Annotated in this window: 48 protein-coding genes (1 of these 48 only partly in view); 27 read left to right on the top strand and 21 right to left on the bottom strand. The window is 66.2% G+C overall.

Annotated features, from left to right (window positions below; translation table 11 throughout):
* The 3 genes from BMW72_RS18480 to BMW72_RS15345 form a co-directional block, all read left to right on the top strand.
* Positions 1–339: the 3' end of a hypothetical protein gene (locus tag BMW72_RS18480; protein ID WP_134450286.1), read on the top strand. 1,722 nt of this gene lie to the left of the window's left edge; only the last 339 of its 2,061 coding nucleotides appear in the window; its start codon lies beyond the left edge, outside the window; its stop codon occupies positions 337–339.
* Positions 309–2,414 (top strand): DUF7657 domain-containing protein, encoded by a 2,106-nt coding sequence (locus BMW72_RS15350; RefSeq protein WP_134450287.1) that lies wholly within the window; start codon positions 309–311, stop codon positions 2,412–2,414. The genes BMW72_RS18480 and BMW72_RS15350 overlap by 31 nt, the downstream gene beginning before the upstream one ends.
* A 93-nt stretch (positions 2,415–2,507) precedes the next feature.
* Entirely contained in the window at positions 2,508–4,988 is a 2,481-nt protein-coding gene (locus tag BMW72_RS15345) for a glycosyltransferase (protein WP_092112089.1), read from the top strand.
* Here BMW72_RS15345 and BMW72_RS15340 read toward each other — a convergent pair whose 3' ends face one another.
* The 3 genes from BMW72_RS15340 to BMW72_RS15330 are packed head-to-tail and all read right to left on the bottom strand — an operon-like array spanning position 4,989 to position 6,510.
* Entirely contained in the window at positions 4,989–5,408 is a 420-nt protein-coding gene (locus BMW72_RS15340) for a GtrA family protein (protein WP_092112087.1), read from the bottom strand.
* Positions 5,405–5,779: a DUF2304 domain-containing protein gene (locus tag BMW72_RS15335; protein ID WP_092112085.1), complete on the bottom strand. Its 375-nt coding sequence runs from the start codon at positions 5,777–5,779 to the stop codon at positions 5,405–5,407. Before BMW72_RS15335 ends, BMW72_RS15340 begins: the two co-directional genes overlap by 4 nt.
* 11 nt (positions 5,780–5,790) lie before the next feature.
* Positions 5,791–6,510 (bottom strand): glycosyltransferase family 2 protein, encoded by a 720-nt coding sequence (locus tag BMW72_RS15330; protein ID WP_092112098.1) that lies wholly within the window; start codon positions 6,508–6,510, stop codon positions 5,791–5,793.
* A 239-nt stretch (positions 6,511–6,749) separates the two neighbouring features.
* On the opposite strand from BMW72_RS15330, the gene BMW72_RS15325 reads away from it, so the two are divergent.
* A complete protein-coding gene (locus tag BMW72_RS15325; protein ID WP_166787642.1) occupies positions 6,750–8,264 on the top strand; it encodes a DUF2142 domain-containing protein in 1,515 nt (504 codons plus the stop codon).
* Positions 8,257–9,417 (top strand): glycosyltransferase family 4 protein, encoded by a 1,161-nt coding sequence (locus tag BMW72_RS15320; protein WP_092112081.1) that lies wholly within the window; start codon positions 8,257–8,259, stop codon positions 9,415–9,417. Before BMW72_RS15325 ends, BMW72_RS15320 begins: the two co-directional genes overlap by 8 nt.
* Here BMW72_RS15320 and BMW72_RS15315 read toward each other — a convergent pair.
* The 3 genes from BMW72_RS15315 to BMW72_RS15305 are packed head-to-tail and all read right to left on the bottom strand — an operon-like array spanning position 9,393 to position 12,509.
* On the bottom strand, positions 9,393–10,493 hold the full coding sequence (locus tag BMW72_RS15315; protein WP_092112079.1) for a glycosyltransferase family 4 protein: 1,101 nt from the start codon (positions 10,491–10,493) through the stop codon (positions 9,393–9,395). The two genes, BMW72_RS15320 and BMW72_RS15315, sit on opposite strands and share 25 nt — an antisense overlap.
* A 4-nt stretch (positions 10,494–10,497) precedes the next feature.
* Positions 10,498–11,595 carry a hypothetical protein gene (locus BMW72_RS15310; protein WP_134450288.1) on the bottom strand — a complete coding sequence of 366 codons (1,098 nt, stop codon included), beginning with the start codon at positions 11,593–11,595 and terminating at the stop codon, positions 10,498–10,500.
* A 41-nt stretch (positions 11,596–11,636) separates the two neighbouring features.
* The gene (locus BMW72_RS15305; RefSeq protein ID WP_092112075.1) at positions 11,637–12,509 is read right to left on the bottom strand and encodes a glycosyltransferase family 2 protein; all 873 of its coding nucleotides are present in this window, start codon (positions 12,507–12,509) and stop codon (positions 11,637–11,639) included.
* 61 nt (positions 12,510–12,570) lie between these two features.
* On the opposite strand from BMW72_RS15305, the gene BMW72_RS15300 reads away from it, so the two are divergent.
* From BMW72_RS15300 to BMW72_RS15280, 4 genes are all read left to right on the top strand, one after another.
* A complete protein-coding gene (locus BMW72_RS15300; protein ID WP_092112073.1) occupies positions 12,571–13,740 on the top strand; it encodes a glycosyltransferase family 2 protein in 1,170 nt (389 codons plus the stop codon).
* The gene (locus BMW72_RS15295) at positions 13,740–14,714 is read left to right on the top strand and encodes a glycosyltransferase family 2 protein (RefSeq protein WP_092112071.1); all 975 of its coding nucleotides are present in this window, start codon (positions 13,740–13,742) and stop codon (positions 14,712–14,714) included. Before BMW72_RS15300 ends, BMW72_RS15295 begins: the two co-directional genes overlap by 1 nt.
* Before the next feature lie 64 nt (positions 14,715–14,778).
* Positions 14,779–15,258, top strand: a complete 480-nt coding sequence (locus BMW72_RS15290) for a hypothetical protein (RefSeq protein ID WP_092112069.1) — start codon at positions 14,779–14,781, stop codon at positions 15,256–15,258.
* A 374-nt stretch (positions 15,259–15,632) separates the two neighbouring features.
* Positions 15,633–17,333, top strand: a complete 1,701-nt coding sequence (locus BMW72_RS15280) for an HNH endonuclease signature motif containing protein (RefSeq protein ID WP_092112065.1) — start codon at positions 15,633–15,635, stop codon at positions 17,331–17,333.
* 171 nt (positions 17,334–17,504) lie between these two features.
* On the opposite strand, the gene BMW72_RS15275 is transcribed toward BMW72_RS15280, so the two are convergent.
* From BMW72_RS15275 to BMW72_RS15255, 5 genes are all read right to left on the bottom strand, one after another.
* Positions 17,505–18,788 carry an O-antigen ligase family protein gene (locus BMW72_RS15275; protein ID WP_092112063.1) on the bottom strand — a complete coding sequence of 428 codons (1,284 nt, stop codon included), beginning with the start codon at positions 18,786–18,788 and terminating at the stop codon, positions 17,505–17,507.
* A gap of 22 nt (positions 18,789–18,810) precedes the next feature.
* Positions 18,811–20,238, bottom strand: a complete 1,428-nt coding sequence (locus tag BMW72_RS15270) for an O-antigen ligase family protein (RefSeq protein ID WP_092112061.1) — start codon at positions 20,236–20,238, stop codon at positions 18,811–18,813.
* 134 nt (positions 20,239–20,372) lie between these two features.
* Positions 20,373–20,810: an SRPBCC family protein gene (locus tag BMW72_RS15265; protein ID WP_092112059.1), complete on the bottom strand. Its 438-nt coding sequence runs from the start codon at positions 20,808–20,810 to the stop codon at positions 20,373–20,375.
* Between the two features lie 29 nt (positions 20,811–20,839).
* Positions 20,840–22,297, bottom strand: coding sequence for a phytoene desaturase family protein (locus BMW72_RS15260; protein ID WP_241983764.1), 1,458 nt, complete (start codon positions 22,295–22,297; stop codon positions 20,840–20,842).
* Between the two features lie 266 nt (positions 22,298–22,563).
* On the bottom strand, positions 22,564–23,742 hold the full coding sequence (locus BMW72_RS15255; RefSeq protein ID WP_092112056.1) for an acyl-CoA dehydrogenase family protein: 1,179 nt from the start codon (positions 23,740–23,742) through the stop codon (positions 22,564–22,566).
* Positions 23,743–23,852: 110 nt separating this feature from the next.
* Between BMW72_RS15255 and manA the strand changes: the two genes are divergently transcribed.
* Complete coding sequence (manA, locus tag BMW72_RS15250) at positions 23,853–25,166, top strand: mannose-6-phosphate isomerase, class I (protein ID WP_092112054.1); 1,314 nt, start codon at positions 23,853–23,855, stop codon at positions 25,164–25,166.
* Between the two features lie 92 nt (positions 25,167–25,258).
* On the top strand, positions 25,259–26,359 hold the full coding sequence (locus tag BMW72_RS15245) for an FUSC family protein (protein ID WP_092112052.1): 1,101 nt from the start codon (positions 25,259–25,261) through the stop codon (positions 26,357–26,359).
* Between the two features lie 88 nt (positions 26,360–26,447).
* Here BMW72_RS15245 and BMW72_RS15240 read toward each other — a convergent pair whose 3' ends face one another.
* Positions 26,448–27,404: a GlxA family transcriptional regulator gene (locus BMW72_RS15240; RefSeq protein WP_092112050.1), complete on the bottom strand. Its 957-nt coding sequence runs from the start codon at positions 27,402–27,404 to the stop codon at positions 26,448–26,450.
* Between the two features lie 93 nt (positions 27,405–27,497).
* Between BMW72_RS15240 and BMW72_RS18840 the strand changes: the two genes are divergently transcribed.
* The 7 genes from BMW72_RS18840 (at position 27,498) to BMW72_RS15210 (ending at position 36,601) form a co-directional block, all read left to right on the top strand.
* Positions 27,498–27,638, top strand: coding sequence for a hypothetical protein (locus BMW72_RS18840; protein WP_166787643.1), 141 nt, complete (start codon positions 27,498–27,500; stop codon positions 27,636–27,638).
* A gap of 45 nt (positions 27,639–27,683) precedes the next feature.
* A complete protein-coding gene (gene galE / locus BMW72_RS15235; RefSeq protein WP_092112048.1) occupies positions 27,684–28,649 on the top strand; it encodes a UDP-glucose 4-epimerase GalE in 966 nt (321 codons plus the stop codon).
* Between the two features lie 216 nt (positions 28,650–28,865).
* Positions 28,866–29,183, top strand: coding sequence for a WhiB family transcriptional regulator (locus BMW72_RS15230; RefSeq protein ID WP_092112046.1), 318 nt, complete (start codon positions 28,866–28,868; stop codon positions 29,181–29,183).
* Positions 29,184–29,409: 226 nt separating this feature from the next.
* Positions 29,410–32,445 (top strand): glycosyltransferase family 2 protein, encoded by a 3,036-nt coding sequence (locus tag BMW72_RS15225; protein WP_092112044.1) that lies wholly within the window; start codon positions 29,410–29,412, stop codon positions 32,443–32,445.
* On the top strand, positions 32,435–33,892 hold the full coding sequence (locus BMW72_RS15220) for a DUF5719 family protein (protein ID WP_092112042.1): 1,458 nt from the start codon (positions 32,435–32,437) through the stop codon (positions 33,890–33,892). The genes BMW72_RS15225 and BMW72_RS15220 overlap by 11 nt, the downstream gene beginning before the upstream one ends.
* 302 nt (positions 33,893–34,194) lie before the next feature.
* Positions 34,195–35,145, top strand: coding sequence for an MTAP family purine nucleoside phosphorylase (locus BMW72_RS15215; protein ID WP_338419423.1), 951 nt, complete (start codon positions 34,195–34,197; stop codon positions 35,143–35,145).
* A gap of 100 nt (positions 35,146–35,245) precedes the next feature.
* Positions 35,246–36,601: an NAD-dependent epimerase/dehydratase family protein gene (locus BMW72_RS15210; protein WP_134450289.1), complete on the top strand. Its 1,356-nt coding sequence runs from the start codon at positions 35,246–35,248 to the stop codon at positions 36,599–36,601.
* A gap of 139 nt (positions 36,602–36,740) precedes the next feature.
* On the opposite strand, the gene BMW72_RS15205 is transcribed toward BMW72_RS15210, so the two are convergent.
* Together BMW72_RS15205 and BMW72_RS15200 are read right to left on the bottom strand one after the other, a co-directional pair.
* Positions 36,741–37,880 carry a sensor histidine kinase gene (locus BMW72_RS15205; protein WP_092112038.1) on the bottom strand — a complete coding sequence of 380 codons (1,140 nt, stop codon included), beginning with the start codon at positions 37,878–37,880 and terminating at the stop codon, positions 36,741–36,743.
* A 118-nt stretch (positions 37,881–37,998) separates the two neighbouring features.
* Positions 37,999–38,832, bottom strand: coding sequence for a response regulator transcription factor (locus tag BMW72_RS15200; RefSeq protein ID WP_241983765.1), 834 nt, complete (start codon positions 38,830–38,832; stop codon positions 37,999–38,001).
* Between the two features lie 208 nt (positions 38,833–39,040).
* On the opposite strand from BMW72_RS15200, the gene BMW72_RS15195 reads away from it, so the two are divergent.
* Genes BMW72_RS15195 through BMW72_RS15185 form a run of 3 tightly spaced genes read left to right on the top strand, consistent with a single transcriptional unit; the run spans position 39,041 to position 41,264 of the window.
* A complete protein-coding gene (locus tag BMW72_RS15195; RefSeq protein WP_092112033.1) occupies positions 39,041–39,721 on the top strand; it encodes a glycosyltransferase family 2 protein in 681 nt (226 codons plus the stop codon).
* Positions 39,718–40,410 (top strand): TIGR04282 family arsenosugar biosynthesis glycosyltransferase, encoded by a 693-nt coding sequence (locus BMW72_RS15190; RefSeq protein WP_092112031.1) that lies wholly within the window; start codon positions 39,718–39,720, stop codon positions 40,408–40,410. The genes BMW72_RS15195 and BMW72_RS15190 overlap by 4 nt, the downstream gene beginning before the upstream one ends.
* Positions 40,407–41,264: a methyltransferase domain-containing protein gene (locus BMW72_RS15185; protein WP_241983766.1), complete on the top strand. Its 858-nt coding sequence runs from the start codon at positions 40,407–40,409 to the stop codon at positions 41,262–41,264. The genes BMW72_RS15190 and BMW72_RS15185 overlap by 4 nt, the downstream gene beginning before the upstream one ends.
* A 179-nt stretch (positions 41,265–41,443) precedes the next feature.
* On the opposite strand, the gene BMW72_RS15180 is transcribed toward BMW72_RS15185, so the two are convergent.
* The gene (locus BMW72_RS15180; RefSeq protein WP_092112029.1) at positions 41,444–41,896 is read right to left on the bottom strand and encodes a hypothetical protein; all 453 of its coding nucleotides are present in this window, start codon (positions 41,894–41,896) and stop codon (positions 41,444–41,446) included.
* Between the two features lie 92 nt (positions 41,897–41,988).
* Entirely contained in the window at positions 41,989–43,233 is a 1,245-nt protein-coding gene (locus tag BMW72_RS15175; protein WP_241983767.1) for a molybdopterin-dependent oxidoreductase, read from the bottom strand.
* A gap of 123 nt (positions 43,234–43,356) precedes the next feature.
* On the opposite strand from BMW72_RS15175, the gene BMW72_RS15170 reads away from it, so the two are divergent.
* The 3 genes from BMW72_RS15170 to BMW72_RS15160 all read left to right on the top strand — a co-directional run bounded on the left by BMW72_RS15170 (position 43,357) and on the right by BMW72_RS15160 (position 48,675).
* Positions 43,357–44,730, top strand: a complete 1,374-nt coding sequence (locus tag BMW72_RS15170) for a glycosyltransferase family 87 protein (protein WP_092112025.1) — start codon at positions 43,357–43,359, stop codon at positions 44,728–44,730.
* Between the two features lie 196 nt (positions 44,731–44,926).
* Positions 44,927–45,970 (top strand): glycerophosphodiester phosphodiesterase family protein, encoded by a 1,044-nt coding sequence (locus BMW72_RS15165; RefSeq protein WP_092112023.1) that lies wholly within the window; start codon positions 44,927–44,929, stop codon positions 45,968–45,970.
* Positions 45,967–48,675: a glycosyltransferase gene (locus BMW72_RS15160; protein ID WP_241983768.1), complete on the top strand. Its 2,709-nt coding sequence runs from the start codon at positions 45,967–45,969 to the stop codon at positions 48,673–48,675. Before BMW72_RS15165 ends, BMW72_RS15160 begins: the two co-directional genes overlap by 4 nt.
* 213 nt (positions 48,676–48,888) lie before the next feature.
* Here BMW72_RS15160 and BMW72_RS15155 read toward each other — a convergent pair whose 3' ends face one another.
* From BMW72_RS15155 to BMW72_RS15145, 3 genes are all read right to left on the bottom strand, one after another.
* Positions 48,889–50,241 (bottom strand): ABC transporter substrate-binding protein, encoded by a 1,353-nt coding sequence (locus tag BMW72_RS15155; RefSeq protein ID WP_092112020.1) that lies wholly within the window; start codon positions 50,239–50,241, stop codon positions 48,889–48,891.
* A gap of 83 nt (positions 50,242–50,324) precedes the next feature.
* Positions 50,325–51,179, bottom strand: a complete 855-nt coding sequence (locus BMW72_RS15150) for a carbohydrate ABC transporter permease (RefSeq protein WP_092112018.1) — start codon at positions 51,177–51,179, stop codon at positions 50,325–50,327.
* Positions 51,179–52,174, bottom strand: a complete 996-nt coding sequence (locus tag BMW72_RS15145; protein WP_092112016.1) for a carbohydrate ABC transporter permease — start codon at positions 52,172–52,174, stop codon at positions 51,179–51,181. Before BMW72_RS15145 ends, BMW72_RS15150 begins: the two co-directional genes overlap by 1 nt.
* 198 nt (positions 52,175–52,372) lie before the next feature.
* Between BMW72_RS15145 and BMW72_RS15140 the strand changes: the two genes are divergently transcribed.
* The gene (locus tag BMW72_RS15140; RefSeq protein WP_092112014.1) at positions 52,373–53,404 is read left to right on the top strand and encodes a glycerophosphodiester phosphodiesterase family protein; all 1,032 of its coding nucleotides are present in this window, start codon (positions 52,373–52,375) and stop codon (positions 53,402–53,404) included.
* 214 nt (positions 53,405–53,618) lie between these two features.
* Here the strand turns inward: BMW72_RS15140 and BMW72_RS15135 are convergent, their stop codons facing one another.
* Together BMW72_RS15135 and BMW72_RS15130 are read right to left on the bottom strand one after the other, a co-directional pair.
* The gene (locus BMW72_RS15135) at positions 53,619–54,299 is read right to left on the bottom strand and encodes a hypothetical protein (protein ID WP_092112012.1); all 681 of its coding nucleotides are present in this window, start codon (positions 54,297–54,299) and stop codon (positions 53,619–53,621) included.
* 315 nt (positions 54,300–54,614) lie between these two features.
* On the bottom strand, positions 54,615–55,061 hold the full coding sequence (locus BMW72_RS15130) for a metallopeptidase family protein (protein WP_092112010.1): 447 nt from the start codon (positions 55,059–55,061) through the stop codon (positions 54,615–54,617).
* A gap of 44 nt (positions 55,062–55,105) precedes the next feature.
* Here BMW72_RS15130 and BMW72_RS15125 point away from each other — a divergent pair, with 44 nt between their 5' ends.
* Together BMW72_RS15125 and ahcY are read left to right on the top strand one after the other, a co-directional pair.
* A complete protein-coding gene (locus BMW72_RS15125) occupies positions 55,106–55,330 on the top strand; it encodes a DUF3499 family protein (protein ID WP_092112008.1) in 225 nt (74 codons plus the stop codon).
* A 204-nt stretch (positions 55,331–55,534) separates the two neighbouring features.
* A complete protein-coding gene (gene ahcY / locus BMW72_RS15120) occupies positions 55,535–57,022 on the top strand; it encodes an adenosylhomocysteinase (RefSeq protein ID WP_092112006.1) in 1,488 nt (495 codons plus the stop codon).
* The last annotated feature ends 422 nt before the right edge of the window (positions 57,023–57,444 follow it).

The raw sequence follows: 57,444 nt of genomic DNA, 5'->3' as shown, positions 1-57,444 counted from the left end.
CAGACGGTATCTGTGCAGGACTATTCACCATTTGGTGGAATTACCGTCACTCCTTCTGCCAATCGAGCTACGATCACGGGCTGGACGATCGATCCAGACACGATGGCGTCCATTGCAGTTCACACTTATATGGACGGTGCTGGAGTCGCCGTAAGTTCGGCCAACATCAATCGTCCAGACGTAGGTCGCGCGTACCCATCGTCAGGTCCAAACCACGGCATTGATATTTCGGTATCGGCGGCACCGGGTTCGCACGTGATTTGCGCGTACGGAATAAATGTTGGGCGCGGTGCTAATAAACTTCTCGGATGCGAGTCAATAACGGTGCCAGCGTCATAGCTTTGGAAAAAGAAATTGGGAAGGTGCGACCGCGCGGACTTGCTGGCGTGTTAGTGTCTGTGCGTGGCAAGCACCGCCACCTCGTGATGCCGCGTGAATCGGGTCTGCCGAATCTGCTTGTAGTGTTCGGTATTCCGCTCCTTATGCTCCTTGGTTTGATCGTCCTCGTTATGCTTGGTATTTCAGGATCATCGACAGGCGTGTACTGGGAGACGTTCGGAGGTCCGGGAGTTGACCCCGCACTTCTAGCAGGTGAACCCAGGGGCATTCGCAGCGATGAGTGGCTCGTCCAATCAAGCTGGATCGTTTCTCAAGCACAAAGTGGTTTCGGCGCGCTGAATAGCACCCTTCCCGGAGGCATGGACGCTACGGTCCAAAACGACCTTCCGTCATGGGACTGGTCGTCAATCTTTCGGCCGCACACCGCTGGGCTACTCTTCCTTCCCCTGGATCAAGGAATGGCGTGGCGCTGGTGGTTTCCGGCCTTCGCAGTTCTCGTAAGCGTGTACTGGTTCTGCGTTAGCCTCCTGCCGCGGCGACCCTGTGCAGCCACGATGTTCGCCGTTGCGGTGCTGTGCTCACCACTGCTGCAATGGTGGTTTCTCCCCATCACCCTTTGGCCGGTAGCTTGGGCGTTCCTTGCTATGACAGCCATCGCGTGGGCATTCCGAAGCCACAGCGTAGCTGCGAGAGTGGCCTGGGCGGTCTTGACCGGGTATGTGACGATCACCATGGCAATGAGCATTTATGTGCCTTTCATGATCCCGGCAATTCTCGTCGTCTTGTTCTTCGCAATTGGTTCCGTTTTGACTGCGCGATTTAGGGAGTCTCAGTCCTGGTCTTCCATCGCTCGGAGTCTCGTGCCAATCGCCAGCGCGGGGCTCTTCGCCGTTATTGTCATGGTGATTTGGATAGTCACTCGCATTGAGACGATCCGCGCGGTTACATCGACGGTCTATCCGGGACTCAGGATTGAGGCGACCGGAACACTTAACACGATCGGACAGGCGGCTGCGCTCTTCAGCGGTCCATTTCAGAAGGCACTTTTTGTCAAGGCGACGGATGTTTTGTCGTCAAATCAGTCCGAAGCGTCTACACCCTTGCTCCTGATCGCGTTCCTCATAGTCCCCATGGTCTGGCTCGGGATCCGTAGTCGACGCTCCCAAGCTGTGCCGACGGATTGGCTGCTCCTCAGCACAGTCGCGTGTTTTCTTGTGGTCGTTGCATTTTTGGTCGTTCCGAATTGGGATGCGTTGGCTCATTTGCTTCTTTTAGATCGGTCGACGGCATCTCGAATGCGGCTCGCTTTTGTGCTTCTCGGAATCGTCGGAATTGTCCTTCTGATTCGTCGTATCGACGAAAGGACCGCCCGGGTCCCGATGGCAATCGCGGTCTTAGCGGCGGGGACAGTCGTGGCCGCGACGGCGACCGTGTGGTGGTACATGTACCGGCACGAGTCCCAGATTCTGGAGGTCGGGCAGGCCTACATTGTCACTACTATCCTGCTGGCCCTTGCAGTCTTTTTCGTCTGTCGTGGATACGCGGCGTACTCGGCGGTGAGTTTCATGACCGCTTCCTTGATCGTTGGATTCGGTGTGAATCCGCTGTATAGCGGCGTCTTCGACTTGCGTGAAACTCAAGCGGGCAAGGAAATCTCGGTGATAGAGACATCGGATCCAACCTCCACCTGGGTGGGAGTGGGGAGTTATGTGCCGACTGCGCTACTTGTCGAGAGTGGGGTGCAGGCGTTCAATGGTGTTCAGACGTATCCGCCGGAAGAAATGTGGTCCGATATCGATCCGGCAGGAGTCTTCGAACAAGAGTGGAACCGACTTGCAAATGTCAACTGGACTCCTGGGGTTGGGGAGCCAGTCGTAACGAACCCTGTGCGCGACCAGATCATGGTGTCGTTCGACTCGTGCAGTACCTTTGCGCAAGGGCATGTAAGCAACGTCGTATCTGACATCGAGCTACCCCAGATGTGCTTGACGGAGATTTCAGAGGAGCGGCAGGGAGCTTCAAAAATTTGGATCTACGAAGTTGATTCACCTCGTGATCGAAAATCTCAGGGCTGATGTTTTGTCCGATATTCTGAACACATTCGGCCCCATGCCTCCTGCGTAATGTATCGCTTGTCAGGGTCTCTATTTTCTAAATGAAAGGTACGCATGTCTAATCTGCGTCCAGGCGTTGTTTCTGTTGTCCTCGTAAACTTTCGAGGAACGCCCGATACCATCGAAGCGCTGAGGCTCATTCGCGCAGTGGATTGGGATGTTTTGGCGCTCGAGATCATCGTCGTCGAAAACGGTTCCGGGGATGACAGTGCGGCTGTGCTTCGCGCGGCGGCACCGGACATCAAACTAGTTGTATCCAAGGAAAATTTGGGATTCGCTGGCGGATGCAATTTGGGAGTGAAAGCAAGCACAGGTGAGTACGTCGCATTCTTGAACAACGACGCTAAACCCGATGCGGGTTGGATTCGCGCTGCTGTGTCGCGATTCGAAGAATCACCAGCGATAGGCGGCGTGGCATCTAAAGTTCTGGATTGGGACGGCAAACTGGTCGACTACGTTGGGTCGGCCATGACGTGGTTCGGCCAGGGATACAAGCCATTCACGGCTCAGCCACAACCCGATAACGCGGATCGCCGGCGGGACGTTCTGTTCGGGACGGGATCAGCTATGTTCGTTCGCCGCAGGGTGTACGACGCGTTGGACGGCTTCGATGAACGTTACTTCATGTTCTTCGAGGACGTTGATCTGGGGTGGCGAATGAACTTGAGGGGCTGGCGTTTCGTATATGAACCGGCATCTATTGCCTACCACAAGCACCACGCATCTATGACGTCGTTCGGTTCCTTCAAGGAAACCTATCTACTCGAACGCAATGCGCTATTCACTCAGTACAAGAATCTCGGTGAGGATGCGCTTCGTGACGCACTCCCAGCGACCATGGCGCTCGCGATTCGCCGGTCGGTAGCGAAAGGCGACCTTGATTCCGAATCGCTAGACATTCGTCGCCCTGGTGGCGACCTGGAAGACACTGTTGGTATCTCGAAAACGACGATGGCGGGTGTCTACGCGATTGACCAATTCGTTGAGAAGTTGCCGTCGCTTAAGAAATCCCGGGACAGCATTCAAGCTCAGCGCGTCGTTTCGGATGCGAAGATTTGGCGCCTGTTCGGTGAATCGGATGCGCCGTCTTATCAGTCCGAACAGTTTCTCGACGGGTACGAAAACCTCGTCACAGCTTTTCAGGTAACGGAGGCCCCGCCCCTGACGCGAGTACTGATCATCACTGGCGACCCCCTCGGAGCAAAAATGGCTGGGCCGGCCATTCGTTCGTGGAATATGGCACTTGCCTTAGCAAAGGACAACGATGTTACTTTGGTGAGCCTAAGCGGTACCGAATTGGTGGATGCACCGTTCAATGTTGTGTATGTGCGCCCCGGTGATGAACGTGCGATGGGTAAGTTGGAGAAGCTCGCGGATGTCATAATTTTTCAGGGCCTGGCTCTGGCGCTGTTTGACTGTTTGCGATCCACAAACAAGGTACTCGTAGCAGATGTCTATGATCCAATGCACCTCGAACAGTTGGAGCAGGCGCGCACGCTGCCAGCTGAAACATGGAAGAAACAAGTCAGCGACGCAACAGACGTGCTCAACGAACAACTTGCCCGTGGTGACTTTTTTTTATGTGCCTCCGAGCGGCAGCGGCATTTCTATCTTGGTCAGTTGGCAGCACTCGGTCGAGTGAACCCGGCGAACTATGCGTCCGATCCTGACCTCACCGGCCTTATCGCCGTCGTGCCGTTCGGTCTTGATTCAACGCCGCCGAGGCACGAAAAGCAGGTCTTGAAAGGGATCCTGCCCGGGATCGGTCGAGATGACAAAGTTCTTCTTTGGAGCGGTGGACTCTACAACTGGTTCGATCCGAAAATCTTAATTCGTGCAGTTGCCAAATTGACGAGTGATCATGGGGACGTCAGGCTTTTCTTCCAGGGGACGAAACATCCGCACCCTGGCGTTCCAGAAATGGAAATCGTGGGCCAGTCCCGTGAGTTGGCCCGCCAGCTCGGTGTTCTCGACAGTTCGGTGTTTTTCAACCCGTCATGGGTCGACTACTCTGAGCGACAGAATTTCCTCACCGAAGCGGATGCCGGTGTCAGCACTCACTTCGATCACATCGAGACCACTTTCTCGTTCCGCACCCGTATTCTGGACTATCTTTGGGCAGAACTACCGATGGTTGTCACGGAGGGGGACCACTTCGCTGAACTCGTCCAAGCGGAAGAGCTGGGCGTTGTTGTTCCGGCAAACGACGCTGAAAGCCTCGCAGCAGCGCTCGAAAAGGTGCTCTTCGACGAGAAGTTCATCTCTCGGGTGAAAGCGAATATTCATAGGGTTCGCGAAGATTACTACTGGAACAGGGTCCTGGAGCCGCTCGTGAGCTTCGTCGCTGACGCCCGTCCTGCAGGCGACCGGCTCGGAACGCTCTCTGCCCCGTCGGCGCGGGGCCTCCCTGCTGGCCCGCGTCGAAAGCGTCGCGGGCTGCGGCACGACCTAGGGCTCGTTGTGCATTATCTCAACAACGGTGGACCCAAGGTTGTGTTGCACAAGATTAAGCGGCGGCTGAACCGTCATCGCTGACTAATTCCGGCTGGGGCGAGCTGGGGCGAAGACCCAGTATCGGTAGGCGGCATAGTTCCACGCCGTGGTCACGACCGTCGCCACGATTTTACCTGTGCCCCAGCCGAAATCCGTCAGATCGAGGAGGGCGACGATGCCGATCGTTGCGAGTGTGTTGAACGCCAAGAGCGTCACATATTTTGCGAGGGTGTTGCCGTGTGCGCCTTGGGACCCAAAAGAGAAGGCGCGCTGCAGGCAATAGTTGAAAACGAAGCTTGCCAAAAATGCCGTCGCTGTGGCCAACCAGAGCGGCCAGGCTAGGGCCTCGTGGAATAGTGCAAGAAGGCCGATATCAATCAAGAAGCTGATTCCACCGATAAAGAGGTAACGAGATCCGCTATGGTCGGCTATTCTGCGAATTCTGGATCGTAGTCGAGTCATGAACGATTTGGTCTGCCGCTGAGCTGGGCTTCCAGCGTTGCAAGTCTCTCTTCGACCATCGCGGTGTGTTCTGCCAGGACGCGGGTCTTTTCCTCCAATGTGGTCAGCTCCGAGCTGTGCTGGACGGACACGAAAAACAGTATTACGATACTCGCGAAGAACGCGAGGTTGCTCGGCACCTCGACGCCGACCAGTGTGGCTGTCCACTCCAAGGTTCCCGGGAAGATACTCACGACCAGCGAGACGATTGCCGCCAGCAACCACCAGAAGGCGTGCCGTTCGCGAAAGCGTTGTCGACGGAGCATCTCAATGACGGCAAGAAGAGCAATAAGGGCCGCAGCGATCGCAAAGGCATAGGAGACAGGATTCATCGGGGTTCTCTCTAGCCTTGTGGGGTAATGGGTGTCCGCCACAGGGCGATCACTAGAGCCATTGCGGCGCGACCAAGGTAAATCGCGGACTTGATTGGGTTGTGGGACGGGACCCCGCCAGCGCGGGGACGCATAGCCACGGGTACCTGAACGACCGAATACCCCGCGCGGGAGGCGAGAACTAGAGACTCAATGGTATCGCCGAGGTATTCGGCCGGGTAGTGAACAGCGAATAGGCGCACGGCCCTAGGGCCGGCGGCTTTGAACCCAGACGTCACGTCTGTCAGTGGAGTCTTTGCGATGCTGCTGATGGCGGTGGACAGAAACTTCATCGCCCATTTGCGTGGCCCACTGACGGTATAGTCACCGCTTCCGGCGAAACGTGCGCCGATCACAATATCGGCGGCATCCAACTGGGCGAGAAGGCTCGGCACACAACTGGGATCATGTTGTCCATCGGAATCAAGTTGGACCACGTTCTCGAAACCGTTGTCCACGGCGTACTTGAAGCCGAGACGCATGGCGCCGCCGACGCCCAGGTTGAACGGAAGCGTGAGCACCGTCGCGCCGGAAGCCGCTGCGACGATTGCCGTGCGGTCGGTCGAGCCGTCGCTTACCACGAGACATGCGACCCCAGGAAGAGCTGCAAATACCTCGTGAATTACAGCCCCGATCGCCTCTTCTTCGTTATAAGCGGGCATCACAATAAGGGTCGTTCCACGTGACGGCATGCCCCGATCTTACTAAAGTAGGAGCGACCCGCGGCGCAGCGCTCGTGGGCCACCCCTGCGACAACGTGTTCGCCGGTATTCTAAAGGGGACTGGGCGCTCGTCCTGGCGACGTGTCTGGAGCGACGAAACTGTGTCACGAACTTCTTTGCAGGCTCATCAGGCCGGGGGTCGGCGAACCGCAAACTCGTCCCGCTCCATTTTCTGGTTCGCTTTTTTTACTCTGGCTGCACTCTCTACTTTGTGGTCACTCGCCAGCCCGATTTTTTCCGTGCCGGACGAGAATGCGCACGCCACAAAAGCCATCGCCCAGGTTAATGGGCAAGTAATCGGTTACCACGTTCCGGGTGTCAAACACACGGTCGTCGACCTCCCTGAGGGGTATTCGTACGCGCCTCACATCCTCTGTTTCGCCTATCACCCGAATCAGCCTGCGAACTGTGGCGTTGAACTTGGTGATGCCAGCGGAACAGATTGGTTCAATACTTGGGTGGGCGCCTACAACCCGCTGTACTACTACGCGGTCGGCTGGCCGAGCCTGATTCTTGACGGGGCAGCCGGCATCTACGGGATGCGCATTGTGAGTGGCTTGTTAGCCGCTGTGTTCGTTGCGTGGGGTTTTCAAGCCGCAATGTCTGTGCGCAGGTCGCGCTGGATGCCGTTGGGCCTGGCGTTTGTGGCGGCCCCAATGGTCGTCTATTTCTTCGGCTCAGTGAACCCCAATGGCATCGAAATTGCTTCAGCGGTTGCACTCTGGACGGCCCTCCCTCGTCTTCTCGAACAATTCGACTCGCGAAAAATGGTTGGAGATGTGTGGGTGCTTCCGCGCTGGTATCTCTGGATGATTGTGGCCATCGCCTCCGTTACGCTCGCGACAGCTCGAGCAACGGGACCTCTCTGGCTGATTGTCGTTGTTGGCATCTGTTTCATCGCGACCGGCTGGAAGCCGGTCAAGGCGCTGTTCACAACCGGGCGCGCGTATATACCGCTCGGGTTTGTCGCTGCCGGAGGCATCTTCTCGATCGTGTGGACTTTGAGCGGCGGCAGTCTTTCAAGCCAAGCCGACAAGTCGGACGCACCGCTCGTCGGCGCCTCATTCATGCAGGGCTTTGTTCACGTGCTGCGCACTACCCCGGGGTTCATTCAGCAGGCCATTGGCTACTTTGGCTGGTTTGATGCCCCACTCCCGACAACCGCGTATTGGTTGTTTGTCATCCCGCTGGGCACGCTCATTATTCTGGCATTCACCGCTTCGAGGCGACGCGGTTTGATCACCGTCGCTGTGATGGTGGCCGCGGCGATCTTTGTACCGGCGTTGGTGCAGGGCTACAGCGTGAGCCAAACGGGAATTATCTGGCAGGGGCGATATGGTCTCTTCCTTTATCTCGGCATAACAATTCTGGCCGCGTGGGTGCTGTGCGCCAAAGACGGGGATCGCGCTGCGTTCCTGTCGACACGACTCACCTGGATTGGCGCAGCAATGATCGCGTCGTATGGGCTGCTGGCCTTCGTCGCTGTGATGTGGCGTTACGTAGTTGGCAGTGCTGCGCCGATCAGTGAGATGTGGAAGAACCCGGCCTGGCAGCCGCCGCTCGGCTGGCCCACTTTGGTCGCGCTCTATGCTCTGGTCTCAATTGTCTTCGTTGTCTGGACGGGGTGGCTGGCCGGCCGCGCGGCCCGACTCGACGATGCCGGTGACTCGACTGTGAGCGGTACAGCGGCAGATTCATCACCCGAGCGCGTTCTTCGTGGCTGAACCACGGGTCGCGATCGCCTACGACTGCTTCTTTCCAATCAACTCGGGCGGCGGCGAGCGGGTGTATCGGCGCATCGCCGAGTTGCTCACCGAACGGGGAAGCCCGGTTGACTATGTAACGCGCAGCCAGTGGGATGGCCCAGCTCCCGAAGCGCGCTTTTCGGTCGTACCGGTGTGGCACGGGGCGATCTACAACAGCGAGGGCACGCGCACGCCCGTGAGCGCCGTGAAGTTTGCATTGGCGCTTTTTCGCCACTTTCGAGCGCAGCGCGCTAACTATGACGTGGTCATCGTCAGCGCGCTGCCCGTGCTCAACGTCTTCGCAGTTCAACTGGCATTGGCCGGAAGCAAAACCTTCGTGGTCAGTGACTGGCTCGAGGTGTGGGGCTGGCGCCAGTGGCGCGCGTATTCGGGCGCGCTGATGGGCACCGTCGCCTCGCTGCTTCAGTTTGTCGCCATTCGCCTCGGCAACCTGCACACCGTAAACAGTCACTTCACCGGCTCGCGCATTCGGGGCTATCGCCGGGGAGCAGCTCCGGTCACGTTGGGGCTGATCGACCTCGTCGGTGCCGCTCCCGATGTGACGACCAAACGCGGCGAAGAACCGTACCTGATTTTCGTCGGCCGGCACATCGCCGACAAGCAACTCATCGACCTGCTGCCAGCCCTGCGGGAGGCGCGCACACACATTCACAACCTACGCCTGGTGATCGTGGGGTCCGGGCCCGAAACGGTCGCCGTGGCCGCGCGTAGCACCGAGCTGGGTCTCGACGACGTCGTCACTCTCGCCGGTCGGGTCAGCGATGACGAACTGCACACCCTGCTGGCCGGGGCCCGGGCACTGGTCAACCCGTCGCGCCGTGAGGGGTTTGGGCTGGTTGTCGCCGAGGCGGCTGCGGTAGCTACGCCGAGCGTGGTGGTGGCCGGCCCCGACAATGCGGCGGCCGAGCTGGTTCACAATGGGGTCAACGGCTTCGTCGCATCGTCGGTGCGACCTCGCGACCTCGCCGAGGCCATGGTGAAGGTGGTGACCGCCGGTGAGCCGTTGCGACGTTCCACGCAGGCTTGGTTCGAGCAGGAACGCACGGCTGGTGGTCTCAGTCGATCCATCGACCAGATCTTGCAGGCCTATCGTTCTGCCAGGACCAGCTGAAACGATTCGAGCGTCTGCTGCGCGGTGCGGTCCCAGGTGAACTCTGCGGCCCGAGCGAGCCCAGTCGTCGCAAGACGCGCCAACTTGGTGGGCGATGACAAGAGCTCGCCGATACCGTCGGCGAGCCGCGCGGCGTTATGAGGGTCGACATACCCGGCCGCATCGCCGGCGACCTCGCGCAGCACCGGAATATCTGAACAGAGCACGGGGCAGCCGTGCGCCATTGCTTCGAGAACCGGCAGCCCAAAGCCCTCGAAGAAGGTCGGAAACACGAACAGGGTTGATTCGGCATAGAGCGCGTCGAGTTCCGCGGGCGTGAGCCAGCCACGCAACGACACCCACTTCTGAAGTCCGAGTTCACTCACGAGCGGGGTAAGCGGGTCGTCGCCGTGGCTGCCGGTAATCACCAGGTGTGGTCGCGTCGTTTCAGGCAGGATCGCGAGCGCTGTCAGCAGTGTCGAGAAGTTTTTGTGCGGCATCCGGTTACCAACGGCCAGCAATTGGTCGGTTCGGCGAACAGTGGTCGAACCGATTCTCGCGTCACGCATTTCGCCCGCCAGGGGGATTACGTCGACTGGGGTGCGCCTGATGTGAAGGAAGCGTCGAATGTCGGTGCGGGAGGCGGCGCTCACTGTGAGAATACGGCGGGCTGTGCGCGCACCGAGGCGAATGAGCGTGCGAAGGATCACAGAGTAGGCGCCGGGAACATATTCCGGATGCCGAAAGGGCAGCAGGTCGTGGATGGTCATGACGACCGGAACCCGTGAAATGAGCGGACCGAGGTTGGCCGGACAGTGGATGAGCGTGGCGCGACGGCGGCGTGCGAACCCGGCGACACTAAACAATTCACCACGCGCCCACGCCACCCTGTTCTCGCCGCTGATACCGGAATCGATCACGTCGCCGGGAAACCAGGAGGTGTCGCCGGCAGCGAGTTCACTTGACGCGAGGGCGATGAACCGCACCTCGTCGTTCTCGCGAGGCATTCGGCTGTACACCTCGCGCACATACGATTCCATGCCGCCCTTCTTGCCGGTGAAGAACAACAGGTCGACCATTATGAGCGGGAGCGGCATCGAGTCAGTCCTTGCTTGCGCGAGCGGTTCGGGAACGTCGGGCAGCCTCGTAGATCACCGCGGAGATGAGTTCGGCCACAAGCATTCCCGCAAATACCCAGACGATGTTTTGCGTGACGAGACCCAGCCCGGCGAGGGCAAAGGTGACGGCGGCGACGATAGCGCGCAGCCCGGTCAGCAGGCGAACCGCCCCCATTCGTCGCAGGGCAGCAAATGGGATTGTGGTGAGAATCGATGTGGCTCGCCAGGCGCAGGCAACGGCGAGCGGCAGGGCCGTGTCGCTGAGCGACCAGGCGGAACCGAAGATGAAACCGAAGGCGCCGGTCGCTTCGAGAATGCCGAGTGCAACGATTGCCCCCAGCAAGGCGAGCCCGGTCACCCCGATATCGAGTCTGGAGTGCTCCTTCAGCAGCCGAAGTCGCAAAAAGTTGAGCGGAATGGCCAGCAACCCCGACACCGTTGAGAGGGCGGTGAAGATAATGGCCTGGGCCGGACCGATGAAGGCGAGAATCATCACGTTCAGCAGCGGGTAGATGACGCCGGTGATGGAGGTGTCTGCGACCACCCATCCCATCACTGCCGGGTCGGGGCGACTGGGCTGGTGGGACACCGGCAGCGACCGCACACAGGTGGCGAGCGCGATGCCAGCGACCAAGGGAATCATTCCCCAGGTCTGAGCGGTGAAGGCCACCAGTACTCCAGCGAGGGCCCCCGACCCGACGAGCACGGATGCCCAGACTTCGCGAGTATCCAGACGTTCAGCAACGGACACCCCACGACCTACCTCAAGCGAGGCCAGCAGAATGGGTAGGGCGACACACAGCGCGATGGCGTTGGTCGAGTTGAACCCCACCATGACGGCCGTCAAGACCGAAAGCGCGGCCAGCCAGAGGGGGAAGGTCACCCGTCGAGCCGTCGCTGCCGAACTCAACCGGGATTCAACGACTACCGCGAAAGTGACTTGGCCAACGAACGTGGCGAGCATCACTGCGACAGCAATGGCACCCTGCTCAGCGAGGGTGAACTGACGAGCTGAAATCGCCACAGTAGCGGCGGGAATCACAGCCAACGACACACCGCCGAGCAGTGTGATCAGCGACATCGCTGCACCGCGCAAGCGCATTTGCGGGGGCAGAGCGAGACTCATCGATCGACCGCTGTCGACAGCGTGGTGCCGAAGCAATGACCCGTGAGGCCCTCGAAACGACCCACAAAGACCCACCAGCCATCCGCCGCTTGAAAAGAAGAGCGATATCGCACACCGAAGAGCAGACCGCCAGCGAGGGCTGCGGCACGCCAATAGAGCGGGTACTTCCAGTTGGTGAGTAGGCGGCCGAAACCACGGGCATAGGTGCGCAGCTTGCGTCGGCGCTCGACGTTGGAGAGTCCGTGCGGGTCGGAAATGCCGCCGATTGACGTCTCTGCGGGCAACCACACAAACGAATCAGCCTGGCCAGACCTGATCAGGCGCAGCAGAAGATCGGTGGCCTCGCCGGACTGCCACGGTGTGGAGGCCCCGGTGCCGATCGACTCCGCGAACCCGCCAATCATTGTAAACACGCTGCGGCGAATGACGAGGCCCATTTCGATGACGGTCCAAACGTTCCAACGGTCAAGCGGAGTACCGGGGGCCGGCAGCTGAAATTTCGGGCCGTTTTCATCGGTGACGGTGAGTGCGCCTGCGCTAGCGGTGCTCGGCGTGGAACGAATGCCAGCGATGGTGCCGGGGGGAAACCAGGTCGTGTCATTGGGAAAGTGCAGGAGGTAGTCGACACCAGCCGGGAGCGCCTCGACACCCGCGTTTCGCCCTCGTGATGCGCCCATCGGTGACGTTGTGACGACAATCTCGCAGGTGAGGGCGGTGAACTCTCTGGCGAGTTTTCGAACTGCTTCGAGGTTGCGCTGCGCGACGATCACGATCACGTCCGTAGTCGTGAGCTGGCCTTCCAGCGAGCGAAGAAGTCGCCGCAATTCCTGCTCTCGGCCGAGCGTGGTGATGACGAGGCCAATGTTCATAGTGCACTAAGTCTGTACGATTGGGGGCGCACCGAAGAACATAGACAGGACCCACACTCACATGCAGCAAACCTCGACGATCGAACTGACGATCCTTATGCCCTGTCTGAACGAAGCTGAGACGCTGGCGGTGTGCGTCAACAAGGCCCTCGGCTATCTCGAGCGCAGCGGTGTGGTTGGCGAAGTATTGATTGCTGACAACGGCAGCACCGATGGGTCGCAGCAGATCGCCGAGTCGCTCGGCGCCCGTGTGGTCGCCATCGCCGAGAAAGGTTACGGCAGTGCTCTCAACGGCGGCATCGAGCACGCCCGCGGTACCTATGTGATCATGGGCGACGCCGATGACAGCTACGATTTCAGCAGCCTCGACGGATTCGTCGAACGCCTGCGCGAGGGCGATGAACTCGTCATGGGCAATCGCTTTCGTGGCGGCATCGAGCCCGGCGCCATGCCCCCGCTCCACAAATATCTTGGCAATCCGGTGCTTTCGTGGATCGGGCGCATGCTGTTTCGCTCGCCGATCAAGGACTTTCACTGCGGCCTGCGCGGATTCAACCGGCAGTCGATGCTCGACCTGCACCTGCAGACCACCGGCATGGAATTCGCCAGCGAAATGGTCGTCAAGTCGACCCTCGGCGGTTCGCGCGTCAGCGAAGTGCCCACCACACTCGCGAAAGACGGGCGCAGCCGGCCGCCGCACCTGCGCAGCTGGCGTGACGGCTGGCGCCACCTGCGTTTTCTGCTCATCTTCAGCCCGCGCTGGCTGTTTCTGATTCCTGGAACGGCCGCCTTTGTGTTGGGCTTCGTCGGAGTCATTCTGCTGAGCTTTGGTCCTGTTGTCGTCGGACCCGTGGGATTCACCTACTCGAGTCAGCTCTACCTGGCGGCGCTCACCGTGGTCGGCTATCAATCTGTGCTATTTGCCATTCTTACAAAGATCTATGCGCAGCAAGAGGGGTTCCGAATTCCGCGCAGCCGTAACTTCGACCGGCTGCAGAAACGCATCAGCCTGGAGAGCGGGGCCATTGTGGGCCTTCTGCTCTTTCTTATCGGTCTGGGCGTGGCGGTTGCGCAATTTGTTGGCTGGGCCGCGAACGACTTTGGCCCCCTCGAAGCCGGCGCCACACTGCGCGCAGCGATTCCGGCTGCGCTGCTGATGATGCTGGGTTCGCAGACGATCATGGCGGGCATGTTCCTGGGTGTTCTGTCTGTTGGCGTGAAGCGCAACTAATGGCGCTGAGCGTCTCCGTCGCGTTGTGCACCTACAACGGCGCCGCCTATCTCGAAGAGCAGCTGCTCAGCATTCGGGGGCAGTCGCTGCCCGTGGCTGAGATTGTGGTGTCGGACGATGGATCGACGGACGACACCCTGGCCGTGCTCGAGCGAGTGATCGCTGACTGGCGCGGCATCGACGTTGTGGTGCTGCGGAACGCCACCGCGCTCGGGGTGACGGCAAACTTCGAGCAGGCGCTCGCGGCCTGCTCCGGTGACCTCATCGCGCTCTGCGATCAGGACGACATCTGGTGGCCTGAGCGAGTAGAGCGGATGGTGGCCGAGTTCACCCGACGGCCCGAGCTGCAGATGGTGCACGCCGACGCACGGCTGGTCGACGCCGCGGGGGATCCCCTCGGGTTCACCCTGCTGCAAACATTGGGTGTGTCAGATGCCGATCGGGCAGCCGTGCACGCCGGGCACGCCATCGACGCCTACCTGCGCCGCAACATCGTGACGGGCGCAACGATGATGGTGCGCCGCGAGCTGGTTGAGCGATCACGACCGTTCCCAGCTGCATGGGTGCACGACGAGTGGATTGCCATGGTCGCTGCCGTGACCGGCCTGGTCGACCTGCTCGAGGAGCCACTCACCGACTATCGCCAGCACGGCGGCAACCAGATCGGTGTGACCAGCCTCGACGCCTCCGGCAAACTTGGCCGGCTTCGGGCGCCGCGCACGGCGCGGAACGCGCGGCTGTTGGCGCGAGCCGAAGCGTTGCAGCAACGGGCGGCGGGGTTCGAGCCGGCTGCATCCGCTTCGGTCTTGGCGTTGATCGATGGGAAGCTCGCGCACGAGCGTCGCCGCAGTGGACTGCCGGCGGCACGGCCGTTGCGGGTGGCGCCGATCATGCGCGGCTGGCGTGCGGGGGACTACTCCCGGTTCGGGCTGGGGCTGCAGGACGTGCTGCGTGATTTGGTGCAGCCTGTCTGATCTGTTGCCTTGTGGGCGGGCGTCAACTGATGTTCCGTGGCTGTGGCTGAAAGAGGGGGGCACGGTGAAATATACGAGAATACTGCTGGCCGGGGCGCTGAGCGCGGCCGCGTTGCTGCTAACGGGGTGCGTGCCAACGACCGCGCCGCCGGACGCGACTGAGAGCGCCGAGCCGGTTCCGATTCCGACCATCACGGTCACGCCGGATCCGTCGGCGCGAACGGCCGACAGCCCGCTGGAACCGATTGATGCCTACGCGCTCTGCAAGGCGCAGACCATTGGGTTCTACGTGGGGGATCCCGGGCTCGTGACCTTCGCTGACTTTGCCAGCTCGATGGTCGTGCTGCGCGACGACGGCAAGCATTTCGTGTATGTCGAGGCGAGCGACGGCAATCGTGAGCCCGCCCTGGTCGATGTCGGCGCGAGCAACTGCATCGTCGGCGGCGTCATTGGTGCGCCCGAATGGACCCTGTTCGGCAGCATGGTGCGGGTGAGCGAAGCCGAGCTCGAGGGCATGGTCAACATGCCCGGCGAGACGGGCTGACGGCATCCGCTGCTGAGGGCGAAAACGTGAACGGCTGCGTTTCACTGCGGCTCAGCTTCGTCCGGGGGCTCGTAGCCGCAGGCCGACGGCTTCGGCTGCCGCCTGCTGGCGAGGATCGTAGGTGATGAACTCGTTGGCTGATGCTTGGAGAGCCGCGGCGATGTGAAGGGCGTCCAGGCTCCGCAAGCTGGCACCCGTGAGGAGCCCGGCCTCGCGGAAGACGCTCCGGTCCATGTGCAGCATTGCCAGTCACGGGCCAAGGGGATTGGCGCGCCCCAGCTGGCGCCGCTCCTCCACAGATTCCAGTTCGATTTATTGTCCACGGGTATTGAGGATAATTCGGCGTTCGTGCGATTTGCTGGGAGAATTGAGGTATGAACAACCTCGCTGATGAGCTTCGCCGGGCGGCCGATCGGGTCGCTTCTCTGGGCGATTGCAGCGCGGCATTCGACGCACTGCCCGAGGCTGACGTGTTGGCCGGTCAGCACTCGTTGGCCGAGGCTCGGCGCCTGCTCGATGTGTTCGCGGCGTGGATGGCCGGCACCGTCGCCCGCCGCTCGCGGCCGGAGTTGGGCCGGGAGGGTTTGGCGGCACGGCAGGGGTTCGCCACTCCGGAGGCGATGGTTCAGCACGTGAACGGTTCCTCGCGGGGCGAGGCCGTCAAGCTGGTCGCCTCGGGGGTCTTGATGGGCGAAACGGATGCCGCAGAAAAGTTCGCGGCGGACCAAGCGGAGAAACGAGCAGCGGATTTGCTGCTGAACCCTTCGATCAATCTGGACCTCGCCGAAGTGGAATCTGAGATCGTGGAGGTGCCGTGGCAGGCACCGATCGTGCACGCCGTCGCTGCCGGAAGCCTCACGGTCGACCAGGCCGACGCCCTGCGATGCGGCCTCGGCGAGATCGACCAGGCCGTGTCGGCCCAAATTCTTCGGGACGCCCTCACCGAACTGGTGCCGGAGGTTACTGGGCTCAACGTGGAGCTGGTGTACCGCCGGGCTCGCCGCTTACGGGACCAGCTCGACGAAGCCGGCGTCCGGGCGCGGGAGAAGCAGGCCCGCGATGACACCCGGTTCAAGGTGTTCCGCCGCCAGGACGGCATGGTCGTGCTCAGCGGATTGCTCGCACCGGAGCAGGGCGAGTACTGGATCAGCGCGTACGAGTGCCTCACCAGCCCGCGCCTGCGCGGCGGCGTGCGGTTCGTCGACCCGGATCAGGAAGCCTGGGCCGACCGGGTGCGCAATGACCCGCGCACCGTGGATCAGATCGCCGCCGACTGCTTCACCGCGCTGCTCAAGACCGGCACGGATGCCGACCCCACCAAAATGTACGGTGGACGCCAGCCGGCCGTGCGCATCGTCGTCACCCAGGCCGATCTTCAGCGGGCCGGACTGGCCGTGCCCCGTGGCGTGACAGTGACCGTGACTGGTGCAGACGCCCACAGCCGGACGTCGGAGGCCTCAAACCACACGGGAAGTGCGGCACCGGGCAACGCTCGACCGGGCTCGGGAGCCGCCGCCGCGACACCGGGGGCCGGATCGCCAGCTCCAACCGAACCATTGAAACTGACTCGGCCGGCATGTGTTCCTGCACAATCACCACAACGCGTTGGGCACGGCTTTCTCGAGGGAAACCCGGCCCCGATTTCACTCGAAACGGTGCAGAAGTACCTCTGTGACACCGGCCAGTTGCGGCTGCTGGTAGACGAGGCGGGGCATCCGCTGAAATTGGGCCGCACCGTGCGTACCTTTAGCGAGGCGCAACGCGTGGCTATGGGCGTGCGCGACGGCGGATGCATGTTTCCGGGGTGCGACCTGCCGCCTTCCCGAACGGAGGCGCACCACGCCGACCAGTGGGTGCGTGACACGGGCGAGACCGATATTGATCGCGGACTGTTGTTCTGCGGCCCCTGCCACCGCCGACTTCACCAGGAAGGTTGGCGAGTGATTGGCGAGTCTGGCGCGTTCTGGCTGCAACCGCCCGCGACCATTGACCCGACGCAGACGCTGATTCCGCTCGCCAGCAAGAGCCCGCTCATGCTCGAACTCCAACGGGTGCAGGATGCCGAAGCCAGCTGACGCACGGTCGCACAGGTTGCCAGCGTTGGTCGTATGGCGGTCTCGGCGAGCTCGACCAGCGGGATTGTTGCGGCCCGCGGACCGCCAGCGTTGGTCGTATGGCGGTTGCGGTGGCCTCGACCAGCGGGATGGGGAGCTCGAGACCGGCCGGAGGCGTGCCGTGGGCACACGCTACGGGGCGTCGGGGTGCGGCTTGTGCGGCAGGGCGCTGCGCCAGCTGAGGCCCTGCGCGGCCTTGACCGAGCAGATCACCAGCAGCAGCCAGCCGAACTCGAACAAAATGGTGCTTTCCGCCGCGCTCGTCACGAGCAGGGTGACCAGAATGAGCGGCACCCAGACGTAGACCAGCGAGCGCTTGTTCGAGGCGAGCAGCCAGGAGCGCACGAAGGCCAGCAGTACGAGGGCGAGAAACGCGAGAAAGCCGATCAGTCCCACCTGAAAATACACGTCGAGGTAGGCGTTGAGGCCGGTGGCGTGCAGGCGTCCGGTGGTGAATTCCAGCCAGCCGTAGGGAGTCACGTTCTGCGGCCAGAATCCGGCCCAGCCCCAGCCCTCGAGCGGATGCAGTTCCACCAGCCGCCACATTTCGCTCCACAGCGAGTAGCGCGCTTCGAACTCGCTGCCGGCGTTCAGGGTGCCGATGATAGCCGTGCGACCGAGCCAGGCCGCGCCGGCGGCGACGAGAGCCGCACTCAGGAGGCCGAGCTGCAGCATCCACCTGCCTTCGACGGGCGTGCTGCGCAACCGATAGAGGGCCAGCGCGGCGACGACCACGCAGAGTGCGACGACCACGATGACCGGGGAGCGGGTGAGCACGAGGCAGACGCCGGCCAGCCACATGGATCCGATGCCAAGGTTGCGCGGAATGGATCTCGCCCGCAGCTCCACGTAGAAGGTGACGGCGGCGATGAGGGCGATGAGTCCGAAGACGTTGCGGGAGCCGAACACGCCCTGGATGGGGCCGAGCCGGTCGATATCGCCGACCACGCCGAGAAACGCGATGGGCAAATCGAGCAGCAGCCCCGAGAGCACCTCGAGCACGATCGAGAGGCCGAGCAGCACCCGCAGCACGTCGCCGATGGCGCGTACCACCTGGAACGTGTCGCGCACCAGGGCCACATAGATGGCAAGAAACCCGACGGTGATCTGGTAACTGACGCCGATGACGGTCTCGGTGACATAACCGCTCCACACACCGGAGAGCGCGCACCAGGCCACGAATACGATGATCGAGATGGGCAGCAGGCCGTGCCATTCCACAATGGGGCGGCGGGCCAGCAGCGAGAATACGGCGAGCACGACGAGGCCGCCGAGAATGCCGATGAGGCCGGGCCAGCCCATGACGCTGCGCAGCAGGTGGGTGCTGAACGCGGTGGCCAGAATGGTGAGCGTGAGCGCGGCCGCGAATTTCGGCGACGCGAGCACGCGGCGCAGGGCGTCGTGCAGGGTGGGCATCCTCTAAGTTACCGCGCGCAATCTACGGCATCGGTCGGGGCGCGTGTTGCTGACGTTTCGTGACGACGGCGAGCACAATGAGAATCACCCAGCCGCTCTCGATCAGCAGGCGGCTTTCGGCCACGCTCTGCGCGATCAGGGCAGCGAGCAGCAGCAGCGGCAGCAGCGCCGAGACGGCGAACGGTTCGGTGTCGTGAATGCCGACGCGGGGGCGGTCCACGGCGAGAAACCAGGCCCGCCACAGGGTGGAGAAGACCAGGGCGGCGAACAGGATGACGCCGACGATACCGAGCTGCAGCCACACGTCGAGCCAGGCATTATGAGCCTGCAGGTAGGTGACGCCCTTGCGCACGGCAAGGTCGTTGAACGGTTCCACCCACGGCACCCAATAGCTCACCCAGCCCCAGCCGAACAGGGGACGTTCGAGGGCGAGCTGGGTGACGCTGGCCCAAATGTCGAAGCGGCCGGTGAGGTCGTCGCTGCGGCCGAGCAGCCCGAACAGCTGCGAGGAGAACAGCGCAAGGGCTGCTGCCACCGCCAGAACGGATGCCGCCGCCACGACATACAGCGGCCGCCGGTGCTGATCGTGCACGGTGCGCGCCCAGAGCGCGAAGAGCAGGGCCGCGACGACCGCGACGAGCGACACGGTGACCGTGGCGGATCGGGTGAGCAGCAGCATCCCCACGGCGAGGGCAAGCCAGATGAGGCCGGCATTGCGCTTGACGGTGTGGGCCCTGAGCTGCACGACGAAGACGATGATGGCGGTGAGCGCGATGAAGCCGAGCAGGTTGCGGTTGGCGACGATGCCCTCGATCGGGCCGCCCGTGAGCAGCAGGCCGCGGCTCCAGTAGAAGGCGCTCGGCACGTTGTCGGTGCCGTAGTCAACGAAGAACGGCAGCACCGGTGCCTGCACGACGACCGCCACGAACAGCTCGAACCCGAGGCTGAGCGCGAGCACCCAGCGCAGGGCGCCGCCCAGGGTGCGCAGCAGCTCCGGCCAGGTGAGGGTGACGGCTAAGAAGAGCGCGGCGAGGGTGGTGATCAGCTGCAGGGTGATTCCCAGAGCGGATGCCCCCGGGTAATACGACCACGCGATCGACAGGGTGGCCAGCAGCAGGAACGCGGTGATGGTCTTGGGAAATTTGCGCCAGTTCAGCGGCGGGGCGAGGGCGGCCTGATAGGTGTGGCCGCGGGCGATATCACGAGCTGTGGGGGTGTCGTCGAACGGTGTGCTGTTGGGGGTGGGGACTGCAGCGGCGGCGTTGGCCCGGTTGCGGGCGTTGGTGCGTTGGGTGCTCAGGCCGATGATGCTGCCGACGACTACGATCACGGCGATGGCGCCGAAGCCCCACCAGCCGCCGAGGTTGCGCCAGAACTGGCCGGCCAGAACGGTGAACCAGACGAAGGTCGCGAAGAGTCGAATGACGAGGCGGCTCTGCACGGTGGGCATGGGTTCAGATTACCGTTCCTGGTGCGCCGGGGTTCGCGAGATTGGGGTGCATGCGCTTCGCCGTTTCACCCGCGAGCGGGTGACGTGTTGCCTCGGGTGGCTGAAGCAACGTTTCGCCCGGTCTCGCGAGACGTTCAGTCGGCGTGGCCCTCGGCCAGGTAGGCGAGGCGGCGCAGGGTCTCCGTGTTGCGGTAGCCGATGGCCAGATCGCTCAGCGGGGTGGGGACGAGGCGCGCTGGGCCGGCGACGACGTCTTCGGTGATGCGCACGAGGCATCCGCTGTCGCGATCTTGAACGTCGATCGTCACGTGCGCCTCGCCGATCGGCCAGCCGCGGGCCTTCAGCATGGCGTGGCGGGGCGCCTGCCATTCGAGCACGGAGGTGGAATCGTCGAGCAGGGCCGGCCAGACGCCGACCGAGTGGTGGAGGCGGCTGCCGACGGCGGGCCAGTTCGCGTCGACGTCGCGCATGCGGCTCGCGCCCACGACCCAGGTGGGGTAGAGCCATCCGTTTTCGAGCACCGCGAAGACCTGCTCGGCGGTGCAGCTGAATTTTCGATAGTTCACGGCCATGGGGGCTCCTTGGTGTTCGTGCGAAAGGGTTAGGAGGACAGGTCGGGGGGCGTCGTGATGTTGTATTCGTGGGCCAGGGCGCTGAGGGCGGCGCGGTAGCCGCACATTCCGTGCACGCCGGGGCCGGGTGAGGTCGACGAGGAGCAGAGGTAGACGCCGTCGAGGGGGGTGCGCCACGGGTCGCCCGAGGGCACCGGGCGGCGAACGAGCTGCGCCATGCTGATGGCTCCGGCCGCGATGTCGCCGCCCACGTGGTTGGGATTGTGATTCTGCATCTGCGCGGCGGTCTGGCCGGCCGAGGCGAGAATAATGTCGCGAAAGCCCGGCGCGAAGCGTTCGATCTGCCGGGTGATCTGCTCGGTCTGGTCACGGGTGGAGCCGGCCGGCACGTGCGTGTAGGTCCAGAGGGTGTGCTTTGTGGCCGGAGCGCGGGTTGCATCGAGAATGCTCGGCTGCGCGGCGAGCACATAGGGGGAATCGGCGTGGCGGCCGCGGGCGACGGCGTTCTCGGCGCGGGCCTGGTCGGCGCGGGTGCCTCCCACGTGCAGGGTCGGCGCTCGCCGCAGGTCGTCTGCGGTCCATGGCACCGGTCCGTTCAGTGCGAAGTCCACCTTGGCGACCGCGTTGCCGTAGCGGAACCGTTTCATGGCTTTGAGGTAGCGGGCTGGCAGGGCGCCGTCGGCCAGGTCGATGAGGGCGCGCGGCGTCACGTCGAGCAGCACGACGCGTGCCGGCGGCAGCTCTCTGAGGCTGGTGATCTCGGCATCCGTTACGATTTCACCGCCGTGCGCGAGCAGGTCGTCGGCGAGGGCCTGCACGATGGCGCCGCTTCCGCCGGTGGGTAGGGGCCAGCCGCCGGCGTGCGCGTGCGCGGCGAGGGTGAGGCCGGCACCGGCGGTGGACGGGCTCGGCAGCCGGCCGATGGAGTGGGCGAAGGTGCCGGTGAGTAGCGCCGGAGCGGTGTCGCCGGTGAAGCGCCAGTTCCAGGCCGGGCCGCCCTGCTCGAGGGTGCGCAGCCCGAAGCTGGCCAGGGTGAGCGGATGCCGCGGCACGCGCAGCAGCGCATCCCCGGTGAGTTCGGCGATGGCGTTGATGTTCCGCACGAGCGGCCCCAGCAACCGCAGCCAGGCGGCACCGTCGCGGCCGAGCCCGGACGCGGTGCGTTCGAGGTCGCGCCAGGCCACGCCGGCGCGGCCGCCGGGCAGCGGATGCCCGTAGGAGATCTCGGGCACTTTCAGCTCGATGCGATCTTTGAGGCCGAACCGTTGGAAGAATTCGGAGGCGAGCGCGAGCGGATGCACGGCGGATCCCACGTCGTGGTGAAACCCCGGCAGGGTGAGTTCGGCGGTCGCCGCCCCACCGCCGATCTGCCCGTTGCGCTCGTACACACGCACCCTGAGGCCGGCACGGGCGAGGGTGACGGCGGCGGCGAGGCCGTTCGGGCCGGATCCGACGACGATCGCGTCGAGCCCCTGATCGGTCGTCACTCCCGGCCGCTCTCGTGTGCTCTCATTCCGACACCGTAGCCCGGGGCGGCGCGGTCGCACAGTCCGCGGGGTGGTTTCGGGGGCGGGCCGGCGGTATTGCGCGGGGGCGGGCATCCGTTTGTGTACGTTGTGCCGGTAAATGTGCGACACGCCGTGCTAAACGGATACCCCGCCCGGCGTGTCGCAAAATCTACCGGCATAACGCGCAGCCGGGCCCGGTGCAGCCGGCGGCGCGGTGCAGACGGCCGCCGGGGCCCATACGCGGCTCAGACGAAAGCGGCCTGGCCGGTGATCGTGCGGCCCACGATGAGGGTGTTCATCTCCTGGGTGCCCTCGTAGGAGTAGATGGCCTCGGCGTCGGCGAAATGCCGGGCCACGTTGTATTCGAGGGTGACACCGTTGCCGCCGAACAGCTCGCGGCACCAGGCCACGCTCTCCCTCATGCGGCTGGTCGTGTAGGCCTTGGTCAGCGCGGAATGCTCGTCGCGCTGCACGCCCTCGTCGTGCAGCTGCGACACCCGCACGACCATGCCGAGGCTCGCGGTGATATTGCCGAGGCTCTTCACCAGCAGATCCTGCACCAGCTGATGCCCGCCGATGGCTTTGCCGAACTGCTCGCGCTGCTTCGAATAGGCCACGGCCGCGTCGTAGGCGCCGATGGCGTTGCCGACGGCCGCCCACGACACCTCAGCGCGCGTGGCCCGCAGCACCTTGGCGGTGTCCTTGAAGGAGTTGGCGTTCTGCAGCCGCAGACTCTCGGGAACGACCACGTCGGTCAGGGTGATATCGGCGTTCTGCACCGCGCGCAGGCTGATCTTGCCCTCGATTTTGGTGGCCGAGTAGCCGGCGGTGTCGGTGGGCACGATGAAGCCCTTAACCTGGTTGTCGGCGGTGTCCTTGGCCCAGATGATCGTCACGTCGCTGAAGGTGGCGTTGCCGATCCAGCGCTTGGCGCCGTTCAGGGTCCAGCTGTCGCCGCTGCGGGTGGCCGTGGTGCGCAGGCCCTGCGCCGCGTCGGAGCCACTGAGCGGCTCGGTCAGCCCGAACGCTCCCACAATCTCGCCCGAGGCGAGCCGCGGAATCCACTCGGCGCGCTGCTTCGCCGAGCCACAGGCCGCGAGCGACCCGGCCGCCAACCCGTTCTGCACGCCGACGAAGGTGGAAACGGATGCGTCCACTCGCGCCAGTTCCAGCGCCACGAACCCGCGGAACACGGCCGAATTTTCGAATGGCCTGGTCTCGTCCCAGCCGAACGAATACAGGCCCAGCTCGGCGAGCGGCTTGATGATCTGGGTGGGAAATTCGGCGCGGTCCCAGCATCCGTTTGCAATGGGCCGCACCTCAGCTTCGAGGTAGGCACGGAGCTTCACGATGGCCGCCCGCTCGGGCGCGGTGAGAAGGTTTTCGTAGCCGAAGAAGTCGCTGCCGAGTAGCTCAAAGGTCATGGATGCTCCGTTGCAGGTAGGGCGGGGGATGGCGGCCAGCTTAGGGTCGTCAGCTGAACCCTCGAAGTCGGTTGGTAGTTTGGTCTAAACACTTTGAGAAGGAGCCGAAAATGTTTGTGGGCATCGCCAACACGCCGCGTAATTACGCCTGGGGGTCCACGCATGCCATTGCCGACCTGCTCGGACGCACTTCGTCGGGCGGGCCAGAAGCCGAACTGTGGCTGGGTGCCCACGCCGGGTCGCCGTCGGTGATCGAAGATCCGGCGCTGGTGGGCGGGTTTTCCAACCTCGCCGAATGGATCGCGGCGGCGCCGGAGGCTGCGCTCGGCGTCGACTGGGCGTCGCGCGAAGCGGATGCCGGCGGCCCGGCCGCTGGTCGCAAAACGGTGGCCCCGCGCTTGCCGTTCCTGCTGAAGATTCTGGCTGCCGGACGCCCACTGTCGCTGCAGGCACACCCGACGACCGAGCAGGCCCGCGCCGGATTCGAACTCGAAAACGAAGCCGGCATCCCCGTCGACGCCGGCAACCGCAACTACCGAGACCCGTTCCACAAACCCGAGCTGATCTTTGCTTTGAGTGACACCTTCGAAGCGCTCTGCGGCTTTCGCCCGCTCGCCGAGGTGCGCGGCATCATCGCCGAGCTGCGGCTGCTCGACCTCGCGACCGAGCAACCGCAGGCCGCCGTGCTCGATCTGCTCGACAACCACCTGGCCCGCGGGCTGTCCGACACCGTGGACTGGCTGCTGCGCGACGGTCGAGGCGGCGACTCCGGCGAGGTGGAATGGCTGGTGGAACGGGTCGTGGCGCTCGCCGACCACGCCGCGTTTCTGGCGGAGGGGGGAGCCTCCATCGGCTATGCCCGTGAGCTGGCGACGGTGCGTACCCTGGCCGCCGAGTATCCGGGCGACCCGGGAATCGTGCTCGCCCTGCTGCTGAACCGCATCTCGCTGAAGCGCGGCGAGGCGAAGTATCTGCCGGCCGGCAACATCCACGCCTATCTGTCGGGGCTCGGCGTTGAGCTCATGGCCGCTTCCGACAACGTGGTGCGCGGGGGACTCACTCCCAAGCACGTCGACATCGACGAATTGCTCGCCGTGCTCGACTTCACCCCGCAGCACGAACCGTACCTCGTGCCGGTCGTGCTCGCCCCCGGGGTGTCGGTGTATCAGCCCGGAGTGACCGAATTCGAGCTCGTGCACATCGAAGCGGATGCTGACGCGGCGTCTGCGACGCCCGTTCCGATGCGACAGATCACCCTCACCGGCCCGGCCATCGCCATCTGCACGGCCGGCGGGTTTCTCGTGGCCGGCGCCGGGTCGTCGCGGCCGTTGAAGCGAGGTCAGGCCGTCTACGTCACGCCCGACGAGGGCACGCTGACCTTTGCCGGCACCGGAGAGGTGTTTCTGGCAATGCCCGGCGCGTAGCTGCCTCCCAGATTCCCATCAGGCTCCTCGCCTAGCCTCCAGCCGGGGACGGACGCCGGAGGGCATCCGCAAGCGATGGGAACCGAGAAACGATGCCGCGTACCAGGCAGGCCCGAAAGTGGGTCACCGAACAGCTGATGCGGCCACGAGCGCTGCAGGTGGCCAAGATCTGTATCGCCGTGGCCATCGCCTGGTCGCTCGCTCCCCTGATGCCGGGCACCGCCAAGGAGTTTCCGTACTACGCACCGTTGGGCGCGCTGCTGAGCATGCACCCCACGCTTATGCGCTCGGTTCGCAGCGCGGCCCAGACGCTGGCCGGTGTGGTCATCGGCGTCGGTCTGGCCGGCATCGTTCTGCTTGTGAGTGAGCCCAACGTGTGGACCCTCTCGTTCGTCGTCGGCCTGGGCACCCTGATCGGGGGAATGAGGTGGATGGGCGTGGGCGGCGAATACGTGCCCATTACGGCCCTCTTCGTGCTGATCATCGGCGGGCCCGATGCCGACGGCTATTCGATTGGTTACGCGACCCAGCTGTGTCTGGGCATCGTTGTCGGCCTGGCCGTCAATTTGCTGATTCTGCCGCCCCTGGCCATCGGCCCGGCGCGCAAACGCCTGACCTCATTTCGGAGAACCCTGGCGGCGCACCTCACCGAGATCGGCAATGCCCTGACGGCGAGTTGGCCGCCGGGCAGCGACGACTGGGCCTCGCAGGGGACCACGCTCAACGCGGCGGCCCGGCAGGTGCGTACGGCCGTGCAGACCGCCGACGAGAGCCGCAAGGGAAACCCTCGAGCGTGGTTCCACCGGGCGAACCTCGACACCGACTATGACGCGCTGGTGGCGCTCGAAAACGTGACGTTTCACATTCGTAACCTCACCGAGGTTCTGGCCGGCATGGTCTGGGGCAAGCCGATCCCGCTCGACCTGCCGCCAAAATTACGGCCGGTGCTCAGCGAGGCCCTGCACGCGGTGGCGGCGGCCGTCACAGCTGAGGCCGACAGGCAGCTCCTGGATCGTGCCGACGCAGCTGTCGAGGCGATCCTGAGCGCGATGCAGCACGAGATCGGCGCGGGGGCTGCGACCTTGAGCCCCACCGCCGCCATCGTGATCGACCTGAAACGCATTCTGGTGGCCCTCGGCCCGAAAGCTGACCGCGAGGAGGCAGTGGCATCCGCGAGCGCGCCGCTCGGCTGAGGCCGACCGTTTCGCCGGTCGGTCGCCGGTCGGTCGCCGGTCGCTCGCTGCCCCGCGCAGCGTGCGCGCAGCCGAGCGGATGCCCCGGCTAGCCGGCCTGGCGCAGACCGAAGGCCCGACGGTAGGCGGTGGGCGTGGTCTGCAGCACCTGCAGGAAGTGGTGGCGCATCACCGCGGCCGCGCCGAAGCCGGTGTCCGCGGCGATCTCCTCGAGGCTGCGCGAGGACTCCTCGAGCAGTTCCTGCGCGCGCAGCAGGCGCTGCCGGTTGAGCCAGCGGGTGGGAGTGGTGCCGAGTTCGGCGCGAAACCGGCGGGCGAAGGTGCGCGGTGACATGAGCGACTTGCGGGCGAGCAGGTCTACCGGGAGGTCCTGGTCGAGGTGGCGCAGCATCCACTCGGTGACGGCGGCGAAGGACTCGTCCTGGCAGTCGACGACCGGTGCCTCGATGTACTGCGACTGGCCGCCGTCGCGCTGCGGGGGCACGACCATGCGGCGGGCGATGACGTTGGCGGCGGTCACGCCGAGTTCGGTGCGCACGATGTGCAGCGCGGCGTCGATGCCGGCGGCGGTTCCGGCCCCGGTGACGACGTGGTCGTCGTCGACGAACAAAACGTCGGGGTCGACGGTCGTGTTCGGGAACGAGCGAGCGAGGGCGTCGGTGTACATCCAGTGGGTGGTGCTGCGGCGTCCGTCGAGGATTCCGGCGTGGGCGAGCACGAACGCGCCGCTGCAGACGCTGAGCACCCAGGCGCCGCGGGCTGCGGCGTCGCGCACGACCTGCAGCACCCGCGGGTCGATGGGCGCGCCGGATTCGTAGCCGGGAATGGCGATGAGGTCGGCGTCGGCGGCGGCGGACAGGTTGTCGTGCACGACGATGTCGAAGCCGATCTTGGTGCGGATCGGGCCGGGTTCGGCGGCGACGACGTGAAAGTCGAACGCCGGCCCGCCCTGGGCACTGCGGTCGATGCCGAACACCTCGCAGATGACGCCGAACTCGAACGGCGCCAGACCCGGGAGGGTGACGCAGACGATTTTGCGAAGCATGGGCATCCGTTCTGCTGATGATGGCAGGAATGTGTCGAACACTGTCGATTCTGCCACTCGCGGCAGAAAAGCACAATACATAGAGTTTCTGCCATGACCTTTCTCATTCTCTTCCTCACCGTTCTTGCCGTGGCCGGTCTGGTCGCGACGATTCGCTCCGCCCGGAGCGACGGCTACCGCCGCCAGCCCACCCGGATCACCTCCGACTACGACGCACTGATTCGCTGGCGCTAGCCTGTAGCGGTGGCGCAGAACGCGCCGCGCGAACGAGCGGGGCATATGGCGTGGTTGGTTACCGGCGGAGCGGGCTACATCGGCTCCCATGTGGTGCGGGCATTTCAGGCCGAGGGCCTCGACGTGGTCGTGCTCGATGACCTGTCGAGCGGCCACGAATCGTTCGTGCCGGCCAATGTTCCCTTCGTGCGCGGCAGTGTGCTCGATGGCGGCCTGCTGGTGCACACGTTCCACGAACACGCGGTGCACGGCGTCGTGCACGTGGCCGGGTTCAAGTACGCCGGCGTCTCGATGCAGCGCCCGCTGCACACCTACGAACAGAACGTGACCGCCACGGCCACCCTGCTCGCGGCCATGAATACGGCCGAGATCGACCGCATCGTGTTCTCGTCGAGCGCCGCCGTCTACGGCACCCCGCGCACCGACCTCGTCACCGAAGAGACCGCGAAGAACCCGGAGTCGCCCTACGGCGAATCCAAACTGATCGGCGAGTGGCTGCTGCGCGACCAGGCCGTTGCGACCGGCCTGCGGCACACGTCGCTGCGCTACTTCAACGTTGTCGGTTCCGGCGACCTCGCCCTGAGCGACACCAGCCCGCACAACCTGTTTCCGCTGGTCTTCGCCGCCCTGCTCGATGGGCGCACGCCGCGCATCAACGGCGACGACTACGCCACCCCCGACGGAACCTGTGTGCGCGACTACATTCACGTGGCCGACCTGGCGCTCTCACACGTTGCAGCGGCCCGCCGCCTCTCTGACGGCCAGCCGATCGAACCGGTCTACAACCTCGGCAGCGGCGACGGCGTCTCGGTCGGCGAGATCATGGCCACCGTGCGCCGGGTCACCGGAATCGACTTCACCCCCGAGATCGCGCCGCGCCGCGCCGGCGACCCGGATCGCATCGTGGCGTCGGGCGCGCTCGCGGCCCGGGATCTGCGCTGGAGCATGCGCCACACCCTCGAGCAGATGGTGCAGAGCGCCTGGGATTCGTCGCGCGCCGCCGCGCACTGACGGCGCGACACGCCGGCGCCGACCGCCATCGTGCTACGTTCGCAATGTTGCCACGCACGCCGCCTACCCCCCGAATGCCCGATTTTGGCGCCGTCGGCGCGTCGCAACCCTCCAGCCCGTATTGAGGGTTTACGATCCGCGACTTGACGTTATTGAATTACACCGGTGTAATTAGGTACAGCACTATTCGGTGCGGAACGAGCGCTGGGAGACGATATGGCTATACCCGACTATCGTTCCGGAGTGCCAGAGGACTGGTTCGTTGACCCCGTCACCCTCGGTGTTCCGGGAGTACGACAAGATCTCGGCGACGAAAACGTTCTCGCCTGGCAGGCCGACTCGCTCTGCGCGCAGACCGACCCCGAGGCGTTCTTCCCCGAAAAGGGTGGCTCAACCCGCGACGCCAAGAAAATCTGCTCCGGCTGCGAGGTGCGCAACCAGTGCCTTGAATACGCGCTCGGCAACGACGAGCGGTTCGGCATCTGGGGCGGCCTCTCCGAGCGCGAGCGGCGCAAACTGCGTAAGCGCGCCTGACCCAGACCTCGGGTGTGAGCGGATGCCGCGGCTTTCGCTTGCCGCTGCGCCCGCGCTCGGGCCCGCTGGTGCTGAGCCTCCGCTGAGCGGGTGACGGTGACCGCGGCTGCGCCCGGGGTTGCCTCGGGAGAGGCGCCGCGGCATCCGCTTATTGCCGGGTCAATATTGGGGGCGCGCCCTCTCGGTTCAGGGCCCCCGGCCGATACCGACCTAGGCTGGTGCTGTTATGCAACCGAGAGTCACCGCCATCCTTGTCGCCCGAAACGGCGCGAAACACCTTGAGCGAACTCTCAAGGCGTTGTCGCTGCAGACCCGTAAACCCGACATTGTCATCACCGTTGATTGCGGCTCGAGCGATGCGACCGCCGCGATGCTCGCCGCATTCGGGCCGACGCAGTTCATCGCCGCCGACGCCGACTTGAACTTCGGGCAGGCGATCGCCGCCGCCGTGCGCGTGACCACCCCGCCCACGCACGACCGCGAGCTGCTCTGGCTGCTCGCCCAGGACAGCGCACCGGAACCGAACGCCCTCGAGGCCCTCGTTGACGCGCTTGAGATCGCCCCCTCGGTGGCCGTCGCCGGGCCGAAGGTGATGGAGTGGATCGCCGGCGAATACATTCACAACTTCGGTGAATCGATGACGCCGACCGGCGCCACCGTCACCCTCGTGGAAAGTGAACTCGACCAGGGCCAGCACGACGGCCTGAGCGACGTGCTCGCCGTCAGCGCCGGCGGCATGCTCGTGCGCCATACCGTCTGGGAGCAGCTCGGCGGGTTCGACCCGGCCCTGCCGGTCGTTGACGACTCGCTCGACTTCTGCGTGCGCGTGCGCCTGGCCGGCTACCGCGTATCGGTGGTTCCGGCCGCCCGCGTCGCCTCGGCCGGTGACGGCGTCGCCGGACCGAACCAGTCGTCCCGGGGCCGCCTGCGTCGCCGCCGGGTGCGGGCCGAACGTTCGGCGCAACTGCACCGCCGCCTGGTCTACGCACCGGCCGGCGCCCTGATCTTTCACTGGCTGTCGCTGCTGCCGCTCGCCTTCGTGCGCTCGATCGGCCAGCTGCTGCGCAAGGAACCCGGTGCCATCGTCGGCGAATTCTCGGCCGCGTTCGGCGCCGCCTTCAACGGCATGCGCGTCGGCAACGCGCGCCGCTCGTTCGCGAAGACCCGCACGCTCGGCTGGGATGCCATCTCCACGCTGCGGGTACCCTCGGCCGAAGTGCGCCGACGCCACTCCCTCAAGCGGGAGGCAAGCCTGTTCGGGCTGCACGGCGAACGCCCCGAAATTCGGTTCTTCTCCGGCGGCGGCGCCTGGACCATGCTCGCCGCGGCCGTCACGGGCATCATCATGATGGTGCCGCTGCTCGGCGCCGACACCCTCACCGGCGGCGGGCTGCTGCCGCTCTCGCCGAGCCTGCCCGAGCTGTGGGCGAGCGTCGGCTACGGCTGGCGCGACCTGGGGCTCGGCTTCGTCGGCGCGGCCGACCCGTTCGCCGCGGTGCTCGTCGTGCTCGGCGGGGTCGCGTTCTGGTCGCCGTCGTTCGCGCTCGTGCTGGTCTACGCCCTCGCCTTCCCGCTCGCCGCCGTCGGCGCCTGGATGGCCGCGACGCGCCTGACCGACCGCGGCAGCCTGCGCGCCCTGGCCGCTGCACTCTGGGTGCTCGCCCCGACCTTTCTGATCGCCCTCGCCGACGGTCGCCCGGCCGCCATTCTGGTGCACCTGCTGCTGCCGTGGCTGTTCTTCGCCTGGTTCGCCGCCGCGCGCACCTGGTCGGCGTCGGCATCCGCTGCCCTGCTGTTCGCAGCGGTCGTCGCCTGCGCGCCGTCGCTCGCCCCCGCCCTGCTCGTGGTCTGGGGGCTCAGCGTTTTTGTGGCCGGCCGCCGGGTGATGCGCTTCATCGGTATCCCGCTGCCGGCGCTCGCCCTCGCGCTGCCGCTCATTGCCGATCAGGGTCTGCGCGGCAGCTGGCTGAACCTCGTCGCCGACCCGGGCCTGCCCGTGCCGAGCGCCCACGCACCCACCCTGCAGCTGCTGCTCGGACTGCCCGGCACCGATGGCTGGGCCGGGGTGCTCGACCGGTTCGGCGTCGTCGGCCTCGACCCGCAGCTGTTCGTACCCATTCTGCTCGCACCGCTCGCCGTGCTCGCCCTGCTGGCGCTGCTGCTGCCAGGCGCTCGGCTGGCCAGCGGCGCCTGGCTGGTCGCGCTGCTCGGCTTTGGCACCGCCCTCGCCGCCAACCAGCTCGTGCTCGCCGCGATCGGCGCCGAACCGGTGCGCGTCTGGACCGGGTCAGGCCTCAGCCTGTACTGGCTCGGCCTGGTCGGCGCCTTGGTGATCGGCCTGCGCTCCCTGCACCGCTTCGCGTCGACGCCCGGCGTGGTCGCCGCGCTCACCTTGGCCGTGGTCGTGCTGCCGCTCGTCGCCTCGCTGCACCTCGGCACTGCCGCCGTGCGGGAGGGCACCGGGCAGACCCAGCCGGCTTTCGTCGCCGCCGAAGCCGAGATCGACCCTCGGGTCGGTACGCTGCAACTCGTTCCGCAGGCCGACGGTGGCCTGCTGGCCACGGTCGAGCGCGGCGTCGGCGCCACCCTGAACCAGCAATCCACGCTGGACAGCACCGACCAGACGCTCAGCGCCCGGGAGAAAGCACTCGCGGAACTCGCCGGCAACCTGGCGTCACGCAGCGGGCTCGAGACCAGCGCGGAGCTGGCCGAGTTCGGCATCCGCTTTATCGTGCTGCAGCCGGCCGGCGAAAGCGTCGACGCTGCCGAAACGGCCCTGCGCACCGAAACCGCCCTCGACGGCAATGCCGCGCTGGCCCCGGTCGGCGACACCGAGTTCGGTCGACTGTGGCAGTTCGGCGAAACGGATGCTACCGCCTCGACCCCCCTGCCGGCTCGCGCCGGCGGCGTCTTCGGTCTCGTGACCCTGCTGATCGCCCTCGCCGTGGTGGGCAGCGCCGTGTTGCTGTCGCTGCCGATCGGCGCCGGACGCGAAGCCGTGCGCCAGGCCAACCGCGACGCGATTCGCCGGGCGGCCCGCGCCGACGCGAAGCAGAAGACGAAACGTGCGCGGCGAAGCAAGGTGATCTCCGACCTCGATGCCGACCTGGACGTGCCGCTCGGTACCGACCTGGAAGCCGACCTCGCCATCGACCGGGAGACCGGTGTCGGAACCGGGCTGCAGTCGGACGATGGGTTCGCCGACGACGCGGCCGTCGATGATGCGCTTGCCCAGGCTGTGGAGGACGACAATGCCCGATAGAAGTCAACTCGCCCGCATCGGCGGCCGGGCCGGTCGCGGTGTGCTCGGCCTCGTCGGCATCGCCGTCGTCGTCGCCACGCTCGGCGCAGCCACCCTGGTGACGCTGCCGACCCTGGAACGCGAACCGCAGGCGAGCGAGATCGAGCCGCTGCCGAGCGAACAGCAGCGGGTCTGCCCCGGGCCGGTGCTGACCCTGGCCGAGGATTCGACCCAGGCGCAGGCGGCGTCCAGCGTCGGGGCGGCATCCGCTGTGTACGGCGCGGTCTCGGCTTCAGATTTTGCGCAGATTCGGCCGCAGGTGACCGAGATCAGCGCGGTCGACGATTCGAACAGTCGGCAGCCGCCGTTGCTGCTGACCGTGCCCGTGCAGGACGGCGCTGCGTTGCCGCCGCTTGTGGCCGGCAGCCAGTCGCAGGTCGCCGCGACCGACACCATCGGCGGACTCGCCGTCGCCGCCTGCGCCGAAGCGGTCAGCGACAGCTGGATCGTGGGCGGCTCGACCGACATCGGTCGCACGAGCCTGCTGCTGCTGAGCAACCCCACCACCGTGCTCGCCACCGTGAACGTGACGGTCGCCGGCGAGAGCGGACTCGTCGACGCGCCGGGCGCCACCGGCATCCTGGTGCAGCCGGGGGAGCAGCGGGTCATCTCGCTCGCCGGACTCGCCCCGAACGTGAAGTCGCCGGTGCTGCACGTGGAGTCCCGCGGCGGGCAGGTGGCGGCGTCGCTCGAGCAGAGCAGCATCCGCGGTATCGAACCCGGCGGAGTCGAGATCATCGGCACGACGGCGACCCCCGGCACCAACCAGATCATCGCCGGGGTGCGCGTCATGGCGGCCGTCTCGGAGGAGACCGTGACGACGGGTGAGGGCTTCAACGCCGACACCCCGTCGATTCGGGTGTTCGTGCCGGGTGCGGTCGCGGCGACCGTGCAGATCGGCGTGACGAGCGCCGATGGAACCGCCGAGGGTACCTCGACCCAGGTGGAGGTGGAGCCCGGGATCGCCACGGAGATTCCGCTGGCGCCGCTGATCGTGGGCAGTTACTCGGTGCAGCTGCGCTCCGACGAGCCGATCGTGGCGGCCGCCCGCACAGCCGTCGACAGTGCCGGGGGCAAGGACTTTGCCTGGTTTTCGGCGTCGGCGCCGCTCGCAGGATCGTTTGCGGTCGCCGTGGCCGCCGGCCCGTCACCGACGCTGCACCTCGTCAACAGTGGGGCAGCGGATACCTCCCTCACCCTCACGCCCGCCGCGGGAACCCCTCTGGTTGTTGAGGTCGAGGCCGGGGCCAGCGCCACCGTGCCGCTGACCGGTGGAACGGTCTACGTCGTGAGCGGCGGATCGGAACTCTGGGCGCTCGTGGACTACTCCGGTGACGGGGTGCTCTCATCGTTCGCGCTGAACCCGCCCGGGCCGCTCGCCTCGGCGATCCGCGTCTACACGCACTAGCCCTCTTTAGGGACGGGGCCTGGGCCCCGTCCAGGGGCCCAGTTTATAACCTGGGCCGGGGGACGGGGCCCGGGCCCCGTCCGAGTGAGGGGGGCCCGCATCCACTTTTCGCGGTGGCCGGTTCTGCTTTCGGTTGCGCCGACAAGGTTCGACCGGGCCCGGGCCCGGCAACCGGGCCCATGTTCTATCGTGGGCCCAGCGACCGGGCCCGGGCCCGGTCGGTCGGCGGGGCATCCGTCTGCGGGTTTTGCAGGTTTCGATGGCACACTGAACACTCGACTTTTTAACACTGGGAGCCGCTTGTGACGCTTGACCCGACTGCCCCGACGGTTGACCCTGTCGCTGATCCCCTGGCCGACCCGACCGCGCGGGCGGAGATCGCCGTGATCGGCGGCTCCGGGCTCTACGAACTCATCGACCCGGCCGGCGCTGTGATGCACCAGGTGCACACCCCCTACGGAACCGCTCCGGTCACGATCGGCCTGCGCGCCGGTCGCCGCGTCGCGTTTCTGCCCCGTCACGGCAGCGGCCACAGTGTCGCTCCGCACCTGATCAACTACCGCGCCAACATCTGGGCGCTCGCCTCGATCGGCGTGCGGGCGATTATTTCCTCGTCGGCCGTCGGGGGAATCACTCCGGAGTACGCGCCGGGCCTGCTCGTGGTCACCGACCAGTTCATCGACCGCACGAGCGGACGCGCCGACACCTTTTACGACCGGGAGTCGGTGCAGCACCTTTCCGCCGCCGACCCGTTCGACCCTCTCCTGCGCGGTTATGCGCTGAGCGCCCTCGAGAATCTGGGCGAGAACTTCGCGCCCACCGGCACCGTCGTCGTCATTCAGGGCCCCAGGTTTTCGACCAGGGCCGAGTCGGTCTGGTTCCAGTCGATCGGTGCGCACATCGTGAATATGACCGCCTACCCCGAGATCGTGCTGGCCGGCGAACTCAACATGGGCACGGTCAACCTGTCGTTCGTGACCGACGCCGACGCCGGGCTGGCACCGGTGCTCGGCACCGAAACCCGTGAGACGGATGCCGTCACCGCGTCGGCCGTATTCCGTCGCCTCCGCGACGCCCAGCCGCGCATCCTGGCCGCGATCGACGGGATTCTGCGTGCCCTGCCCGCGGACTTCGCTCCGCGGCAACTCGTCGACCCGGCCGAGGTCGATGCCGTGCTCGGGCGTGCGGTGCTGTCGGACTCGTTGCTGTCGGATTCGGCGCTGTCGGATTCGCTCGAGGAGTCCACGCGATGACCGCCTGGATTGCCCCCTGCCTCGGGCGCCTGACGATTGCCGGGGAGCAGCCGCACGCTCCGGCCCGGGGCCGGGCCGGCAACTTCGAGCGGAACCCGTCATGACCGGCGAACTCCTGCTCGTCACCGGGGGCGCCGGCTTCATCGGATCGGCAATCGTCGATGCTGCCCTCGCCCGCGGCTACCGCGTGCGCGTGCTCGATTCGCTGCGCGCCGACGTGCACGGCCCCGCGCCGGAACGTCAAACCGATGCCGATGCCGATGCCGATGCCGATGCCGGATCCGGTGCCGGGCCCGGGTCCGACATCGAATCCGTTCCGGGCCCGGGCCCGGAAACCGGGCCCACGATAAATCATGGGCCCACGTTCCGGGCCCGGGCCCGGACAGCTCCAGCCGGACTCGACCCGCGCGTCGAGTTCGTGCACGGCGACGTCACCGACCCGGCCACGGTCGCCCGCGCCCTCGACGGCATCGATGTGGTGTGTCACCAGGCCGCAAAGGTGGGGCTGGGAGTGGACTTCGCCGACGCCCCCGACTACGTGCACAGCAACGAGGTGGGGACCGCGGTGCTGCTGGCCGCGATGGCCGAGCGGGGCATCCGTCGTCTGGTTTTGGCGTCTTCCATGGTCGTCTACGGCGAGGGCAGCTACCGCGGCCCGAACGGATTCACCCGGCCCGGCCCGCGCCGCGCGAGTGACCTCGACGCCAAACGGTTCGACCCCCTCGACCCGGTCACCGGGCGCCCGCTCGAGCCCGTGCTGGTGAGCGAGACCGATCCGCTCGACCCGCGCAATGTCTACGCGAGCAGCAAACTCGGTCAGGAATACCTCGCCACCGCCTGGGCCCGCTCGACCGGCGGACGCGTCGCCGCCCTGCGCTATCACAACGTCTACGGCCCCGGTATGCCGCAGAACACTCCGTATGCGGGAGTCGCTTCGCTGTTCCGCTCGGCGATCGAGCGCGGCGAAGCCCCGCGCGTCTACGAAGACGGTCGGCAGCGCCGCGACTTCGTGCACGTGCGCGATGTGGCCGCGGCCAACATCGCCGCGCTGGAGTTCACCGCGTTCGACTGGGTATCGCGAGCGGCTGTCACGACAACGGATGTTGCGGGCCAAGCTGTTCCCGCCACCGATTCAACAGTCTCTCCCCGGCCCGCTCCCGCTGATGAGGCCTCGTCGAGGCCGCCGACCGTGCATTCCGATTCTGGAATATTTCGCCCGTTCAATGTCGGCAGCGGAATCGTGCACACCATCGGCGATATGGCGACCGCCCTCGCTGCGGCATCCGGTGGCCTGGCCCCGATCGTGACCGGCCAGTATCGGCTCGGCGACGTGCGGCACATCACCGCATCGTCGGAGCGTCTGCGCACGGAGCTCGGCTGGGCGGCCCAGGTCTCCTTCGACGACGGCATGCGCGAGTTCGCCACGGCGCCGCTGCGTGCGGCGGTGCTTCCCTGACCGGTCCCGATCATTCTCGGTGGCTAATTCAGGAAATCCGGGCTGGCATCCGGCCGTTACCGCCGGTTTCCGGGCGTGCCGACGCGGCCCACAGGAAAATTTCCTGAATTAGCCACGGCGGAGAGCCGAAACGACCGCCTCACCCCGCCGGATGCTGCGGCAGCAGCAATTCGAACCGGCACCCGCCGCCCACATTGGTCACGGTCACCTGCCCAGCATGAGCCCGCACGATACCGTCGACGATGGCGAGTCCCAACCCGGCGCCGCCGCTTTGTCCCGCATCGGACGCGGTGCGCGGCTCGCTCGCTCGCCATCCCGCCTCGAACACCCGGCCGAGGTCCTGCTCGGGAATGCCCCCGGCGGCATCGACGACGGAGATCACCGCGCGCCCGTCGACGTGCCGGGTGACCGAGACCACGATGGCGCTGCCGGCCGGGGAATGCTGAATGGCGTTCATGACCAGGTTGCCGACCGCGCGGGCGAGCTCGCGGGCATCCGCTTGCAGGGTGAGACCGCGTTCACCCTCGAAGCACAGGTTGAGCGATTTGGCGAGCGCGACCGGTGCGAGGTCGGCGATGGTGTCGCTGATCAGGTCGTAGAGGGCCACCCGTTCCAGGTTGAGCTGCAGCGCCCCGGCGTGAATCTTGGACAGCTCGAACAGGTCATCGACCATGCCGCTGAGCCGGTCGACCTGCCCGCGGATCTGCACGTAATACCGGTCGGGGTCGGGTGCCATGCCGTCCTCAAGGGCCTCCGCCATGGCCCGAATCCCGGCCAGCGGTGTGCGCAGGTCGTGCGAGATCCACGCCACGATCTCGCGCCGCGCGGTCTCGATCCGTTCCTCCTGCTCGCGCGATTCGCTCAGCCGGTCGGCCGTCGCGGCCAGCTCCACGGCCAGCGAGGCGAACTCCGTACTGGTATGCCGCTCCGGTGAGATCACCGATTCGCCGCGACCGATACTCACCGCCGCGGCCCGAAAATAGCGGTTGTCGCGCACCAGGGAGCGTCCCAGCACCGACGCCATGACGAGTGACACGATTCCGGCGACGACGGCCACCGAATAGAACACGGTCAGGTCGTGCACCGACAGGTACATGAGCGAGGCCACCGCTGCGGTGCCGCTGACCACCGACGCCACGGTCGCGAACGCGACGACGATGAGCTGCGTCACGAGCGATCCCCGCGACAACAGGCGCAGCGCGAGCAATCCCAGCGCGCCCACAACGAGCGCGCAGCCGAGGGCGATGCCGGCCACGGTCGCGAAGACGCCGGCGGTCATCGTGCGGCGCTTCCTGCGAAGCGGATGCCGCCCGCCCCGCCCGTGCGCGTTCGGGCGCTCCCGGCGGTGGGCTTCGGCGAGTTGTTCAGCGCAGCTCGGGGGTCGCTGGCCGGCACCCTCATGCGGTGCCGCCTGACGTCGCGCTGCCCGATGCCGTGCTGCCCGACGCGGTGCCGGCTGACGTCGTGTCGCCCGACGTCTCGCCGCCCGAGGCCGGCCCGAGCGGCACCGGATCGAACCGGTATCCGACCCCCCAGACGGTGTTCACGAGCAGCGGATGCGCCGGGTCGACCTCGATCTTCTCCCGCAACCTGCGCACGTGCACGGTCACCGTGGAGAGGTCACCGAATTCCCAGCCCCAGACCGAGCGCAGCAGTTCTTCGCGGGTGAGCACCTTCGACGGCCGCCAGATCAAGTAGGCGAGCAGGTCGAATTCCCGGCTCGTGAGCACGAGCGGCTTGCCGCGCAGCCGAATCTCATGCGCGGCGAGGTTGAGCGAGAACTCGCCGGCGTCGAGGATCCCCTCCGGAATCGATTCGGTGCCGCTGCGCCGCAGCACCGACTGCACCCGCAGCACGAGTTCCCGCGGCGAGAACGGTTTCACCAGATAGTCGTCGGCGCCCGCCTCGAGCCCTTCGATGCGGTGCTCCTCTTCGCCGAGGGCGGTTAACATGATCACCGGCAGCGCGCCCCAGTTCACACGAATGCGCCGGCAGACCTCGATGCCATCCAGCAGCGGCAGCATCCGGTCGAGCACCACGAGGTCGGGCTGCACACTTTCGGCCTGGCGCAGACCGGCGAGCCCGTCGACGGCTTCGTCGACGACGAATCCGGCGGCGCGCAGATACTGCCCGACCACCTCGGACACCATGGGGTCGTCCTCGATCACGAGCACGCGGCGCCCGGCGAGGGCATCCGCTCGGGGCGGTGCAAAGTATTGGGAGGGGGACACCCCCTCAGACTAGGCGGGCGGCCGCGGATCTGCGCAGACCTGCGCGCCGTTCCGCCGCAGGCGCACGTCTTTCTCCCGCCGAGTGCTTGGGCCCGCTTCCCGAGGGTGGGCGGTGCTGGGTAACTCTGCGCACTAAAGCCCAGCATCCGTCAGCGGTTCGTAACCTCTTTCGCCTCGAAGGCCCAGACCCCCCGCTTAGGGTCGAATAATGATGAACATTCGGGTGGACGTGGTGTTGCCCTGCCTGAACGAGGCGCAGGCATTGCCCTGGATCCTCGAACGGATGCCCGCCGGCTACCGGGCGATCGTCGTCGACAACGGCTCGACCGACGGTTCCGCCGACGTTGCGCGAGCCCTCGGCGCGCACATCGTGCACGAGAGCCGCCGCGGATTCGGCGCCGCCGCCCACGCGGGGCTTCTCGCCGCGACCGCCCCGATCGTGGCGTTCTGCGATGCCGACGCCTCGATGGATCCCCGCGACCTGCCCCGAGTGGTGGACCCGATCAGCGACGATGAGGCCGATCTGGTGCTCGGACGCCGCCGCCCGACCACCCGCAGTGCGTGGCCTCCGCACGCCCGTGTAGCAAATACCTATCTTTCTTGGCGACTGCGCCGAATAACAGGTGTGAACATTCATGACCTCGGCCCCATGCGAGCGGCCCGCCGCGACCACCTCCTCGCCCTCGACCTCCGCGACCGCCGTAGCGGGTATCCGCTCGAGATGTTTCTCGGTGCGGCTGCGGCCAACTGGCGCATCGTAGAAGTCGACACCGGCTATTCGCCGCGGGTCGGTCGCAGCAAGGTGACCGGAACCGTGCGCGGCACCCTCACTGCGATCAAGGACATGGCAGCGCTGCTCGCCGTCACCCAGCGAGGAGACCGCTCATGACCGCGATCGTCGTCATCGCCAAGGAATGCCTGCCCGGCAAGGTGAAGACTCGCCTGCACCCGCCGCTCTCCCTCGAGCAGGCCGCCGAACTCGCCGCCGCCAGCCTCAGCGACACCCTCATGCTCGCATCTCGGCTGCCCGCCACCCGCCACATCCTGGCGTTCGATGGTGTGACGCCACCGCCCGAGGCGTCCGACTGGGAGATTCTGCCGCAGGCCACCGGCGGCCTCGACGAACGCCTCGCCGCCATCTTCGACCACCTCGACGAGCCGACCCTGCTCCTCGGAATGGACACCCCGCAGGTCAGCGCTGCGGCCCTCGAACCGGTTTTCTTCGGCTGGGGTGACGAAACGGATGCCTGGTTCGGCCCCGCAAACGACGGCGGTTTCTGGGCCCTCGCCCTGAAAAACCCCACCGGTGCCCTGCTTCGCGGCATTCCGATGAGCCGCTCCGACACCGGCACGCACCAGCTGCGACGCCTCGACCGGGCCGGTCTCACCGTGGGTCTGCTGCCCGCACTCACCGACATCGACACCATAGCGGATGCCCGCGCGGTCGCCTCGGTCGCCTCCGATACGCGCTTCGCGCGTACTTTCGCGGGGATGCGGGCATCCGCTCGGCGCGACGTCGTCGACGGTGCCGACCTGAGTGCTGCCGACCTCCCCGCGCTGATCGGGGCACGCTCGTGACTCTCGTCTCGTCTCGTCTGCGGCAGGCGGTCGACTGGGCGATCGGCGATGAAACCTCCGTCTGGGCGATCGGCGACGATGCCGCCGACGCTGACCGATTCACGCCAGAGCTGGTCGGCCAGCCCGCCGACTGGGCGGCCGATGACGCTGTCGACCGGGCGACCGCAGAGCGCTTTCGCCGCCCGACCACGTTCGGCGCCGGCGGATCCGAACCGTATGCCCAGGCGTTGCAGAGCGCCGACAACGTGCTGTACCTGCACAGCACTCACGCCGATGCCGAGCCGGGAACCCCCGCACGGGTATCGACCATGCACGCCGCACGCTGGAGTGCCGACGCGGACGCGACCGACCGCTCCTTGCTCGCCGGCGTCGCGGGACCGGTGCTCGACATCGGCTGCGGACCGGGCCGCATGATCCAGGCCGCGATCGATGAGGGGCTCGACGCCCTCGGCGTCGACGTCTCGCCGACCGCTGTGCGAATCGCGCTCGCCGCCGGACTCGCCGTGCTGCAGCGTTCGGTGTTCGACGACATCCCGCTCGCGGGAACCTGGGCGACCCTGCTGCTCGTCGATGGCAACATCGGCATCGGCGGCGACCCCGATGCCCTGCTCGATCGCTGCGTGGCGCTGCTCGCCGCCGACGGAGTGCTCGTCATCGAAGTGCATCGCGACCCCGAGCATGACGTCGCCTACGAGGGCACCCTGCACGACGCCGCCGGACGCACGAGCGACGCGTTCCCCTGGGCTGAGATCGGAATCAGCGCGCTGCGCCGCCGAGCAGCCCGGGTCGGCCTCGTGCAGGTCGCCGAGTGGACCCGCGGCGGCCGCTCCTTCGCCCGCCTCGCCCGCGCCTGACCGCAGTTCTTTCCGGGCCCGGTCCCGGAAACTGGGCCCAGGCTAGATCATGGGCCCGGTTCCCGAAGCTGGGCCCGGCGGCGCCGCGGGCTCCCGCACGCAGGGACGGGGCCCGGGCCCCGTCCCCGGGCCCAGTTTATAAACTGGGCCCGGGGCTACAAGGTGGGCCCGGAAGCACCTCAGCGCCCGGAATCATCCGGTAATGCCGCGACCGGCTGCCGCCAGCGCAGGAACACGCCGACCGACAGCGCCGCCGTGACGAGAGCGAGCACGATCCAGAAGATCCCCAAATTGAGCCCGTAATTCAGCGGCAACACGGTCGGATTCGCCGGCGCGAAATTCTCCGCCACGATCAGCGGTACCGCCACGAGCGAGACCAGAGACCCCACGACAACGCCGCCCTGCACGATGGCAATCACCATTCCGGTCGCTCGGCGACCCACCCGCCGCAGCGCAAGGCCCAGCGCAAACACGATCGGCGCCAAAATCGCATCGTGCAGCACGATCGCCGCCGCGATCCACAGCGCCACCCCGGGAATGCGGGTCAGCCGCACCGAATCGAACAGCACAAACGCGCCCCAGGCGAGCAGCAGCACACCGATACCCACCAGCACCAAACGGATGCCGCGCATCCGCCGGCCAGTCGAGGCCGGTATCCCAGCCGGCGGCGGGTTTAGCCCGGACCCGGTGCCATTCACACCGGCGCTACCAGCATCCGCCGTCATCAGATCGCCTCGATTCGGCTCAACCACTTGGTCTGCAGGACCCCGGGCCGCCCCGGCGCGATCATGCGCGCCGGATACCCGTGCTCGAGGTCGAGGGTCTCACCGTTGAGCTCGAGCGCCACGAGCGTGAGCGGGTCGCGCACATACTCCCGGCCCATCTGGGTCTTGCTGAAGCTGCCGCGTTCTTCGAGGCTGATCAGGCGAAACGAGCTGTCGGGGGCGGCGTCCATCAGATCGGCGAGGTCGCGCAGCCGCACCCCGCGCCACGACGCCATCTGGCTCCAACCCTCGACGCAGGCGATCGGCAACCGCACCTCGGTCTGCGGCAGCGCGAGCAGCTCAGAACGGGTGAAGGAACGTTCGGTGCCGGCGACCGCGAGGGTGAGAGTCCAGCCGGCGGCCATCGCGGCATCCGCTACCAGGGCCTGTTCGCTCGTGCGATTCACCGGAACACCCTGCTGGCCGACGCCCTTCTTGCGCGGCCCGAACAGGTTGACCGCGTTCAGCGGAGTGAAGGTCTGCCCGGCGGTCAGGGCCACGACCGCCGTGGTGGCCACGCCGACCGTCGTGAGAAAGCCGCGGCGACTGACGCCGCCGGCAACGCGCGGCGTGGCATCGATGTAGTCGAGCACCCGCCCGGTCACCCCGCCCGGCCGGGAAGGACCCCACAGCCGCACGGCCTCCGCATTGGCCGAACGGTCGTTCGACACCGCGTCGACGAGGTGGTCATCGTCTGCAGAAGTTGATTTGCTCCAGTACCGCGTGATCACCGGCAATTTCACACCGATGTGAATGACCAGCAATCCGATCAGCACCCAGCCGAGCGCAAAGTGCACCTGCCGAAACGGAAACGGCCACGGATACCACTGGTAGGTGTTGAGCAGCCCGATCGTGATCTGCACGAGCGAGGCGCCCACGAACAGGGCGATCGAGGCCCGTTCGAGAAAGTGAACCAGGCCACGCACTGGGGGATAAGCGAACAGTTCGGGAAAGACGATGTACAGCTTGGCCAGCAGCAGTGGAAAACAGGCGATGCCGGCCACGATATGCGTGCCCTGGGTCACCTGGTAGAGAAACTCCGGTCGGGTCGCAAAGCGCATCCAGTCGAGCGGTTCCTGCAGAAAATGACTGTACAGGCCGGTGCCGAAACAGATCAGAAAGGCGGCGCCGAGCAGCCGGCCGATCACCGTCGCCATCCGCGGATTGCGTACGGGCGACGCCAGTGCCCGCTGGGACTCATACATCAATCGCCGCATACCTCTATTGCACCATTGCACCGCGGCAACAACCGAACGAAATTCCTTACAGTGTGGGGGTGTCTCGGCGGCGGACCCCGTGCGACACAGCACCGTGAGACAGACTGAACCGTGCGCATCACGATCATCGCGACCCTGCTGGCGCTCAGCGCTGCCCTCACCGCGTTCGGCGTCATCGCCCTCGACCTGTTCGAACCCGATCGCGACGAGGTGCAGCTCGTGCTCGTCACGAGCGCGCTCTGGCTGCTCTTCGGCGTCGCCTACTGGCTGCTGCGCCGGGTGAATGCGCGCGCCGTCATCGCCCTGGTGCTCGCCGGTTCGGCCCTGATCGGCGGCGCCGCCATGGTCGGCCCGCCCAACACGAGCACCGACTCGGCCCGGTACGCCTGGGACGGCATCGTGCAAACCAATGGCATCAGCCCCTACGCCTTCACCCCAGCGGATGCCCGCCTCGATTCCCTGAGACCCGACTGGCTCTTTCCCGCCCCGCAGACCACTGCCGCGGGCAAGGAGATCTGCGTCGGCGAACGCATCGCCACCACCCGCACCACCGACGGTGACCGGCTCTGCTCGGCACTCAACCGCACGGCCGTGCCCACGATCTACCCGCCGGCCAGTGAAATTCTCTTCGTCGGCGTTCGTTTTCTCACCGGACCGGAGCCGGAATACTGGCCGTTGCAGCTGACCGGCCTGCTGCTGAGTCTCGGCACGACGGCACTGTTGCTGGTCGGAATGCGGCGCCGCGGCCTCGATGAACGAAACGCGGCGCTTTGGGCCTGGTGCCCGCTCGTGGCGACCGAGGCGATCACCAATTCTCACGTGGATATGCTCGGTGTCATTTTCGTCGTCGCGGCAGTGTTCCTGGTGTCGAGCAAGAAGGTCTGGCGCGGCGGCATCGCCCTCGGAATCGCGATCGGCACCAAGCTCATCCCCGTGCTCGCCGCTCCCGCGCTGCTGAAACGGGGCGGATGGCGCCTGGTGGCGGCATCCGTGCTGAGTTTCGCGCTGCTCTACGTGCCCTACGTGCTCGCCACCGGCATCGGGGTGCTCGGTTACCTGCCCGGTTACCTCACCGAGGAGGGCTACCAGGACGGCTCCCGGTTCGCGCTGGTGTCCCTGGTCGCACCGGGGGCATCCGCGGTGATCGTCGCCGGCCTGATCCTGGCGATCGTGGCTGTGCTCGTCATCATCACAACCGATCAGAACCAGCCGTGGATCGGCCAGCTCGTCATGATCGGCGCGACGCTGCTCGTGCTCAGCCCCCGCTACCCCTGGTATGCCCTGCTGTTGCTGCCGTTCGTGGCGCTGAGCGGCCGCTGGGAATGGTTGCTCGTGCCGATGGCACTCACCCTGCGGCTGCTCGTGCCGAACCTCGAGCTCACCCGGGCGTCGATCGCCATCGCGGTGCTCGTCATCGTCGTCGTCTCGCTGCGCCGCGCCGGCCCCGGCTCCCTCACGCGGATGCTGCCGGCTCGCCCCGCCTGACCCGGTCGCGGCCCGTGTGGGGGAAGCTGGCACGGGTGCGAACACGTGCCGGCTTCTCAAAGACGTGCTGCGAGACCTGTGTTAACACAGAGTTCATGCTGCGGACGGCTGAGCAGCGGATGCCGGCCACCTCCGCTCCTTAACGTGGGCAGATGCACGCCTTTCAGCGTGCTGCGAACCACGAAAGAGTGCCGCCATGCGCAGAATTCTGATTATCGCGGCGGCCGCCGCCCTCAGCACGGTGCTCGTCGGCGGCGCGGTAGTGGCCGTGCAGGCGGAGTCGGCGCTCGCCGAACCGGCCCGGGCCGCCGCGCCCCTCGACACGGCCGCCGCGTTCGACCTGCAATCCCACCGCGGCGGCCGCGGCGAACACACCGAGGAGAGCCTCGCCGCCTTCGCCGCCTCGCTCTCCCTCGGCGTCAGCACCCTCGAACTCGACACCCACCTCACCCGCGACGACGCCGTCGTGGTCTGGCACGACGATGTGCTCACCGCGAGCAAATGCCGCGACACGGCTGCCGCCTTCCCGGGCGACAAAGCGTTCCCCTACGCCGGCAGCCGGGTGCGTGACCTGACCCTCGCCCAGATTCACACGCTCGATTGCGGCTACCAGCAGCTGCCCGGCTACCCCGAGCAGCAGAACGTGCCCGGCAACACCATCGCCGAACTTGTCGACGTGTTCGCGCTGGTCGAGGCGCACCGCGCCCACACGGTGCAGCTCAACATCGAAACCAAGATCGAAACCCCCAGCGACCACGACGAAATGGCCGCGCTCACCCGAGCCGTCGTCGCCGACATCGAGGCATCGGGGCGCGCCGACCGGGTCACCGTGCAGAGCTTCGACTGGGCCTCGCTCAACCTGGTGCGGCAGATCGCGCCCGAGCTGCGCCTGATTGCCCTCGCCCAGGACGACGACTGGCTCGAGGTCGCACAGCCCGGCGCTAGCGCGCACCTGGGCGGCCTCGACATCGACGACTTCGACGGTTCGGTCGCGCGCGCTGCCGCCGCCGCCGGCTACGACGCCCTCTCACCGGTCTTCGAGACCGTCACGCCTGAGCTGATCGCCGACGCGCACGCGGCCAGGCTGCCGGTGATCCCCTGGACGGTGAGCGAAACCGCGCTCATGCACACCCTCATCGACCTGGGCGTCGATGGCATCATCACCGACTATCCCACCCGGTTGCGCGCCGTGCTCGCCGCGCGCGGCCTGAGCCTGCCGACCGCCTACCCGGCGGCGTGACCGTGCGCACCGACCCGCGAGCCCCGACGGCCGGCCGGCCGCTCGCCACCCCGCCCGCTGTCACCCCGCCCGCTGTCACCCTCACCCTATTCGCCCGGCTCCTCGCCGCCTGCGCCCGGGCCCTGGCCGGGCCGCGACGCCGCCTGGCGGGGCTGGCCGGCCGCATCCGTCGGGCCTGGCGTTATGAAGTGCACGCCTTCTGGCGCGCCAGGGCGATCAACTCGAACGCCGTGCTGTACGAAGCGTTCAACGGCTCCGGGATGCTCTGCAACCCCGAAGCCCTGTTTCGGCAGCTGCGCGAGACGCCCGACCAGGCTCGATTAAGGCACATTTGGGCGTTGAAGAATCCGCGCGCCGCCCGGCGCGACTTTCGCGGCGACCGCACGGTGCGTTTCGTGAAGAGCGGCTCATCCGCCTACTATCGGGCGCTCGCCACGAGCCGGTACCTGATCAGCAACGCCACCTTTCCGCCGCAATTCTCCAAGCGACCGGGGCAGATCTACCTCAATACCTGGCACGGCACCCCGCTCAAACACATGGGCTACGACATGGTCGACGGCGCGTTCGGCACCGCCAATATCGTGCGCAATTTCGTCAGCGCCGACTACCTACTCGCCGCCAACCCCTTCATGGCCCGCCAGATGTATGAGCGCGCCTACAAACTCGACGGCATTTTTGCGGGACGGATGCTGCTGGCCGGCTACCCCCGCATCGACCGGCAGACCCTGAGCCCGGAGCAGTCGCGCGCCGCCCGCGCCCGGCTCGCCGGACTGAATCTCGGCGACCGGGAGATCGTGCTCTACGCTCCCACCTGGAAGGGCGCCTCGTTCGCCCACCCCGACGACGACCTCGATGCGCTGCTCGACCGGGTGCGGCAGATCGAACAGGGCATCGACAGCACGCGCTATGTCGTGCTGCTGAAAACCCACCAGGCCGTGCACGCGCTCGCCGCCGGCCGCGCCGACCTCGCGCGGGTGCTCGTGCCGAACGACCTGCCGACCAACGTCGTGCTCGGGCTAACGAGCATTCTGGTCACCGACTACTCGAGCATCTTTTTCGATTTTCTCGCCACCGGCCGGCCGATCGTGTTCTTCACCCCCGATCTCGCCGACTTCGAGCAGGCCCGCGGACTGTACCTGGCGCCCACCGAGCTGCCCGGCCCGGTCTGCCGCACCGCTGCGGCGGTGGCCGCGGTCATCGGCGAGGTGGCTGACCACGGACGGCTGCCAGCCTTCACCCAACGTTATCGGGTGGCCCAACACGACTACGTCGGCCAGGATGACGGCGCGGCGAGTGCCCGCGTGATCGACATCGTTTTTCGCGGCGCCGACCCGGCCCGTGCCCTGCACGAGTCGCCCCGGCCCGCCCGCACGTCCGTGCTGATCTACCTCGGCGGCATGAAACCCAACGGCATCACCTCCGCCGCCCTCAACCTGCTCGGCGCCGTCGACCACGACCGGTTCGACGTCTCGGTCGCCTTCGCGAAGAGCAACGCGCCGGCCCGCCGCGCCAGCCAGCGCCTGGTCGACCCCCGCGTGCGGCAATTCGCCCGCATCGGCGGCATGAACGGTGGAGTCTGGCAGCGCCTCGTTCGCCGACACCGCGGCGCCCCCGCCCGCGCTTTCGCCGCCGAATTCACCCGCTGCTTCGGCGACAGCCGCTTCGACCACGTCATCGACTTCAGCGGCTACGGCCCGTTCTGGGCGGAACTGCTGCTGCACTCGCCGCCGGCCGTGCGCTCGATCTGGCTGCACAACGACCTCGCCGCCGACGCCCACCGCAGCGTCGGCGGAGCCAAGCGGATGCTGCGCGGCCTCACCGCAACCTTCACCCGCTACGAGCGCTACGACAGCCTGGTCTCGGTGTCGCCGGCTCTCGCCGAGATCAACGCCAGGGACCTCGCCGCCTATGCGCCGCAATCAAAATTCACCGTCGCGCACAACACCGTCGATGTCGAACGCATCCTGCGCGGCGCGGCCGCCACGGAACCCGCCACGGAACTTGAAGCTGAACCAGCCGACCCCAATGCTGCATCCGCTGAATCCGCCACCGACTCCGCTGCATCCGCATTATCCGCGGCCGGCCCGCGCGCGGCGGAGCAGGAGTCGGCCCGGTCCGGCATTTTCGCACCGGAAACCGACGTCACCACCACAACGTTCGTCACGATCGGCCGCCTCTCGCCGGAAAAGAACCAGGCCCGCCTGATTCGGGCGTTCGCGCTCGTGCACGCCCGGCATCCGCTCACCCGACTCGTCATCGTCGGTGGCGGCCCGCTCAAGGCCGAGCTCAGCGCCCTGATCCGTGACCTCAACCTGAGCACGGCGGTCATCCTCACCGGGCCGCTCGCCAATCCGTTCCCGGTGCTGGCTGCGGCCGACTGCTTTGTACTGTCGAGCGACTACGAGGGAGCACCGATGGTGATCCTGGAGGCGCTGGTACTGGGGCGTGCGGTTGTGACGGTGGCTTTCGCATCCGTTCACGATGCGCTGCCGCATGCGGCCGGTCTCGTCGTTCCGCAGACCGATGCCGGTCTCGCGGCCGGCCTCACGGCGTTTCTGCGCGGCGAGGTCGCGGCCGGCGCGTTCGACCACGAGGCCTACGTCCGGCGAGCGGTCGCCGAGTTCTACCGCGCGATCGGGGTGCCCGACGACCTCGACGCCGAACTGGCCGAGCTCGCGCCGATCGAGCGTCTCGCGAAGCGCTAAACGAATACCCGGCCGCGACCCGTGAGTTTCGCGTGCCGACCCGTGAGTCCTGGCTCAAAAGTGCGCGAAAATGTCCCGAAACTCACGGCTCGGCGCATGCAAACGTCCGCTCGGTGAACCGATGCCGCAGTGCGCGCCCCGCCCCCGCAAAGAGCCCCGCACGCACAAAGCGGGCCCGCCAATCCGGCGGGCCCGCTCCTTCATGCCCGAAACCTACAGGTACGGGCTCACGTTCTCGTCGAACGAGGTCGCAATGGCCGTGCTCGCGACCGCGAACGCCTCGGCCGGGGCGGTCTGCTGCAGCATGATCTTTTCGAGCGCCGTCGTGAGTTCCTTGTCGGCGTTCGGCACGAAGACGCGGCCCCAGTCCTGGGAGCGGGTGGTCTCGAGCTGGTCGACCGCCGTGCGAAACTGCGGGAACTCGGCGTAGACCTGGGTCATCGTCTCGCCGTCGCGGGCCGAGGTACGCACCGGCATGTAGCCGGTGTTCGACGAGAAGTAAGCGGTGTTCTCCGAGTTGGTCAGAAATTTGAGGAACATTCCAGCGGCCAGCTGCTGCTCGGGGGTGCGGTCGGCGGCGATGGCGACGCCGGTCCCGCCGGTCGGGCAGGCCTGCCCCTCCGGGCCTTCGGGCAGAAAGCCGGTGCCGACCTCGAACGTCGCGGCCTTGAGAATGCCGGTGAGTGACCCGGTCGAGCCCATGATGCAGCCGGTCAGGCCGGCGCCGAAGTCGGCGACCTGGTCGACGGCGGCCACCGTGGCGACCTTCCTCTCGTAGATCAGCGACTGCAGGTAGTCCGCGGCCGCGATCGCTTCGGGGGTGTCGAGGGTCATCGTCCACTCGTCGGAGTACGCGCCGCCCTGGCCCCACAGCATGTTGCAGAACCACCACGCCGCCCAGGATGCGCCCTTGCCGAGACCCAGCGGGGTGACGCCGCCGTCGGCCGCGATCTTCGGCGCCCACTCGTCGAACTCGGCCCAGGTCTTCGGCGCGCGGTCGGGCAGTCCGGCCTTGGCCCAGACGGCCTTGTTGTAATAGAACAGCGGGGTCGACCGGGCGTAGGGGATGGCCCAGTGGTTGCCGGTGAAGGTGTAGTCGTCGTACAGGGTCTTGTTGAAGTCGTCGGTGTCGAACTCGAGGTGCTTGGCGAGGTCGTCCAGCGGCAGCACCTGGCCGTTGATCATGTAGCGGAACCACCACACATCGCTCGCCAGCACGAGGTCCGGCACGCTGTTGGTACCCGACGCCGCCTGGAATTTCTGCGCGATCTCGTCGTAGTTGGCGCCGGCCGTGACCAGGGTCACCGTGATCTCCGGATTCTCGGCCTGAAAACGCTTGATGATCTCTTGTTCGATCAGTTTCGAGGTGCCCGGGTGGTTGCTCCACCAGGTGATCTCCTTCGCCGGCACGATGCCGGTCCAGTCGGTCGCGGCGCGCGAAGCGGCTCCGGCGCCCGCTCCGAGCGACGGGCCGCTGCACGCGGCGAGGGTGGCGGTGGCACCGAACACCGCGGCGAGTTTCAAAATCTGCCGGCGGTTGATGGTGAAGGTGGGTGTCGCGGTCATAGAACTCTCCTTGAAGGGGTACACACGATGAACAGGAAAAATTGGCGGCGCGCATCCGCTCAAATAAACGGATGTGCGCAGCGTCAGCCGGTGACGCCGCCGGCGGTCAGCCCGGCGATGATTTTCTTCTGCAGCGCAAAGAACGCGATGAGCACGGGCACGGTGACCAGCACGGTGCCGGCCATGAGCACGCCCCAGTTGGTGACGCCGTCGTTGTTCTGCAGCAGCATGAGCCCCACGGGCAGCGTCATCATGTCGGAACGGTCCACGACGAGCAGCGGCCAGAGGTACTCGTTCCACTCCGAGACGATCGAAACCAGGGCGACCGCAGCGATGGTCGGCGCGGAAATCGGCACGATGAAACGCCACAGGCGGGTCCAGTGGCTGGCACCGTCGAGCGCGGCGGCTTCGAGAATGGAGATCGGCAGGGTGAGAAAGTGCTGGCGAAACAGAAACGTGCCGAACGCGCTGGCCAGGCCCGGAACGATGATGCCCTGGTAGGTGTTGATCCAGCCGAGCGACGCCACGAGGGTGAAGTTGGGAATCATCACGATCTGCTGCGGCACCAGCAGGGCGAAGATCACCAAACCGAAGACGAACTTCTTGAACGGAAACTCCAAAAACACGACCGCGTAGGCGGTGGTCAGGCCGAGCAGCAGCTTGAGGCCGGCGCCGATCACGGTGGTGATGGTGCTGTTGAGAAAGAAGCTGCCGAACGGCACGGCGGCCAGCGCGGCGGCGTAGTTTGACAGGTCATAGGCTTCGGGCAGCCACTGAATCGGCACGGTGTAGATCTCATCGCGTTCCTTGAACCCGGCCAGGAACATCCAGACCAGCGGCAGAATCATGATCGCGATGGCTACCGCAAGGCCGAGGTAGCCGCCGAGCTGCAGCGGCTTGCGGCGCCGCGTGGGTGTGGAAAGGCTCGGCGTGGCCATCAGTAGTGCACTCGTTTCTCGACATATTTCATTTGGATCAGGGTGACCACGAGCAGAACGGCGAACAGAATGGTCGCGACCGCCGAGGAGTACCCGGCCCGACCGGCCTGAAAGCCTTCCTGGTAGATCTGGTACATCATCGTGGTGGTGCCCTCGAGCGGCCCGCCGCGGGTCATGGCCTGAATGATGTCGAACGACTGCAGCGAGCTCAGCAGCGTCGTGATCGACAGAAAGAACGTCGTCGGGCCGAGCAGCGGCAGCACAATGTTGCGAAAGGCGCGCACCGGAGAGGCGCCGTCGAGCGACGCGGCTTCGAGCAGGTCCCGCGGCACCGACTGCAGCGCGGCCAGGTAGATGAGCGCCACGTAGCCTACGTTCTTCCACAGGTAGACGATGATGACCATGACCAGCGCCCAGTGCGGATCGTTGTACCAAGGCGGTGAGGCCACGCCGATCGCGTCGAGCAGCGCCGCGGTGATGCCGAAGTTCGGGTCGAACACGAACAGCCAGAGCAGGCCGACCGCCACGCCCGAGAGCACGTACGGGGCCACAACGATGGTGCGCGCTGCGCCGCGACCGTGCAGTTTGCGGTTGAGCAGCACCGCGAACACCAGGCCGATGACCATGCCGCCGCCGACGGTCGCGACCGTGAAGATCAGGGTGACCGTGACCACGCGCGCCGTGCCCGGGTCGGTGAACCAGGCCACGTAGTTGCCGAGCCCCACCGGAATCGCCGAGGCTGACCCGAGATTCCATTGCAGCGTCGAGTAGTACAGCGACTGCAGCAACGGCTTGTAGGTGAAGACGATCAGCAGGGCCACGTTCGGGCCGGCGAACAGCAGAAAAAGCAGCCACGATTTCCACGGCTTCTTCTTCCTACGCGGCGTGAACGTGCGGGGCGGCGCGGGGGTCAACGGTGCGCCGACAGCGCCGTTCGGGGCCGCGACCGCCACCGCTGAATCGGTGTCGCGCTGCAGGTCCTCGATGGTGCGCATACGCTGAAATCTTCCTGAAAAATACCGTCGGCCAAGCAGCAGACTCTGTCAGGTTAGGCAGCGCACAGGGCGCTGATCGGCCAATTTGCAGGGATATGCACAGTTGTCGCGAGGCGTTCGCCTGCACAGAACCGAAACTTCAGCGGGTGTTCACCCGCCCTGGCCGTCGGCGTCATCTCCCGCCGTTACGGTGTGCAGATGCCCCCACTCGTCATTGGTCATCGCGGAGCCAGCGGCTACCGCCCCGAACACACCGCTTTCGCCTATGACCTCGCGTTCGAGCTCGGCGCCGACGCCGTCGAGCCCGATATCGTCGCCACCCGCGACGGCATCCTGGTGCTGCGTCATGAGAACGACATTTCCGTCACAACGGATGTTGCCTCCCGCGCCGAGTTCGCCGGCCGCCGCACCACCAAGGAGTTTCTCGGCCACACCGTCGCCGGCTGGTTCACCGAAGATTTCACCTGGGCCGAACTGGCCACGCTGCGCGCCCGGGAGCGCCTCGCCCACCTGCGGCCGAAGAGCGCCCGACACGACGACCAGCACCCGATCCTGCGCCTGAGCGACCTATTCGACCTGGTCGACGCGGCGTCGAACAGGCACCGTCGCACCCTCGGCATGGTCGCCGAGATCAAGAGCGCCGCCTACTTCACCTCGATCGGCCTGCCGCTCGATGAGTTGTTTGCCGCTGAAGTGCGCGCGGCCGGCTGGAACGGCAACGACGGGCGCCTCATCATCGAAAGCTTCGAACCCACCGTGCTCGATCAGATCGCCGCGCGCGGCATCATCGCCCGCAACGTGTTCCTGATCGCCCCGGCCGGTCAGTCGCTCGACAAAATCGTCGAACTCGGGGCCGCCGCGCCCTACTACGCCGACCACCTCACCAAGGCCGGGCTCGCCGCCCTCGGCGACAGCAGCACGCTGCACGGCATCAGCGTCGACAAATCATTGATCATCGAAGCGAATTCCGACGGCGAGCTCGTCACGTCGACCCTCGTCGCCGACGCCCACGCGGCCGGGCTGCAAATCTTCTGCTGGACCCTCCGGCCCGAGAATGCGTTCCTCACCGAGCCGCACCGGCGGGGTGAGCTGGCCGCCACCTTCGGACACTGGCGCGGTGAGTTCGCCGCCGTCATGGCCAGCGGAATCGACGGGGTCTTCGTCGACCACCCCGACCTCGCCGTCAGCGTGCGCGACGACCTGCGCAGCCGGGTGGCGGCATCCGTTTGATGCGGTGAGCGGATGCTCGCGGCCCGGCCGCCCCGCCGCCCGTTCCGCCGCCCCATCCCCTCGCGGCACGTGTTTGAGAAGGTGGCACGGGTTTGAACACGTGCCGACCTCTCAAAGACGTGCCACGAACCGGCCGGGCGCGCACAAATCGGGGCCCGCCGTGTGGCGAGCCCCGATTTGTGCTGTGTAGCTGACTCTGTGAGGAGCCGACTGACTACTTGGTTGCGGCGGTGATGGTCGCGATACCGACGAGCAGCTGGTCAGCGACGGCGTCGGTGTTGAAGGTGGAGTTCAGCAGGCCGGCGGCGACGGAGGAGATGTGAACAGTGGTTCCGGTGAGGATAGCGTTGTCGCCGTCCATCTGGAGGGGCTCAAGGGTTCCACCGTAGAGGTTGAACAGCAGGGTCTGGGTCGCGGCGGACTCACCGTTGACCGAGACGTCACCGAGAAGCTCCGAGGTGCCCGGGTCGATGGTGAAGTTGGTCAGTTCGACGACGGTGTCGCCGGCGGTCAGCGAGAAACCGGAACCCTCGTGCTCGATGGAGCCCTGAACGTAGGGGCGGTAGTCTTCCTGCGGGTCGTAGTAGTCCACGTTTCCACCGGTGATCGGGAAGTGCAGGCTGCCCTCTTCGAGGGTGGCCGTTCCCACGGTGCCGGCGCTGAGGCCGAGGCTCGTCAGGGCCGCAGCGAAGTCCGCGTCGAGCAGCACGGCGGTGTCGACACCGGACAGGCTGGGGATCGAGGCGAGGGGCGTCGGGTCAGCGGAGGCCGAGCTGGACGAGCTGGCGGCCGGCGCCGGAGTCGACGTCGTCGCGGACGTCGAGCATCCCGCGAGGCCGGCGATGAGAATTCCAGCTGACGCGAAACCGATGGTGGCCTTGGTGAATGTGCGCATGGGATGAATCCTTTTCTGTAGATCGAGCAGGTGGTGTTGGGGTCTGCATGGTGTTCGGCTCCACCCCCGAAATGGTTTGGAATTGCCCCATTCCGTTACCTTTCCGTTACTCAATACAGCAAACGTTCAGCAAAGTGGGTGCGCCAAAACCCCCGCGATCCCAGTCGTCGAAAGGGATCGCGGGATTGGGATCGAGCGGATGCCCGCTTCGCCCGTTTCCCGCTCGCGGCTCGTGCTGAGAAAATTCTCACGGGTCTGAACCCGTGCAGGCTTCTCGAGCCCGGGCCGCGACGCTGTCGGGGCGGGCGTCCGGCGTTAGAAGTGGCGGAAGCGATCCGGCGCGAGATCCCAGGGGTCTTTGCCGAGCAATTCGGCGACGCCACGAAACACGCAGGTCTCGATCATCATGCGCTGGTGCATCTCATCGTTTTCGTGCAGGCGCGACAGGCGCTGGATGGGCAGGCGGTAGAACACCACGCGGTTCGTCTCCGGCGTCACCATCCAGCGTTCCACCCCGACGCCCGGAATGACCGAGGTGGGGCCCGAGGCAACTTCGAACACCGACGTGCCCAGTTCTTCCGGCCAGACGCCGCGCAAATATTCAATCGTCGAGGCGATCGTCATGTCGAACAGGTCGATGCGGGTGCGCAGCGGCGGCAGGAACGGGCCCGTCGCCGAACTGCGGATGCCGCGGCCGTGCCGATCGCGCCCACGGCCGCGCACGGTCGGTTCGGGCGCTGCGGAACGACGGGATCGGGACATGCTGCCATCCTACGGCGGGCCGGCAGCCGGTACCCTTATAGGCAATGACATTCCGTGCGTGTTCTCGTGTTGCCTGCCTCGAACCCTCGGTGGCCACGCTCACCTTCGACTATGGGGAGTCGTTGGCCGTGCTCGGTCCACTCTCCGGCCGCAAAGAACCGCACAGCTTCGACCTGTGTTCCCGGCACGCGGAACGCACGAGCGCTCCCCAGGGCTGGCAGCTGATGCGCCACCGCCTCGTCGCCGACGAGCCGGGCGCCAACAACTGACCCGCGCGACAGCGTCGACTCGGTCGTGCGCTGCGCGGACGGCGCCGCCACGCTCACCTCCGCGGCCAATTTGCGGCGTTCAACCTCGGCACTGTGCTCGGCGCAGCAGTCGTGTGGCGCCGGCCGGCGGCATCCGCTCTGGCGACCGTGCCGCCTGGGCTAACAATGCGGAGGTCGTCCAGACAGAAATGGCAAGATAGCACCATGACTGTCGCCGCACCCACCGCGCCCCCCACCTTTACCTACAAGATCGCCGATCTGTCCCTCGCCGAGGCCGGCCGCCACCAGCTGCGCCTGGCCGAGAACGAGATGCCCGGGCTGATGGCCCTGCGCAGCGAATTCGGTGAGTCGAAGCCGCTTCTCGGCGCCCGCATCGCCGGATCGCTGCACATGACCGTGCAGACCGCCGTGCTGATCGAGACCCTCGTGGCCCTCGGCGCCCAGGTGCGCTGGGCCAGCTGCAACATCTTCTCCACGCAGGACGATGCGGCCGCCGCGATCGCGGTCGGTCCCACCGGCACGGTGGATGCCCCCGCCGGTGTTCCCGTGTTCGCCTGGAAGGGCGAGACCCTCGAAGAATACTGGTGGTGCACCACGCAGATCTTCGACTGGAGCGCCGAGGCCACTGCCGCCGGAGCCGCCTGGACCGGCCCGAACATGATCCTCGACGATGGCGGCGACGCCACGATGCTCGTGCACAAGGGCCGCGAATTCGAACTGGCTGGCGCCGTACCGGCGGATGCTGCCGGTGACAGCCACGAATACGGCGTCATACTCGCCGCCCTCCGTCAGTCGCTGACCGAATCCACCGACCGCTGGACCCTCGCCGCCGCCGACCTTCTGGGCGTCACCGAGGAGACCACCACGGGAGTGCACCGCCTCTATGAACTCGCTGCGAGCAAGGAACTGCTCTTTCCGGCGATCAACGTCAACGACTCGGTCACCAAGAGCAAGTTCGATAACAAGTACGGAATCCGCCACTCGCTGCCCGACGGACTCAACCGGGCGACGGATGTGCTGATCGGCGGCAAGGTCGTCTTCGTCGCCGGCTATGGCGATGTCGGCAAGGGCGCCGCCGAGGCAATGCGCGGTCAGGGTGCCCGCGTGATCGTGAGTGAGATCGACCCGATCAACGCCTTGCAGGCCGCGATGGACGGATTTCAGGTCGCCCGCCTCGACTCCGTCGTCGAACAGGTCGACATCTTCGTCAGTGGCACCGGAAACTTCAACGTCATCGGTGTTGACCACATGCTGCGCATGAAGCACCTCGCCATTGTCGCCAACGTCGGTCACTTCGACAACGAGATCGACATGGCCGCGCTCGAGTCCCTCGAGGGTGCCGTCAAGGTGCAGATCAAGCCGCAGGTCGACGAGTGGCGTCTGCCGAGCGGACGCAGTGTGCTCGTGCTGTCGGAGGGGCGCCTGATGAACCTCGGCAACGCCACCGGGCACCCCTCGTTCGTGATGAGCAACTCCTTCACCAACCAGGTGCTCGCGCAGATCGAGCTGTATGTCTCGCCCGAGAAGTATCCGATCGGCGTGTATGTGCTGCCCAAGCTGCTCGACGAGAAGGTGGCCCGCCTGCACCTCGACGCTCTCGGAGTGGAACTCACCGTGTTGACCCCCGAGCAGTCCGCCTACCTCGGCATTCCCGCCGAGGGCCCCTACAAGGTCGACCACTACCGCTACTAGCCCCTGCAACTCGTGGGACGGGGCCCGGGCCCCGTCCCTGGGCCCAGTTTCTAAACTGGGCCCGTGGTCAAAGGGTGGGCCCGGCGCGTGGGCCCGGCGCGTGGGCCCGGCGCGTGGGCCCGGCGGGTGGGCCCGGCGCGTGGGGCCGGGTTGCCGAAGGTGGGCCCGGTCGCTGGGGGAGCGGATGCCGGCCCCGCCATTTCTTTCCGGGCCCGGTCCCGGAAACTGGGCCCATGTTCTATCGTGGGCCGGGTTTCCGACGGTGGGCCCGGTTTCGAAAGGTGGGCCCGGGCGTCGGGGCGCTCGCGCGGAAGAGGCGCGTGGTACTGCGACACGCCCGGGTGGGGTGTGTTTTGACGGGTGGGCTGGGTGGCCGTAATGTATCTATACGTACCCCAAAGGTGCGGAAAGCCGCAGTGCTT

Source organism: Cryobacterium luteum (assembly GCF_900110125.1).
GTDB lineage: Bacteria > Actinomycetota > Actinomycetes > Actinomycetales > Microbacteriaceae > Cryobacterium > Cryobacterium luteum.
Note: the sequence above shows the minus strand (reverse complement) of the source record. Positions and strands in the feature narration are given on the sequence as shown.

What these genes read in the sequence shown, in the direction of transcription:
- BMW72_RS15350 (WP_134450287.1), top strand. Translation starts at nt 309, where the DNA reads ATGCGAGTCAATAACGGTGCCAGCGTCATAGCTTTGGAAAAAGAAATT.
- BMW72_RS15345 (WP_092112089.1), top strand. Translation starts at nt 2,508, where the DNA reads ATGTCTAATCTGCGTCCAGGCGTTGTTTCTGTTGTCCTCGTAAACTTT.
- BMW72_RS15340 (WP_092112087.1), bottom strand. Translation starts at nt 5,408, where the DNA reads ATGACTCGACTACGATCCAGAATTCGCAGAATAGCCGACCATAGCGGA.
- BMW72_RS15335 (WP_092112085.1), bottom strand. Translation starts at nt 5,779, where the DNA reads ATGAATCCTGTCTCCTATGCCTTTGCGATCGCTGCGGCCCTTATTGCT.
- BMW72_RS15330 (WP_092112098.1), bottom strand. Translation starts at nt 6,510, where the DNA reads ATGCCGTCACGTGGAACGACCCTTATTGTGATGCCCGCTTATAACGAA.
- BMW72_RS15315 (WP_092112079.1), bottom strand. Translation starts at nt 10,493, where the DNA reads ATGCCGCTCCCGCTCATAATGGTCGACCTGTTGTTCTTCACCGGCAAG.
- BMW72_RS15310 (WP_134450288.1), bottom strand. Translation starts at nt 11,595, where the DNA reads ATGTCGCTGATCACACTGCTCGGCGGTGTGTCGTTGGCTGTGATTCCC.
- BMW72_RS15305 (WP_092112075.1), bottom strand. Translation starts at nt 12,509, where the DNA reads ATGAACATTGGCCTCGTCATCACCACGCTCGGCCGAGAGCAGGAATTG.
- BMW72_RS15300 (WP_092112073.1), top strand. Translation starts at nt 12,571, where the DNA reads ATGCAGCAAACCTCGACGATCGAACTGACGATCCTTATGCCCTGTCTG.
- BMW72_RS15295 (WP_092112071.1), top strand. Translation starts at nt 13,740, where the DNA reads ATGGCGCTGAGCGTCTCCGTCGCGTTGTGCACCTACAACGGCGCCGCC.
- BMW72_RS15280 (WP_092112065.1), top strand. Translation starts at nt 15,633, where the DNA reads ATGAACAACCTCGCTGATGAGCTTCGCCGGGCGGCCGATCGGGTCGCT.
- BMW72_RS15275 (WP_092112063.1), bottom strand. Translation starts at nt 18,788, where the DNA reads ATGCCCACCCTGCACGACGCCCTGCGCCGCGTGCTCGCGTCGCCGAAA.
- BMW72_RS15270 (WP_092112061.1), bottom strand. Translation starts at nt 20,238, where the DNA reads ATGCCCACCGTGCAGAGCCGCCTCGTCATTCGACTCTTCGCGACCTTC.
- BMW72_RS15265 (WP_092112059.1), bottom strand. Translation starts at nt 20,810, where the DNA reads ATGGCCGTGAACTATCGAAAATTCAGCTGCACCGCCGAGCAGGTCTTC.
- BMW72_RS15255 (WP_092112056.1), bottom strand. Translation starts at nt 23,742, where the DNA reads ATGACCTTTGAGCTACTCGGCAGCGACTTCTTCGGCTACGAAAACCTT.
- manA (WP_092112054.1), top strand. Translation starts at nt 23,853, where the DNA reads ATGTTTGTGGGCATCGCCAACACGCCGCGTAATTACGCCTGGGGGTCC.
- BMW72_RS15245 (WP_092112052.1), top strand. Translation starts at nt 25,259, where the DNA reads ATGCCGCGTACCAGGCAGGCCCGAAAGTGGGTCACCGAACAGCTGATG.
- BMW72_RS15240 (WP_092112050.1), bottom strand. Translation starts at nt 27,404, where the DNA reads ATGCTTCGCAAAATCGTCTGCGTCACCCTCCCGGGTCTGGCGCCGTTC.
- BMW72_RS18840 (WP_166787643.1), top strand. Translation starts at nt 27,498, where the DNA reads ATGACCTTTCTCATTCTCTTCCTCACCGTTCTTGCCGTGGCCGGTCTG.
- galE (WP_092112048.1), top strand. Translation starts at nt 27,684, where the DNA reads ATGGCGTGGTTGGTTACCGGCGGAGCGGGCTACATCGGCTCCCATGTG.
- BMW72_RS15230 (WP_092112046.1), top strand. Translation starts at nt 28,866, where the DNA reads ATGGCTATACCCGACTATCGTTCCGGAGTGCCAGAGGACTGGTTCGTT.
- BMW72_RS15225 (WP_092112044.1), top strand. Translation starts at nt 29,410, where the DNA reads ATGCAACCGAGAGTCACCGCCATCCTTGTCGCCCGAAACGGCGCGAAA.
- BMW72_RS15220 (WP_092112042.1), top strand. Translation starts at nt 32,435, where the DNA reads ATGCCCGATAGAAGTCAACTCGCCCGCATCGGCGGCCGGGCCGGTCGC.
- BMW72_RS15210 (WP_134450289.1), top strand. Translation starts at nt 35,246, where the DNA reads ATGACCGGCGAACTCCTGCTCGTCACCGGGGGCGCCGGCTTCATCGGA.
- BMW72_RS15205 (WP_092112038.1), bottom strand. Translation starts at nt 37,880, where the DNA reads ATGACCGCCGGCGTCTTCGCGACCGTGGCCGGCATCGCCCTCGGCTGC.
- BMW72_RS15195 (WP_092112033.1), top strand. Translation starts at nt 39,041, where the DNA reads ATGATGAACATTCGGGTGGACGTGGTGTTGCCCTGCCTGAACGAGGCG.
- BMW72_RS15190 (WP_092112031.1), top strand. Translation starts at nt 39,718, where the DNA reads ATGACCGCGATCGTCGTCATCGCCAAGGAATGCCTGCCCGGCAAGGTG.
- BMW72_RS15180 (WP_092112029.1), bottom strand. Translation starts at nt 41,896, where the DNA reads ATGCGCGGCATCCGTTTGGTGCTGGTGGGTATCGGTGTGCTGCTGCTC.
- BMW72_RS15175 (WP_241983767.1), bottom strand. Translation starts at nt 43,233, where the DNA reads ATGTATGAGTCCCAGCGGGCACTGGCGTCGCCCGTACGCAATCCGCGG.
- BMW72_RS15165 (WP_092112023.1), top strand. Translation starts at nt 44,927, where the DNA reads ATGCGCAGAATTCTGATTATCGCGGCGGCCGCCGCCCTCAGCACGGTG.
- BMW72_RS15155 (WP_092112020.1), bottom strand. Translation starts at nt 50,241, where the DNA reads ATGACCGCGACACCCACCTTCACCATCAACCGCCGGCAGATTTTGAAA.
- BMW72_RS15150 (WP_092112018.1), bottom strand. Translation starts at nt 51,179, where the DNA reads ATGGCCACGCCGAGCCTTTCCACACCCACGCGGCGCCGCAAGCCGCTG.
- BMW72_RS15145 (WP_092112016.1), bottom strand. Translation starts at nt 52,174, where the DNA reads ATGCGCACCATCGAGGACCTGCAGCGCGACACCGATTCAGCGGTGGCG.
- BMW72_RS15140 (WP_092112014.1), top strand. Translation starts at nt 52,373, where the DNA reads ATGCCCCCACTCGTCATTGGTCATCGCGGAGCCAGCGGCTACCGCCCC.
- BMW72_RS15135 (WP_092112012.1), bottom strand. Translation starts at nt 54,299, where the DNA reads ATGCGCACATTCACCAAGGCCACCATCGGTTTCGCGTCAGCTGGAATT.
- BMW72_RS15130 (WP_092112010.1), bottom strand. Translation starts at nt 55,061, where the DNA reads ATGTCCCGATCCCGTCGTTCCGCAGCGCCCGAACCGACCGTGCGCGGC.
- BMW72_RS15125 (WP_092112008.1), top strand. Translation starts at nt 55,106, where the DNA reads ATGACATTCCGTGCGTGTTCTCGTGTTGCCTGCCTCGAACCCTCGGTG.
- ahcY (WP_092112006.1), top strand. Translation starts at nt 55,535, where the DNA reads ATGACTGTCGCCGCACCCACCGCGCCCCCCACCTTTACCTACAAGATC.